Annotated in this window: 43 protein-coding genes and 3 pseudogenes; 7 read left to right on the forward strand and 39 right to left on the reverse strand. The window is 65.9% G+C overall.

Going from position 1 to position 51,825, the window contains the following annotated elements:
* Window positions 1-165 precede the first annotated feature (165 nt).
* From ACM6JT_RS17665 to gcvA, 3 genes are all read right to left on the reverse strand, one after another.
* A complete protein-coding gene (locus tag ACM6JT_RS17665) occupies window positions 166-1,260 on the reverse strand; it encodes an ABC transporter ATP-binding protein (RefSeq protein ID WP_414856935.1) in 1,095 nt (364 codons plus the stop codon).
* A gap of 179 nt (window positions 1,261-1,439) precedes the next feature.
* Window positions 1,440-3,938: a CoA transferase gene (locus ACM6JT_RS17670; protein ID WP_414856936.1), complete on the reverse strand. Its 2,499-nt coding sequence runs from the start codon at window positions 3,936-3,938 to the stop codon at window positions 1,440-1,442.
* A 264-nt stretch (window positions 3,939-4,202) separates the two neighbouring features.
* A complete protein-coding gene (gene gcvA, locus ACM6JT_RS17675) occupies window positions 4,203-5,108 on the reverse strand; it encodes a transcriptional regulator GcvA (protein WP_105393585.1) in 906 nt (301 codons plus the stop codon).
* 181 nt (window positions 5,109-5,289) lie between these two features.
* Here gcvA and ACM6JT_RS17680 point away from each other — a divergent pair.
* Window positions 5,290-5,568: pseudogene (locus ACM6JT_RS17680) on the forward strand (Tn3 family transposase); the annotation flags it as partial.
* A gap of 512 nt (window positions 5,569-6,080) precedes the next feature.
* On the opposite strand, the gene ACM6JT_RS17685 reads toward ACM6JT_RS17680, so the two are convergent.
* A complete protein-coding gene (locus ACM6JT_RS17685; protein ID WP_414856937.1) occupies window positions 6,081-6,677 on the reverse strand; it encodes a Tn3 family transposase in 597 nt (198 codons plus the stop codon).
* Here ACM6JT_RS17685 and ACM6JT_RS17690 point away from each other — a divergent pair.
* Window positions 6,658-7,737 carry a PHB depolymerase family esterase gene (locus ACM6JT_RS17690; protein WP_414856938.1) on the forward strand — a complete coding sequence of 360 codons (1,080 nt, stop codon included), beginning with the start codon at window positions 6,658-6,660 and terminating at the stop codon, window positions 7,735-7,737. The genes ACM6JT_RS17685 and ACM6JT_RS17690 overlap by 20 nt on opposite strands.
* Before the next feature lie 331 nt (window positions 7,738-8,068).
* Entirely contained in the window at window positions 8,069-8,992 is a 924-nt protein-coding gene (locus tag ACM6JT_RS17695) for a LysR family transcriptional regulator (protein ID WP_034184327.1), read from the forward strand.
* 199 nt (window positions 8,993-9,191) lie between these two features.
* On the opposite strand, the gene ACM6JT_RS17700 is transcribed toward ACM6JT_RS17695, so the two are convergent.
* From ACM6JT_RS17700 to ACM6JT_RS17775, 16 genes are all read right to left on the reverse strand, one after another.
* A complete protein-coding gene (locus ACM6JT_RS17700) occupies window positions 9,192-10,511 on the reverse strand; it encodes an MFS transporter (protein ID WP_034184328.1) in 1,320 nt (439 codons plus the stop codon).
* 400 nt (window positions 10,512-10,911) lie between these two features.
* Entirely contained in the window at window positions 10,912-11,349 is a 438-nt protein-coding gene (locus ACM6JT_RS17705; protein ID WP_034184329.1) for an acyl-CoA thioesterase, read from the reverse strand.
* Window positions 11,350-11,485: 136 nt separating this feature from the next.
* A complete protein-coding gene (locus tag ACM6JT_RS17710; RefSeq protein ID WP_081938608.1) occupies window positions 11,486-12,400 on the reverse strand; it encodes an acetoacetate decarboxylase family protein in 915 nt (304 codons plus the stop codon).
* Window positions 12,369-12,887 carry a cupin domain-containing protein gene (locus tag ACM6JT_RS17715; RefSeq protein WP_051983839.1) on the reverse strand — a complete coding sequence of 173 codons (519 nt, stop codon included), beginning with the start codon at window positions 12,885-12,887 and terminating at the stop codon, window positions 12,369-12,371. Before ACM6JT_RS17715 ends, ACM6JT_RS17710 begins: the two co-directional genes overlap by 32 nt.
* Before the next feature lie 2 nt (window positions 12,888-12,889).
* Window positions 12,890-13,546 (reverse strand): maleylacetoacetate isomerase, encoded by a 657-nt coding sequence (gene maiA / locus ACM6JT_RS17720; protein ID WP_051983840.1) that lies wholly within the window; start codon window positions 13,544-13,546, stop codon window positions 12,890-12,892.
* A 2-nt stretch (window positions 13,547-13,548) separates the two neighbouring features.
* Window positions 13,549-15,486, reverse strand: coding sequence for an FAD/NAD(P)-binding protein (locus ACM6JT_RS17725; protein WP_414856939.1), 1,938 nt, complete (start codon window positions 15,484-15,486; stop codon window positions 13,549-13,551).
* Window positions 15,483-16,391, reverse strand: a complete 909-nt coding sequence (locus ACM6JT_RS17730) for an N-acyl homoserine lactonase family protein (RefSeq protein ID WP_414856940.1) — start codon at window positions 16,389-16,391, stop codon at window positions 15,483-15,485. Before ACM6JT_RS17730 ends, ACM6JT_RS17725 begins: the two co-directional genes overlap by 4 nt.
* Entirely contained in the window at window positions 16,388-17,785 is a 1,398-nt protein-coding gene (locus tag ACM6JT_RS17735; protein WP_243566905.1) for a KamA family radical SAM protein, read from the reverse strand. Before ACM6JT_RS17735 ends, ACM6JT_RS17730 begins: the two co-directional genes overlap by 4 nt.
* A gap of 151 nt (window positions 17,786-17,936) precedes the next feature.
* On the reverse strand, window positions 17,937-18,578 hold the full coding sequence (locus ACM6JT_RS17740; protein ID WP_034184335.1) for a CoA transferase subunit B: 642 nt from the start codon (window positions 18,576-18,578) through the stop codon (window positions 17,937-17,939).
* Window position 18,579: 1 nt separating this feature from the next.
* Window positions 18,580-19,284, reverse strand: coding sequence for a CoA transferase subunit A (locus tag ACM6JT_RS17745; RefSeq protein WP_034184336.1), 705 nt, complete (start codon window positions 19,282-19,284; stop codon window positions 18,580-18,582).
* Between the two features lie 82 nt (window positions 19,285-19,366).
* Window positions 19,367-21,046, reverse strand: coding sequence for a flavin-containing monooxygenase (locus ACM6JT_RS17750; protein ID WP_243566906.1), 1,680 nt, complete (start codon window positions 21,044-21,046; stop codon window positions 19,367-19,369).
* 139 nt (window positions 21,047-21,185) lie between these two features.
* The gene (locus ACM6JT_RS17755) at window positions 21,186-22,448 is read right to left on the reverse strand and encodes an MFS transporter (protein ID WP_034184338.1); all 1,263 of its coding nucleotides are present in this window, start codon (window positions 22,446-22,448) and stop codon (window positions 21,186-21,188) included.
* A gap of 355 nt (window positions 22,449-22,803) precedes the next feature.
* Window positions 22,804-24,291 (reverse strand): MFS transporter, encoded by a 1,488-nt coding sequence (locus tag ACM6JT_RS17760; RefSeq protein WP_414856941.1) that lies wholly within the window; start codon window positions 24,289-24,291, stop codon window positions 22,804-22,806.
* A gap of 83 nt (window positions 24,292-24,374) precedes the next feature.
* On the reverse strand, window positions 24,375-25,394 hold the full coding sequence (locus tag ACM6JT_RS17765) for a cyclase family protein (RefSeq protein ID WP_414856942.1): 1,020 nt from the start codon (window positions 25,392-25,394) through the stop codon (window positions 24,375-24,377).
* A 66-nt stretch (window positions 25,395-25,460) separates the two neighbouring features.
* Complete coding sequence (locus ACM6JT_RS17770; RefSeq protein WP_414856943.1) at window positions 25,461-26,741, reverse strand: CaiB/BaiF CoA transferase family protein; 1,281 nt, start codon at window positions 26,739-26,741, stop codon at window positions 25,461-25,463.
* A gap of 74 nt (window positions 26,742-26,815) precedes the next feature.
* Entirely contained in the window at window positions 26,816-27,580 is a 765-nt protein-coding gene (locus ACM6JT_RS17775; protein WP_034184341.1) for an IclR family transcriptional regulator, read from the reverse strand.
* A gap of 231 nt (window positions 27,581-27,811) precedes the next feature.
* Here ACM6JT_RS17775 and ACM6JT_RS17780 point away from each other — a divergent pair, with 231 nt between their 5' ends.
* The 3 genes from ACM6JT_RS17780 (at window position 27,812) to ACM6JT_RS17790 (ending at window position 31,514) form a co-directional block, all read left to right on the forward strand.
* On the forward strand, window positions 27,812-28,714 hold the full coding sequence (locus ACM6JT_RS17780) for an HpcH/HpaI aldolase/citrate lyase family protein (RefSeq protein WP_414856944.1): 903 nt from the start codon (window positions 27,812-27,814) through the stop codon (window positions 28,712-28,714).
* Between the two features lie 193 nt (window positions 28,715-28,907).
* Window positions 28,908-29,990, forward strand: a complete 1,083-nt coding sequence (locus ACM6JT_RS17785; protein ID WP_414856945.1) for a porin — start codon at window positions 28,908-28,910, stop codon at window positions 29,988-29,990.
* A 45-nt stretch (window positions 29,991-30,035) separates the two neighbouring features.
* Complete coding sequence (locus tag ACM6JT_RS17790) at window positions 30,036-31,514, forward strand: MmgE/PrpD family protein (RefSeq protein ID WP_414856946.1); 1,479 nt, start codon at window positions 30,036-30,038, stop codon at window positions 31,512-31,514.
* A gap of 21 nt (window positions 31,515-31,535) precedes the next feature.
* Here ACM6JT_RS17790 and ACM6JT_RS17795 read toward each other — a convergent pair whose 3' ends face one another.
* From ACM6JT_RS17795 to ACM6JT_RS17840, 10 genes are all read right to left on the reverse strand, one after another.
* Window positions 31,536-32,465 (reverse strand): LysR family transcriptional regulator, encoded by a 930-nt coding sequence (locus ACM6JT_RS17795; protein ID WP_034184648.1) that lies wholly within the window; start codon window positions 32,463-32,465, stop codon window positions 31,536-31,538.
* Between the two features lie 291 nt (window positions 32,466-32,756).
* Window positions 32,757-33,776: a cyclase family protein gene (locus ACM6JT_RS17800; protein WP_414856947.1), complete on the reverse strand. Its 1,020-nt coding sequence runs from the start codon at window positions 33,774-33,776 to the stop codon at window positions 32,757-32,759.
* Window positions 33,773-35,266 carry an MmgE/PrpD family protein gene (locus ACM6JT_RS17805; protein ID WP_414856948.1) on the reverse strand — a complete coding sequence of 498 codons (1,494 nt, stop codon included), beginning with the start codon at window positions 35,264-35,266 and terminating at the stop codon, window positions 33,773-33,775. Before ACM6JT_RS17805 ends, ACM6JT_RS17800 begins: the two co-directional genes overlap by 4 nt.
* Window positions 35,263-36,135, reverse strand: a complete 873-nt coding sequence (locus tag ACM6JT_RS17810; RefSeq protein ID WP_414856949.1) for an HpcH/HpaI aldolase/citrate lyase family protein — start codon at window positions 36,133-36,135, stop codon at window positions 35,263-35,265. Before ACM6JT_RS17810 ends, ACM6JT_RS17805 begins: the two co-directional genes overlap by 4 nt.
* The gene (locus ACM6JT_RS17815; protein WP_347814855.1) at window positions 36,132-37,370 is read right to left on the reverse strand and encodes a CaiB/BaiF CoA transferase family protein; all 1,239 of its coding nucleotides are present in this window, start codon (window positions 37,368-37,370) and stop codon (window positions 36,132-36,134) included. Before ACM6JT_RS17815 ends, ACM6JT_RS17810 begins: the two co-directional genes overlap by 4 nt.
* Before the next feature lie 102 nt (window positions 37,371-37,472).
* Window positions 37,473-38,636, reverse strand: coding sequence for a zinc-binding dehydrogenase (locus ACM6JT_RS17820; protein WP_414856950.1), 1,164 nt, complete (start codon window positions 38,634-38,636; stop codon window positions 37,473-37,475).
* A 57-nt stretch (window positions 38,637-38,693) separates the two neighbouring features.
* A complete protein-coding gene (locus ACM6JT_RS17825) occupies window positions 38,694-39,281 on the reverse strand; it encodes a hydrolase (RefSeq protein WP_414856951.1) in 588 nt (195 codons plus the stop codon).
* A 9-nt stretch (window positions 39,282-39,290) separates the two neighbouring features.
* Entirely contained in the window at window positions 39,291-40,775 is a 1,485-nt protein-coding gene (locus ACM6JT_RS17830) for an MFS transporter (RefSeq protein ID WP_414856952.1), read from the reverse strand.
* A 461-nt stretch (window positions 40,776-41,236) separates the two neighbouring features.
* The gene (locus ACM6JT_RS17835) at window positions 41,237-42,286 is read right to left on the reverse strand and encodes a lipase secretion chaperone (protein ID WP_034184350.1); all 1,050 of its coding nucleotides are present in this window, start codon (window positions 42,284-42,286) and stop codon (window positions 41,237-41,239) included.
* Between the two features lie 3 nt (window positions 42,287-42,289).
* Entirely contained in the window at window positions 42,290-43,381 is a 1,092-nt protein-coding gene (locus ACM6JT_RS17840; RefSeq protein WP_034184650.1) for a triacylglycerol lipase, read from the reverse strand.
* 505 nt (window positions 43,382-43,886) lie between these two features.
* On the opposite strand from ACM6JT_RS17840, the pseudogene ACM6JT_RS17845 reads away from it, so the two are divergent.
* Window positions 43,887-43,997, forward strand: a pseudogene (locus tag ACM6JT_RS17845) (integrase core domain-containing protein); the annotation flags it as partial.
* 10 nt (window positions 43,998-44,007) lie between these two features.
* Here ACM6JT_RS17845 and hutC read toward each other — a convergent pair.
* The 9 genes and pseudogenes from hutC to ACM6JT_RS17890 all read right to left on the reverse strand — a co-directional run.
* Window positions 44,008-44,772 (reverse strand): histidine utilization repressor, encoded by a 765-nt coding sequence (hutC, locus tag ACM6JT_RS17850; protein WP_034184351.1) that lies wholly within the window; start codon window positions 44,770-44,772, stop codon window positions 44,008-44,010.
* Between the two features lie 70 nt (window positions 44,773-44,842).
* Window positions 44,843-46,336 (reverse strand): HAL/PAL/TAL family ammonia-lyase, encoded by a 1,494-nt coding sequence (locus tag ACM6JT_RS17855; RefSeq protein WP_105392459.1) that lies wholly within the window; start codon window positions 46,334-46,336, stop codon window positions 44,843-44,845.
* A gap of 7 nt (window positions 46,337-46,343) precedes the next feature.
* On the reverse strand, window positions 46,344-47,135 hold the full coding sequence (locus ACM6JT_RS17860; RefSeq protein ID WP_034184353.1) for an ABC transporter ATP-binding protein: 792 nt from the start codon (window positions 47,133-47,135) through the stop codon (window positions 46,344-46,346).
* 27 nt (window positions 47,136-47,162) lie between these two features.
* On the reverse strand, window positions 47,163-47,909 hold the full coding sequence (locus tag ACM6JT_RS17865; protein WP_034184354.1) for an ABC transporter permease: 747 nt from the start codon (window positions 47,907-47,909) through the stop codon (window positions 47,163-47,165).
* A gap of 12 nt (window positions 47,910-47,921) precedes the next feature.
* Window positions 47,922-48,644: an ABC transporter permease gene (locus tag ACM6JT_RS17870; protein ID WP_105392458.1), complete on the reverse strand. Its 723-nt coding sequence runs from the start codon at window positions 48,642-48,644 to the stop codon at window positions 47,922-47,924.
* 107 nt (window positions 48,645-48,751) lie between these two features.
* Window positions 48,752-49,612 carry a transporter substrate-binding domain-containing protein gene (locus ACM6JT_RS17875; RefSeq protein ID WP_131945674.1) on the reverse strand — a complete coding sequence of 287 codons (861 nt, stop codon included), beginning with the start codon at window positions 49,610-49,612 and terminating at the stop codon, window positions 48,752-48,754.
* Window positions 49,613-50,030: 418 nt separating this feature from the next.
* Window positions 50,031-50,440, reverse strand: a pseudogene (locus ACM6JT_RS17880) (glyoxalase); the annotation flags it as partial.
* A gap of 72 nt (window positions 50,441-50,512) precedes the next feature.
* Window positions 50,513-50,959: a DoxX family protein gene (locus ACM6JT_RS17885; protein WP_131945670.1), complete on the reverse strand. Its 447-nt coding sequence runs from the start codon at window positions 50,957-50,959 to the stop codon at window positions 50,513-50,515.
* A 1-nt stretch (window position 50,960) separates the two neighbouring features.
* The coding region (locus ACM6JT_RS17890; protein ID WP_414856953.1) for an amidohydrolase family protein at window positions 50,961-51,825 on the reverse strand (865 nt) is incomplete at its 5' end.

Below are 51,825 nucleotides of genomic sequence, written 5' to 3' on the forward strand. Positions count from 1 at the left end.
TCCACCCACGCTGCCTTTTGGGCATTACCGGCCGCGCCACCATAGTTGACGGTCGTGAGACCATCGGCGAAAGCTGCCACCGACAAAGACGCGAGCAACGCGGCGCAAATCATTTTCGAATTCGATTTCATTGTCTCCTCCTACTGAGTGATAAAAATTAGTCAGTCAGCTCAAGATCTTCAGGTGGTCCTCACGAAACGACAGCGCAATCTTGTTTCCCTGACGAACATGCGACCGCCAATCGTGTTCGAGGGGAACCTTGACGAAACACTCGGCTTGCCCCGGGCCACGGCAACGCAGTCGGACGTGGTCGCCGAAATAAATTGCGTCGAGCGTTTCGGTTTCGATGACATTGCCCTCATTGGCCGCGAACGTCGATTCGACAGAGAGCCGTTCCGGTCGGATAACCGCCGTCGCCTGGTTGCCGACGTCAACGGACGCCACATTCAGTGCGCGCACCGTCGTCCCGTCTGCGAGCCGAAGCTGGCAGCGGTCGCCGTTCCTCGCAACGACCGTGCCGCTCATCCGATTGTTGTCGCCGATGAAATTCGCGACGAAGAGATTCGTCGGCGATTCGTACAAGCGATCCACGGTATCGAGCTGCTGAATCACGCCCTGGTCGAACACGGCAACACGATCGGACATCGTGAGTGCTTCACTCTGGTCATGCGTGACGTAGACGAAAGTCAGCCCGAGCTCTTCGTGAAGCGCCTTCAGCTCGAGCTGCATGTGTTCGCGCAATTGTTTGTCGAGCGCGCCGAGGGGTTCGTCCATCAGCACGAGCCGAGGGTTGAATACGAGTGCTCGTGCCAGCGCAACGCGCTGCTGCTGACCGCCGGACAGCTGGCTGGGCATCCGTTTGCTCAGCTTATCCATGCCGACCATGTCGAGCGCTCGCTTGACCCTTGCCTCTCGTTCAGCGGGCGGCATTTTTCGAACCTTGAGCGGGTATTCCAGATTTTGCGCGACCGTAAGATGCGGAAAGAGCGCATAGTTCTGGAACACCATCCCGATATTGCGTTTATGCGGCGGGATCCGATTCAGCAATTGACCATCGAGCCAGATCTCGCCATCGGTTGGATACTCGAATCCTGCGAGCATCATCAGACAGGTCGTCTTTCCTGAGCCGGATGGGCCGAGTAAAGTCAGGAATTCGCCCTTTTGGATTTCAAGATTGAGATCCTTGACGACTAGCGTCTCGCCGTCGTAAGTTTTTTTGACGTGACGAAAGTTCACAAGAGCCTGGGTCGGATCGTGCATGGCTGTCTCCAATGTAAGAATATTCACATCCCGCCGTAGCCTTGCGCACGTCGGCTGTGTGTCGCGTTGATTCATCCGGCGAACCACCGGCGCGACTGTCTCGTCGCCGCGACGTTCGCTTTGCACCGCGCTTCATGCGGGAATGCTCGACTCGTCGCGCGACTCGACAAGACACGCAACTAGTTGGGCAAATACTCTTCGGACCAGCTATCTCCGATCGCATGTCGGGCAATCAGTATCTCGATCTCGGCATCGCTGTATCCGAACTCGCGCAGGACGGAATACGTCGATGCGCCGAATTTTTCAGCTGGTGCCAAGGCGCGAATCCGGGCTTGGCGCGGACGAATCGCGAAGGGATCGAGCTGCGTGACACATCGACCGCTGGGATGATTCGCATAGACGCTGAACGAGTAGCTGCCGTTGTCGATGCCGGGACGATCGTCGCTAGGCCGGCTGTTGTGCCGACGCAGATTGACGATGTTGTCCGGCACCGCCGCCGCGATATTGGCGGCCTGCAACCTGGTCTGCCAAGACGCGGCGGACGCGGTACCAAGCGTGGACGCGAGGAATGCAGCCGGATCCTTGGCTGCCGCAATTCCGGCCAGACCTTCGACTCGATCCAATTCGTTCAACTCACTTTCACTGGTGTCCACGTAGATCCAGTCGTCCGCGGCCCGAAAGAATCGAGACATCGCGCCGTAGCCGCTCACTTCGCGACCAGACGGCTCGTCGAATGGTGGGCGATTCGCATAGTCATACGCGAACGGAATCTGCACCAGATTGCCGAGTGCCGACAAGGAGGTTCTCGCGCGCCCGACCTCGCCTGTTTTCGCCTTGCGGTAAAGCGCGGCAGCCACACCTAGCGCAGCCGCGAATCCGCACATGACGTCGATCGTTCCGACATGCGCATGCTCCTCCGGCGTCTCCATGCCGCCGCCGAATCGCACCATGATTCCGGTGCACGCCTGGATCAGATCGTCGTAGCCAAGGTAGTCGGTCCGCGGCCCGCGTCGAGGACCGCCGAAGCAGTCGAGCTGGCAGAAGATCACGCCGGGATTGATGGAACGGAGGCTCGCCTCGTCCAGCCCCAGCGGCTCAAGCTGACGATCCGGGGCATTCATGACGATCACGTCGACAGACCGGGCGAGTCGAGCGAACACCTCGCGTCCATCCGGATGGTTCAGATCGACGAGCACGCTCCGCTTCCCACGCGCCGACGACATCCCGAAGACCACGGTATTCCACGGATCATAATTCGGCACGACGGGGTCGAGTTTGATGACATCGGCGCCAAACCGGCCGAGAAACGACGCCGAATGGGGTCCGGCAATTACGTTCGTCAGGTCGAGCACACGCACTCCGTCGAGCCACCCCTGTGTTGGCGCCCCCGACGGAGCAGGCAGCTCAGTACGCTCCTGCTCATCCAGAATGGCTAACGCATCCCGGAAGGTCACCGGATGGCGGGACGCCGGCGAGAGCATGGATTCGGCACAGTCTTCAAGCCACGCGACCGGCCCGGGCTGTTTCATCACACCATATTCGAGATCGTCGACATTCACGACCAGGCCGGCAGTATTCGCGTGGTCGTCATGCAGCCACTCCCGCGTGGTCCGGTGTGCCGCTCCAGGGAAACCTCCTTCACCGAAAATCTTTTCCCACTCGGCTGCTGTTTTCGTACGAAAAACTTCCTTCATACGCGCGGAAATGCGCTTCGCCCACTCTTCAGGTAACGGATAAACCCCTAGCGACGCGTTCCCTTCCCATTCGCGAATCGGCAGGTACGGATCGTCGACCCGTGGCAAACCGGCCTCCAGCATTTCCTCGTACAGTCCCATCGCCTGCAGACAGCGGCGTGCGTGCGAGCGATGTGACGGGCATACCGTATAAAACTTGCGGCCGTCGGCACACTCGTAGGTCCGGTAGAACGGATCCAGATATTCCTGCAGCGCTTCGTACGACAGATCCATCGGTAGATTGTTGGAGCGCCGCCGCTCGATTTCCTTTTCGCGCAGGGTCTTGTATCGCTCGGGGTAGTTCTCGATATGGATCGAGTTGTAGGAGAGCCCCTCCATCACAGCCGACGCCAGCGGGACCTCGATTTCATCTCCCATGCCGGTGCGCTGCCGTGCCTGCAACGCAAGCGCAACAGCCGAGACGGCCAGCATGGTGCCGTAGGCAGACGCGAGCGGCAACGGCGAGAAACTCGGGTTGATGCCCATCAGCACGCGGTTCTGCCCCATGTCCGTAAAAACGCCCGAAGCCGCAGCGATGATCGGCTCGAACGCGCGCCATTCGCGACGTAACTGGTCGTTGCTGGCAAAGCCGGGCATCGAGAGCGTGATTAGCTCCGGGCGTGCTTCACGCAACTTCGCGAAATCAAGACCCAGCCGCGCCATCACGCCCGGCCGGAAGTTCTCGATGACAACATCCGCGCGGCGGATCAGATCTTTGGCTTCTTCCAGGCCTTTGTCGGTCTTCAGATCGATCTGCAGGCAATGCTTGCCGCGGTTGAGCACCGCATTGGCCGGGCTATCCCAAAGCGGCCCGGCTGGAGGATCGACGTGAATGACGGTCGCACCAAGATCCGCGAGGATCATCGCGACGGCTGGCCCCGCAATGTACTGGCCGAAATCGATGACTTTCACACCGCTGAACGGCAAATGATTGCTCTTTCCCATAATCCGCCGAGTCGCCTCCAGACTGGCCGCATCGCGCGACCGTCGATCATCATGTTGTGGACAATCCCCGTCACCGCCGGCCGTCCGCGTCGAGTCGCGGGTGGATGACGGTCAAACGGGATGGAAGCAACTTTCGGTGAGAAGCCGTGGCGGGTAAAGCAATAAAAAAAACGAGGATGGGTACGTTTTTTTTATGAATCGAGCAAATGATGGGCCGGTCGGAGATCGCGTCCTGGCAACGGGACTCGCATACCACGTGCAAGATCAGAATCTCGCGTGTGCCCCCTGAACCTGTGCACTGAGCCATTCGACGAACGCAGCCGCATGAGGATTGACGATGTTGTGCGGGGAATAGACGAGGTAGAAAGCCTCACTGGTTGGAAGGCGTGGTTTCAGTGGCGCGATCAACTGGCCGGAGATCAGCATGTGCTCGACGAGGGATGACCTTGCAAGCGCAACGCCCTGACCGAGTTCAGCCGCCTTCAGGGCCGAAATCAGCGTGTCGAATTGCATTCCCTTCGACGAATCGACCTTCGATGCACCCGCTTTTTTGAGCCAGTATCCCCAACCTTCCTCGTAGCCGAGCACATGGAGAAGTTCGAAATGCGCGAGGTCCTTCGGCACCGAAAGCGGCGCTTTGGGAGACAGCAACCCGGGAGCACAAACCGGCAGCAGCGTGTCCCAGGTCAGTCGCTCAGCACGCAGCCCCGTCCATTTCCCGTGCCCGTAGCGGATCTCCAGATCGGCTTCGACATCGGTGACGCTGCTATCGCCTCCCCAGATATTGCTCGTAATGCGTAGATTGACGTTCGGATACCGCTTGCGAAAGTCCGGTATGCGCCATGCGAGCCAATGCGTGAAAAACACCAGACTCACTCGCACCGTCAGCACCTTCAGATGCCCTTGCCCGAAAATCTCGTCGGTGGCGGCAGCAAGCCGCTCTATCGCTTCATGCACGACTGGCAGGTAGGCGAGTCCGGCCTCGGTCAACTCGATGCCTCGCGGCAGGCGCTTGAATAACGCCGTACCGAGCTGAGCTTCAAGTCCTTTCACCTGCTGGCTGATCGCGGCCTGGGTCAGATTCAACTCGGTCGCCGCGTGCGTGAAACTCAGGTGCCGGGCTGACGATTCGAATGCACGTAGCCAATTGAGCGGTGGAAGTCGTTTCATCGTGCGAATCGTTGCAACAGATCGGGTGGGCAAACGAGAATACCGGCATTCTATTGCACCGATGCGATCAGAATCAGTCGCTGGGCGCCGCTGCGGATGTCGAGAGGCGACGACAAGCTAGTCTAGTCGCAAGCGCGACATCATTTGAGGGGTCGGCAATCCACATCGATCGCATTCCGGGCGCCAAGAATCGGTCGCCGCAGTGTCATCAGCATTGAGCCCGCTCTCGATCATCTTGATGGCGTAGAACGCCACCCACATGCAACGAGCCCTGGAGAACATCGAAGCGAGCCGGGGACAGCCGATCGCAACCGAGCACCTCAGGCGAATCGCTCCCACTCATATCGAGGGCATCAACTTGCGCGGCACCTTCAACTTTCCCGTGGCGCTCTACGCAAAGCGGATCTTGCCGAGCATCGCGGCCGACAACCCCATTTCGTCAACCAGTCGGAGCGCCTAACGACGGGGGGAACTGGCACTGCCGGTCGAGGGACCACTCATCTTCGATACACCGCGTCCGGGGACGCCTTCTGCTTCGTTCGCGAATGGTAGACGCTAACTCATTGTTTTGTTGGAATAAGTATTTGGGGGCACAAGGAAAAGCCTTGCCAGGCTTAAAGGCGTCTAACCGGAAAAGCGCATAGACATCAAAGGCACCCCCGGTCCATTCGCGAAGGTAAAACCGTGTGCGTTCAGTCACGGACATGGGCGATCGGCAGAGGACCAGAACCGATCCTCATGGGCCGCTGCGTTGCTTGCACCAAAACGTCGCGCAAGCAACGCGGAGGCCTCACGACTGCCTGTTCATATCAAGATTTTTTCGGATTTCACACTGCTCCCCCTCATCGGGGTGCGGTGCTGCACGATCCTGTCGCAGACCGGTATTGGCGCTGATCACGCTCGTCGACTTCATCGGACGGACGCGAGTCCGCCAACGGTACCGATACGCCGCCCTTCTCTATCCTGCACGCCTCATGAACCCGTACCTCGTTGCCAGGGCGCGGCTTCCAGCAGGACATCGCCGTATTGATCGATGGGAAAGCTCAACGCGCCCCTGAAGTTCACGTGCGCAAAATGCGCAGGCCCCATCCGGCGCAACCACTCGTCGTCGACCCGTCGTCCTTTGCGTCGCCAGCCGTCGCCCGTCGCCTGCATGCGCTGCGTGTTCCAGGCGATCACAAGGTTCGTCAACATTTCATCGCGACGTCGACCGCGCTCGGGGGCCACTCTGCCGGTGTAGATCGCGAGCTGAAGCTGGTGGGCCGACTCGCCGCGATTCAGCAGCGTATGCAGTTCCCGGTGGAACGCCACGTTGCTGAAGTAATCGCACAGGGAAAGCGTGCGCAGCAACGTGCCGAGTCGATCGGCGGCCCGATGCACCGGGTCGCCGTCACGCGTCGAAACCATTCGCCGAGCCATACTTTCGGAACCACCCGAGTTGGTGCACGCCGTGTGCGCCGCGGCGTTAGTATGAGGGTGTCGTTCGGCGTCGAACGCAAACCCGCCACCGCCGCGTGACATCGACAGCGAGTTCTTACTGCCATCGCCCATGCCCAGGAAAAAGACCAACGTCTGGCTCAGCGGTCTCGATCTGCTCTCCAGCCTGACGGTCGCTCGGCCGAAGAAGAGGAAAAACGTCGCGCGCAAACCGCCGACGGTCAAGACCGCTCGTCCGGTCGCCACGAAGCGCGTCGGCAAACCGCGTACGGGCAGCCCTCCATCGATGCGAGCGGCCGGTCGGTGGATACGCTCGTTTCATTCCGCGCCGCCATTGGCCGGCCGGCTCGTCAACCATCTCACGTATGCGTTGTATCTGCCGGCTACTGCGGCGGTGCCGGCGGAGCTGCCCCTCGTCGTCATGCTGCATGGTTGCCGGCAGACTGTGGAGTCGTTCGCCGCCGGCACGCGCATTTGCCGGCTCGCCGATCGCGCCGGTTTTGCAGTGCTGCTTCCCGAGCAGGCGAAGACCGCGCACCCTCACCGATGCTGGCATTGGCACGAGAACCTGACGCACTCCGAGGCGCCTGCCGTCGCATCGCTCGTCGCGGCGATCGTCCGGGAACACGGCTTCAACCATCAGCGCGTCTATCTCGCGGGCATCTCGGCGGGAGCCGGCCTCGCCGCGGTTCTAGGGATTCACTACCCCGCGCTCTTTGCCGCCGTCGGTCTACACTCGGGCCCGGTGTTCGGTGTCACAAGTTCCGCCATGACCGCCATGCGCGTCATGCGTAATGGCAGTCGTGAAGATCCGCTGCGCCTGATCGAGGCGTCGGTCGACGTCTCCAGCTATCCGGGCATGCCTGCCATTATCGTCCACGGTGAGCTCGATGCCGTTGTCGCGAAGCGCAACGCCGCACAGCTCGGCGTCGAATTTGCACGGCTCAACCAGCTGGTCGATGCCCAAGGCGCGTTACGCGTCGGCGAACAGCGCACATATACTCGCGATGCGGTCGACTACGTGGACTTTCTGAAGGCCGGCCGGCTCGTCGTGAGGATCTGTATCGTTCGAGGCCTCGGTCACGCATGGAGCGGTGGCGACCCTCGCGAAGCGTTTCATTCCGACAAGGGTCCTGACGCGACGGCGAAGCTTTGGGATTTTTTTAGACGGCAGCGTCGCGGCGCCGCATGAAACGTGACCGCGCCTGTTTCGACGTTCGCCCAGCAGGATGGACTCAATAAATGCTGCCGATTTGCGAAAGTCATTAGTCGTGACGTGCCGACCCAGCTATTCAGCCTCTTGATTGCCGCACACGACGCGCCACACCGACCACTTCCGGCACTTTGAATTACCTATTCGTCAAAAAGTTGACAGGATTGGGTATAGTTACGCATCCGCCCCACGTAACGAGATCGCAACATTCCAAATGGGCTCTATCGCTCACCGCCGGCCGGAAAAAAAACGGACGAATCTGCTTTTTCGTCTTCCAGAATAACTAAATTCTTCCGATTATCGAGGGACTATGGATTTGCTTGCGGCCATGCGAATATTCGTGCGGGTTGTCGAGCGTGGCAATTTGTCGAGGGCCGCGAAAGATCTCGGCCTGGGCCAACCTACCGTTAGCGACCGCGTCGATCGGCTCGAACGGTTTCTCGGCGTCAAATTGCTGCTCCGGAACACGCGTGCGGTGTCGTGCACCGATGAAGGCATTCTGTTCTATCAGCGAAGCAAGATCGTGCTCGATGCGGCCGACGAGGCACGGGCCGTCGTCACGCTCGGCAACAAGATCGTGCGTGGGCGCATTCGCATTGCCGCGCCACATGGGTTGGGCGAAGTCGTGCTGCCGGAAATACTCACGGTAATCCGCGAACATAATCCGCAGCTCTATATCGATCTCGTCCTGAATGACGAAATCACCGACCCCGTCACCGAGGGCGTCGATATTTCATTGCGGCTCGGCCAGATCGGCGATGGCAATTTCGTCGCGCGTCGATTGGGTTATGTACGACGCGTACTGGTCGCGTCGCCGCTTTATATCGAAAAGCACGGGCTGCCGGAGGAACCGACCGACATCGTCGGGCACCCATTCATTCGCGTCACGGGGCTCTTCAACGACGGCCAGCTTCGCCTGATGTGCCCGTCGAAATCGGTGCGGCCGACGCCGATCAACGTCGTCATCAGCACCAGCCACTGGCGCCCGGTCTACGAGCTACTGCTGAACGGCGCGGGTATCGGCGTCCTTCAGGAACACGTCTGCATCGACGCCCTGGAATCCGGCCGACTCGTCAGGCTGCTGCCGGATTACACGGTACCGGGATTCGACCTGCATGCGCTGCTGCCGGTCACGCGGCCCGTCCCTTCGAAGACACAGGTCGTCGTGAAGATCATCGAGGAGTATCTGCCGAAGGCGATGGCGCGGGCTGCGGACGGCGCGCTCGACATATAGCGCGCCGCGCCGGATCGATCGACAGCGCATCGCGCGCGGCCGGCAGGCGGCGGCACCGACCGCGATTCCGCCGGGCGGATGCCGCAGCAAGGACGGTCAGGTTAGCTGACGGCATCGAACGGAGCGAGAGCCGATGAAGCCGATGCCGGATGCGCGCCCGAGACGGTGACGATCGACAAAACACATCCTCATCCGTGCATCAACGTTCGCATATTTCACTTTTCCCGCGCCCGGAAACGGGAGCGGGTCGGGTGGCCGCAAGCAGCGCGGCGCCGATGGCCATGATGGCCACCATCAACAGCAGGCACGCGCGGAAACTCCCGGTCGACGTCCGCAGCCAGCCGATCGCCGCCGGGCTGAAAAAGCCGCCCAACACGCCGATCGTATTGATCAGCGCGATGCCGCCCGCGGCGGCGGGTCCTTTCAGATAGGCGGATGGAATGGTCCAGAATACCGTGTAGGCCATCCACATCGCGGTCGTCGCAATCGTGATGCAAATCAGCGAAACATCGAGCCTGTCGCTCGACACGGCAGTAGCAGCGAGCGAAATCGCGCTGACCAGCGCCGGAATCGCGCTGTGCCAGCGCCGCTCGTTGCGGCGATCGGAACTACGGCCGGCGACGACCATGCCGATGGTCGCGGCAACGAACGGAATCGACGAATAGAGGCCGATCTTCATCGGATCGGTGACGCCGCCGGCCGCCAGCAGGCCGGGCAGCCAGAAATTGATCAGGTAGATGCCGCAAATGACGCAGAAATAGGCGGCGCTCATCAAATAGACGTACGGGTCCTTCACGACTTCGGCGAAACCGTGCCGCTCCGCATGTTGAGGCTTCGCGGCCATGTCGACGAGTTCCTGCCGCTCCTCGGGTGACAGCCACGATGCCGTCTCGGGGCGATCGGCAAGCAGCACGCGGGCCATGATGCCGAGCGCGACGCACGGCAACCCTTCGATCAGGTACATCCACTGCCAGCCGGACAGGCCGCCCAAGCCTGCGAAGGTCGTCATGATCCACATCGACAGCGGGCCGCCGAGCACGCCCGCAAGGGGGCCGCCGATCATCACTGCGGCGATGGCTTTCGCACGGCGGGATTCGGGATACCAGCAGGTCAGATAGAAGAGGATGCCCGGCGTGAATCCGGCCTCGAAGACGCCCAGGAGAAAGCGCAGCACATAGAACGTCGTCGCATCGCGCGTCGCGACCATGGCTGCGGACGTCAGGCCCCACAGCACCAGGATCCTGCTGATGGCCTTGCGCGCGCCGGTTTTCGGCAGCAGCAGGTTGGACGGCACCTCGAAGAGCGCGTATCCGATGAAGAATATGCCGGCGGCCAGCCCGTATTGCGCATCGGTCAAGCCGATGTCGGACTGCATGTGCAGCCGGGCGAAACCAACATTGAGCCGGTCAAGGCATGCAAACAAATAACAGATGAGCAGAAAGGAAAGCAGGCGGCGGTCGAGCCGGCGATACAGCGCCGACGTGCGATCGCCATTCTGGAGCGAGACGACAGTGGACATGCCAGTCCATATGAACGCATCCCGTTTGCAGCAGTTTTCATGTGTGTCGACAGGCAGGACGGGTTGCAGCGCTCCATATCGCCCGTTGTTCTCCTGGCGCAGGCATTCAGGTTTGGCGAACCCCGGTCCTGCCAGGCTTGTCATCACACTCGATTACTGTGCAACCTTTCGACGTTCACCCTGTATTGAACGTTGATCTTCTCGCTCGCGTGTGCCGTTCTGGCCGGTTTCACGCTAACGTAGCCTTTTCGGTACAACCTGTCGTGAGCCGGACGCCTTCGCACGAGTCAACACCGCTCGCGCGCCGTGCATCCGGTTTTCGATAGCGGCAATCCGCTCTCCCCGGCCGACCGTGGCGCTGCGCCCGGCATCGGACCGGGCGCAGTGGGGGCGCGGTTTGTCAGGCGACTTCGGACAATTCGGGCGCCTCCTCCTCCTGGTATTGCCTGACGCGCGCGCGGAACGTGTCCGAAAGCGGCACCGTCGATTCCGTCACGTAGTCGTAAGCGACGTGCGTCGACGCGCCTCGCGCGATCACGGTGTCGGCGTCGTTCGCGAGCGTGATCAGGTATTCGAGGTCGAAGCTCTTCGTGCCGAGACGCGTGATTCGCGCGCTCAATTCGAGCGATTCCCCCCATTTCGCGGAACGGACGTATTCGCACGACGTCTTCAGCATGATCTGCGGAATGCCCTGATCGAGCGGCACCTCCAGCAGTTCATGCGCGTAAGCCATGTATGCATTCAGCATGTACACGTAATACATCGTCGCGCTGACGTGGCCGGCGGGATCCTGGTCGCGATACGTGACGTCGAATTTCTGTGTGAAGGCTCGGGTCATCTTGGCACCTGTGGGTTGAGGTTGTGCCCGCCGGACTGCCCGGCGGGTCGGGTCAAGCAAACGTTGAATGCCCGATGGCATCCGCGCATCGCGCGAAAGCTTGCGGCGCGATGCCGGACGGGCCGGGGCATGCGCGTTACGACAGCACGCACTGGTCGAGGTAGGGTTTCCCGCCATGCGCGTGCACGATCGAGCCGCCGCGCATCTCGACGATCGGCAACTCGGCGAGGGCATTGACGACGTGCGCCATCGTCGGCAGGTCCGACCAGCTCGCGACGTTGAAGCGCACGCGCGCATCTCCGACGTGCCGCCTGTCGATCGTGACGTACGGGTCGTGAACCGGCGTCAGCGTGACCTGGCACAGCTCGGTCTCGCCCCAGTCGCCGGTGCGCGGCGTGTACTTCAGCATCAAGGTGCCGTCGGACCGGGCCGGCGGCGTGTCGGCGACCGGCTCCCGCAATCCCGTCACGCCGAGTTCGAGAAAGCGAAAGCCCATCCAGCTCGCTTCGCAATGCTGTTCGCCGTTGAACTGCCGCGGCGCCGCGACGTCGGCATAGAGCTTCGGATGACCGATCTCGTCGCGGCCGGTGATGATCGGATCCGCAAGGTTTTCCCATACCGCCGCGAGAAACTTTCCGGCGGCGCGGTCGCGCGTCCCCGCAAAGATCGCGGGCCAGCTCACGTGAACCATCGTGTAGCCGCGTCCGGCGAGCCAGTCGATGCCGGTCAGGTAATGGAACTCGACGGTCACGACGGGCTCGCCGGCGAGCGTGAAACGTTCCGGAAGATGCCGTTCCAGCCGGGCGGCGTCGGTGAGGAACGACGCGGATACCGTCATGCGCGTCGGATTGCGGTGCGGGTCGACTGCGAGCGCGTTCGGCACCTGCCGGGGGCCCGGTGCCGGTCCGAAGTGAGTGGGCATTCGATAGATGCGCCCCTTCTCGAACGTGTAAGCCAACGAACACCTCCTTCGTCTGTACGCGGGCCGGCCGCCGTGTGCGGCCGGCCCGCGCGTCGTTTTACCGATGGGATGCCAGACCCGCGCCGGCATAGATGATTTGCAGCTCCCCCTGGATTTCGCGCATGAGATTGCCCGAACTCGCGTTCTGCGGAAGGTTCTGCAGGCGGAACAGCACGAACGGCTCGGTGCCCGACGGGTTGCCGATGGCGTGATAGCCCCAGGCGGGCACGAACACCGTGTCGCCCGGCACGAGTCGCTCGCACGTCTGGTCTTCGCCGAACGCCATTTCTCCGGAGCCCGAATGAACGATGTACAGATGCCAGAATGAATGGCGATGCCGCTCCGTCATCTCGCCGGGCTTCAGTACCTGGATGACGAGTGACAGATCGGGGGCGACTGTCCCGTGCTCATCGACTCTGCCGCCTGACAGCGCAAGCGTGCCCTGCGGGTTGTGCGGGCGGCTGCGCGTCATTGACTCGATCGACTCCCACTTCCAGACCACAGGGTCGGCCGGGGGTTTCGACGTCAGTTCGAGATATTCCGAAAACGAGAGAATGTCGCCTTCGATCGTCTGCATGGTTACTCCTTGTTGTACGCAGGGTGGGATGAACAGGTATCCGGATGGGCATCGCGGAACGCCGCGAGCTGCATGCATGCGTCATGAATGCGCGATACGGTCGGATACGGTGCGATATCGATGTTGACGTTGCGGGCCGAGACGATTTGCGGCACCAGCGCGAGGTCCGCGAGCGACGGGCGATCGCCGTGACAGAACCGGCCTGTCTCGGCGCTGCCGGCGAGCATCGTCTCGAGCGCGCCCAGGCTCGTGGTGATCCAGTGCTGCTTCCAGCGGAGCACCACGCCGTCGTCGCAGCCGGTCGCCTCTTTCAGGTACTGGGCGACACGCATGGCCGTGATCGGGTGGGTGTCCGCCGCGACCGTCTGGAACAGCGCGCGCACGCGCGCGCGTTCCTGCGTGCCGGCAGGCAGCAGCGGCGGGTCCGGATATTCGTCGTCGAGATACTCGACGATCGCCGACGACTGGGTCAGCACGCGGTCGCCGATCCGCAGCGCGGGCAGCAGGCCTTGCGGATTGATCGACAGATACGGATCGGCGCGGTGGGCGCGCGCATCGAGATCCTGAACGACCGTCGTGTAGGCGACGCCCTTCAGATTGAGCGCGATACGCACGCGGAACGATGCCGACGAGCGGTGGAAATCGTGCAGGGTCAGCATGTTCAGTTACCCTCCAGCGCTGCTGTCAACGCGGCTTCGGGCGCGGCTGCGAGCGAATCGCGCGCCGCGGTGGTGTCGTCGCCCGACACGCCGATGCGGGCCGGGCCGGTGGCCTGTTCGGCCGCGATCATGTCGAGCAGTTCGAGCACGCAGCGCTCGGCGTCGCGCGTCTGCCGCGACGCGATGCCCGGACGCGGCAGCGCATGCGTGTAGAAGTGCGCGCCTTCGATGGGAAAGCCGATGGCCCAGAGGCGCGACTGCGCTTCGCCGTCGCGGCCGAGCGGATGCATACCCGTATCGACGTCGAGTCCGCCCGGGTGGTAGTCGCCGTTCCGGTACGGGCGGACGATGCCGCGGCCGAGCAGTGCGGTCGAGAGCGGCGAACCGTCGGTGGCCGGCGAATACGGATCGAGCCGTGCGACGACGAGCACGTCCGCGTAGCGGCGCTCCACCCGCTCGCCGTATTGCGCCTCGATGCGGAAATGCGCGCACGTCTCGTCGGCGACAAGCCGCGCGCCGGGGCCGCCGGCGATGTCGAGCAAGCCGGCGCGATGCAGCGCGAGGTGCTCGCGATTGCGCCGCAGCGGCGGGCCGAACGACACGCGGTTGGTGATGGCGTTGAATTCGTCGACGAAGTAGCGATGCGAATCGGGCGTCAGCCCGCCATATTCGACGGCCGCGCGCAACGCTTCGCGCGTATCGCGCAGCACATCGGTCGCCGCCTTGACCGGGCTCGTCAGGTTGCCGAGCAGCGCGTGATGCAGGTCGTCGCGCATGAGCGCGAAAAAGAACGTGCGGAACGCGTCGAAGGATTCGAACGTCCTGCCCTCGAGCGGCCACAGAATCTGGCCGATCGCGTGCAGCTCATCCGGGCGCGGCTCGAACCCGTCGGCATCGACGTTGCCGCCTTGCAGCGCGAGCCGGTACGCGTAAGCCATTTCCTTGATAATCAGCGGCAGCACGTCAACGCGGAAATCGATCCGGCTGTTGCCCGTCGTGTCCAGCGCGGCCGCACGCAATGCCGCCACCGCGTCCGGCGTGAAAAAGCGCGGGCGATGGCGCCCCGTCAGCCCCTTCTGGTTGATCCCGCGCGCGGCGAACGGCAGGCAGTTGCGGGAGAACAGCAGGATCTGCGGTTCGAGCCCGGACTTCTGGTATTCGAGTTCGCCGTCGCGTTCGACGTAGCGTCCGCCACGGCCGATCGTCAGCGCGGACACGACATCGTGTGCGGTCAGGCCGAACCCCTGTATGGCGACGGTCGCGGTGGGGGCGATATCGTTCAGCGTCTCGATCGGGTATGGCGACGGCACGTATGCGAGCTGCGCGTTGTTGGCCTGATGCCGCTCCGCGAACTGCGCGAGGCGCTGGTCGCTCTCGGTGGGCCGGCGCGTGCCGTGGCCCGTCGTCAGGAACACATAGTGCGCAAAGGCCGGCGCACTGTCGTCGACATGCAGTTCGTAGCCGCGCTTGGCCGGCACGAGATCGACCACGCGGGCGCGGCGATGCGTCACCGCGACGCTGCGCGGCAGCGCGGCGACGATCCGTGCATAAACCCAGGACAGGTATTCGCCGAGCAGGCTGCGCGGCAGATGGTCGGCATCGTCGAGTGGGCGGCCCGCATCGACCGACGTCTTCCGGAACGCGCCGTCGACGTAGCGATATCCGCTGTCGTGCGCCCATTCGACGAGCGACGGCGCGCCGTGCCGGCCCAGCTCGCTCGACGGCGCGAACATCGTCACTTGCGACGCGACGGTGTTGATCATCAAGTGATCCGGCTGGCGCGACGGATGAGCGCCCTGCCCGCATTCGCCGGTGTCGAACACCGTGATGTCCAGCGCGACGCCGGCCGGAATATTGCGCGCGTGCTCGACGAGGCGCTCAAGCACGGTGACGCCGCGCGGCCCCAAGCCAATGATCGCAATCGAGATCGTGTTCGTCATTGCGTTTCTCCCGTTTCGAGTTGAACGTCGGCCGATGCTGTCGCCGGGTTCGATGCCGCCGCGCGCGACGCACCGGCGGCGAGGTGCGCGTCGCTCAAGGGCGGCGCGTGCAGCGCCACGATGTCCGGATGCCCGTTCCAGCGCGGGAAGCGCTGGCGCACCGCCGGATCGTGGCCGGGAATGATGTGGTCGGGGCCGTCCGCCAGCGCTTCGATCACCGCATGCCCGTCGAGCATGCGCGCGACGTTGAAGACGATCGGGAACGGGCGCTTCGAGCGGATGTGGTCCCAGTAGTGCGCGGCGTCGCTGGCCAGCACGACATGGCCTCGCGCCGTGCGCACCCGCACCACCTGCAGGCCGGCCGTGTGGCCGCCGATCAGGTGCGTGTGGATGCCGGCTGCCACCTCGTGATCGCCGTCGGCGAATCGCACGCGGCCCGCGTGCAGCCGTTCGATCGCCGCGCACACGTCATGCGCCTCGAACGGCTTGCGAATCGCTTCGTGACACATGCAGCGCCCGGTGCAGTACGCCATCTCCGCATCCTGGATATGCAGCGTCGCCCCGGGAAACGCGCGGATGTTCCCCGCGTGGTCGTAGTGCATGTGCGTGATGATCACGTCGTCCACGTCTGCCGCGTCGATGCCGAGCTCGCCCAGCAGCGCCACCGGCGAATGCAGATAGCGGCGCTTGCGCCGGGCGGCCGTCGGCGCGTCGAACCCTGTGTCGACCAGCACCGTGCGGCCCATGCCGCGAATCACCCACACATAGAAGTCGAGCGGCATGGAGATGTCGTCGTGCGGATCGTCGCCGAGATAGTTCTCGCCGCTGCGCCGATCGTCGTGCGTCGCGTAACGCAGCGCAAAGACTTCGTACTCCGCGCTTTCCTGATCGAGAAGGCCGCTCATTCCACTGCCTCCAGCAAATCGGGGCGCACGGCGTCGCGATGGGCCACGGCGATGGTCCGGCCCGATCCGCCGGCGCCATGCTCCATCGCTGCCAGTTCGTCCTGGAAGAAGAAGGTTTTTTCGCCGAATGCGGGGACGAGCTCGTCGAACCAGGTCGCTTTCGGATCGAACTTCGCATAGAACGGCCGGCGCACCCATTCGGGGTTGCGGGCCTGCAGCAGTTGCAGCGCGAACACCTTCTCGCCGGCCAGCTCGACGATGCCGTCCACCATCACCTTGCCCGGGAACGCGCTCATCGATGGGCCGCGCACGGTGCGGGCGAGGCCCGATATCGAGCGGTAGGCGGCCTGGAAAATCTCGTATGCGCGCGCGAGCGGCAGCTTGAAATAGTCGCTCGGCCCGGTGTCGCGTTCGACGAACATGTAGTACGGGATCGCTCCGAGCCGCACGCCCGTCGTCCACAGCTCGGCCCAGGCGGCCGGGTCCTCGTTGATGTGCCGGATCAGCGGCGCCTGGATGCGTACGCTCGCGCCGGTGCCGATGATGCGCCGCATGGCCCGCTGCGCGATCGGATGCTGCAGTTCGCGCGGATGGTTGTAATGGCCCATGATCGCGAGATTGCGCCCGGACGCCACCACCCTTTCGAACACGCGCAGCAGGTCGTCCGAGTCCTTGTCGCTCACGAAGCGCTGCGGCCAATAGGCGACCGACTTCGTGCCGATCCGGATGTTCTGCAGATGGTCGAACTCCGGTGCGAGCAGCGGCTCGAGGTATTCGCCGAGCGCGCGGGCGCTCATCACGAGCGGATCGCCGCCCGTCACGAGAATGTCGGTAACTTCCGGATGACGCCGCAGATAGGCGGTGAGCTCCTGCGACGAACGAGCGTCGAACTTGAGCTCGTCCATGCCGACGAACTGCGGCCAACGGAAGCAGAACGTGCAATACGCATGGCAGGATTGCCCCGCACTCGGAAAGAACAGCACCGTCTCGCGATACTTGTGCTGCAGGCCGCTTAGCGGCACGCCGTCGAGATAGGGCACGTTGTGGGTCAGCTGCCCGGCGGGGTGCGGGTTCATCCGCAGGCGGATCCGGCGAACGACGGCTTCGATGCGCGCTTCGTCGGCACCTTCGTGGATGAGATCGCGGATCGCCACATACTCGTCGTCCTTCAGCATGTCGCGATGCGGGAACGTGAGCCGGTAGATCGGGTCGTCGGGAACCTTGTCCCAGTCGATCAGCTCGTTCAGCACATAGGGATTGACTCTAAACGGCAACACGCGCGAAACGACGTCGACGGCTTCCTGAAGCTCGCCCGGCAACAGCTGCCATTGCGGTGATTGGGAAACGGTATGCCTCGTATACGGCTTGAACTTCCACAGCTGATCCTGACTCATGACGGCCCTCTCCAGCAGATTAGATTTATGAATGTGACGACATCTGAATCAACTTCCTGGTGATAAAGGTGATGCATTAAGTACAGCAAAACAACTAAAGCAAATCGAAATCGATGGAACGGCGTGTTGCATTGCCGTTCGCCGCCGGCGCTCAGGACACGGCGCTTACATCGAGCGGCGCGCTGGTCTTCGCCTTGATCTCGCCGACGCTCACACCGTCGGCGAGCTCGACGACCCTGAGGCCGGCCGGCGTCACTTCGATCACACCGAGATCGGTGATGATCAGGTCGACCACGCCGACACCGGTCAGCGGCAGGTTGCACTCGTCGAGAATCTTGTGCTGATCGCCCTTCGCGACGTGCTCCATCAGCACGACGACGCGTTTCACGCCCGCGACGAGGTCCATCGCGCCGCCCATCCCCTTGATCATCTTGCCCGGGATCATCCAGTTCGCGAGGTCGCCCTGCTTGCTGACCTGCATCGCACCGAGGATCGCGAGGTTGATGTGGCCGCCGCGGATCATCGCGAACGCGTCGGCCGACGAGAAGATCGACGAACCCGGCAGCGTCGTGACGGTCTGCTTGCCGGCATTGATGAGATCGGCATCGACTTCATCTTCGGTCGGCGACGGGCCGATGCCGAGCAGCCCGTTCTCCGACTGCAGCCACACCTCGACGCCTTCCGGCACGTGGTTCGCGACGAGCGTCGGCAGGCCGATGCCGAGGTTCACGTAGAAGCCGTCCTGCAGTTCCTGCGCCGCGCGCGCGGCCATCTGGTCACGATTCCAGGCCATGTCAGTCTCCTTTCGCGCGTACGACGCGTTGTTCGATGCGTTTTTCCGGCGTCGCGTTCAGCACGATGCGCTGCACGAAAATCCCAGGCGTATGAACCTGGTCCGGATCGAGTGTGCCGTTCTCGACGATCTCCTCGACCTCCACCACGGTGATCTTGCCGGCCATCGCGCACATCGGGTTGAAGTTGCGTGCAGTGCGGCGATAGATCAGGTTGCCGGACTTGTCGGCCTTCCACGCCTTCACGAGCGCGACGTCGGCCGTCAGCGACGGCTCGAGCACATAGTGACGATCGCCGAACTGGCGCGTTTCCTTGCCTTCCGCGATCACGGTGCCGTAGCCGGTATTCGTGAAGAACGCGGGGATGCCCGCGCCGCCCGCGCGCAGCTTTTCGGCGAGCGTGCCCTGCGGCGTGAATTCGAGCTCGAGTTCGCCGGCCAGGTACTGGCGCTCGAACTCCTTGTTCTCGCCGACGTACGACGAGATCATCTTCTTGATCTGGCGCGTTTCCAGCAGCAGGCCGAGACCGAAACCGTCGACGCCCGCGTTGTTGCTGATGCAGGTGATGCCCTTGACGCCTGAATCGCGCAATGCGCCGATCAGCGCCTCGGGAATGCCGCACAGGCCGAAGCCGCCGATCGCGAAGGTCTGGCCGTCGCGCACGATGTCCCGGAGCGCTGAAGCAGCGCTCGAATGAAGTTTACTCATACGTAATCCTTATTGAGATTCGCGCCCGTCGGACGCGAATCGCCGGTGTAGGAAACCGATTCAGCGGGAGGATGTCGCGGGGTCAGACTTCGGCCACACTTTCTGGAATGGAATGATCTTCAGTTACGCTGTCGAACAGGAATCCTTCGTAATCGCGTTCGATGATGCCTTCGCATACGGCGATGTAGGAATCGAATCCCTCGAGATCGAGCAGGACGGCACGCGGCTTGCCGGGCACGTTTGAGCCGACGTACCAGGAGTTGCTCTGATGGATCAGCGTCTTCTCCGCGATTGCCTGGATGCGTGCCGTCCACGCTTCCTGCGCCGCGCGAGTCGGCTCGACGGTAGCCGCATCGTGGTGCGCGGCGCGCTCGATCAGCTTCATCACGAGTTCGACCTGGTGCTCGTCGCACGGCACCGCGCTGCTCAGCGAGGCAGTGCTGCCGGGACCCGCGATGTTGAAGAGGTTGGGGAACGCCGCGCTCATGAGCCCCAGATACGTCTGCGGGCCGTTCTTCCACGCGGTGCGCAGCGATTCGCCGTCACGCCCGCGAATGTCCACGTTCAGCAGCGCGCCCGTCACCGCATCGAAGCCGGTTGCGAATACGATCATGTCGAGTTCGATCTCGCGGCCGGCTGCGACGATGCCGTTGCGGGTGATCGACTCGATCGGCGTTTCCTTCAGGTCGATCAGCGACACGTTGTCGCGATTGAAGGTTTCGAAATAGCCGCTGTCGGCGCACAGGCGCTTCGTCAGGATCGGATGGCCGCTCGGCGTGAGCTTGTCGGCCAGCACGGGATCGTCGATCTTCTCCCGGATCTTCGCGCGGACGAACGCCGTCAGCGTGTCGTTCGCGTCCTTGTTCGTCAGCAGATCGTTGTACGACGTGTAGAAGCACAGCCCGCCCGCGGCCCAGCGCGCTTCGTATTCGCGCAGGCGTTCTTCCGGCGTGACGGACAACGCCGAAATCCGCAGCGGTTGACGCGGTTCGCCGCCGACACAGACGAAGCCGCCGGGCGATTGCCATTCCATGCGGCGCAGTTCCGCGTAGTTCGCCTTCATTTGCTGCTCGTATTCCGCATCCATTGGACGGTTGCGCAGCGGGATGCTGTAGTTCGGCGTGCGCTGGAACACGGTGACGTGCGCCGCCGATTGCGCGGCGACCGGGATGAACTGAATCGCCGACGAGCCGGTGCCGATCACGCCGATGCGCTTGCCGGCAAGGTCGACCGTGCCGGTCGGCCAGCGCGACGTGAAGTAGGTTTCGCCGGCGAAGCTGCCGTATCCGGGGACGTCCGGCACCTTCGGCGCGGACAGGCAGCCGGTCGCCATCACGCAGTAGCGGGCATGCAGGCGTTCGCCGGCTTGAGTGACGAGCGTCCAGCGGGCGCGCGATTCGTCGAACGTTACGGCATCGATCCGCGTGCCGAGTCGGATGTGTTCATAGAGCCCGAAGCGGTGCGCGACGTGATCGAAATAGCGCAGGAGTTCGGGTTGCGATGCATAGCGTTCCGTCCAGCGCCATTCCTGTTCGAGTTCGCGCGAGAACGAGTACGAATACTCGAAGCTCTCGATGTCGACGCGTGCGCCGGGATAGCGATTCCAGAACCAGGTACCGCCGATGCCGTCCGCCGCGTCGACGAGCCGTACGGACAGGCCGGCTTCCTTGGCCCGATGCAGCATGTACAGGCCGGCTACGCCGGCGCCGACGATGACCATATCGAATGCGGCGTCCTCGTCTCTTGATGCGATATTCACCATGTCAGTCCTTCAATATGAACGTGTTGCTGGATTGATCGGGTACTTCCGTTTCGATACAGGGAGAGCATGCGCCGGCCTGGAATCCGGCTGGCGCCCGGGCGGCATCGCGGCAGCGATGCGCGCGCCGGGAGAAGACACATCAGTCGTAGGCGCGAGAACCGACGGACACGGTCGGCGCGGACCACTTTCGGCCATACGCCAGCATCATCACGAAGCTGAGGACGAAGCTCAGGCCGCCGACCATCAGCAGGCCGAGCTCGCCGAGCACGGGCAACAGGTTGGTGAGGAAGCCCGTCACGACCCAGGCGATCGCCATCACGGAGCCGGCGACGCCGAGCGCCCAGCCCTGACGGTCCTCGGCCACCGCGTCCGAATACGCGGTGTACATGGTGGTGTATGCAACCATGTCGAAGCAGCCGACCACCATGCCGAGCACCCAGAGCGTGTTTTCGTGCGGAAACAGCGCCGACAGCACTTGCCCGATGCCCGCGATCAGCAGGCCCGTCTTCGCGATGTCGACCACGCTCCAGATTTTCAGCATCAGCCGCACGATCACCATCAGCCCGAACACGAAGGACAGGCCGATCAGGCCGCTGAACAGGCCGAGCTGCGAGCTCGTGTACTGGAATTTCGTCTGCAGCACCAGCATGATCGTCTGCAGATACAGCCCGTAGCCGACCTGCATCAGGAAGAACACGATCGACAGGAACGCGATGCGGCGGTGCGTGCCGGCCTGGTAGATGATCCGCAGCGGCATCAGCAGGTCCACACGCGTGTTGCCGGTCGGCGCGACCGCGTTGCGATATGACCAGAACGTCCAGAGCCCGCAGACGACCGACAGCGCGGCGACCAGCAGGAACGGCGTGCCGTAGTTGAAGAACGGTGCGATCGTGCGGTCCGACGTGACGCCGCCGAGCACGGGGCCGACGATGACGCCCGCGCTGAACGCGATCGACATGATGCTCATGTTGTACGCCTTGGTTTCCGGCGTGCTCATGTCCGTGATCGCGGCCTGCGCGATCCCTTGGCAACCGGCCATCAGGCCGCTCAGGCCGCGTCCGACCAGCAACAGCGCGATACTCGGCAGCAGCGCGCCGAGCGCCATCAGGAAGTAGCTGAGAGCCAGGCCGAACACGCACAGCAGCATGATCTTCCGCCGGCCGTAGCCATCGGACAGCTCACCCATCAGCGAGGAGCCGAAGAACATGCAGAACGGATAGACACCGTACCCGAGCCCCAGGTAGAAATTGCGGAGTTGCGGACTCGTATCGGCCCCGATGATGCCGGATTGGGGATCCGAGAAGATCGCCGCCATGATCGGGTACACGAGCCCGAACCCCATCGCGTCGATCGCAATGGCGAGCAGGCATGGACCCAGTAGTTTGATATTGAGTTTGGACATGTATGGCCTCGGTAGTAACGTGACAGCTACAGTAGTCGAAGGCCGGATTTGCGAGTAGAGACGTATCTGCAATAGAAATTATCGTAGTTACTGATAACCGACGACTTCCTTTCGGAAATGTAAGGAATGGCTGGTAGAGGCGGGTTTGCGGCCCGGCCGGGCGTTGGTGCACGGACGGGAATTCAATAGGACGACGTAATAGATGGACAGATCGACGAAGACTTTCCGGGACTCTGTCGCAATAGGGACGGCCGGCGATGCGGGGTGTCGGGAAGCTTATTGACGACTACGCGACGGTGCCTGCCGCCCTGAAGCCGTTCGAATCCGCGTCTTACCCCCGCAGCCGCCGGTGCCATTACACCGCCCCATCCCCGGCTCCTTTACGCCGCCCATCGACACGCCGAGCTGGCAACGCGGCGAGCCCGCGCACCGCCGCCGCGCTCTCGGCGCCATCCTCGCTGCGGCCGGTGATCTCGTCCAGCGCCCGGTTGTTGGTGTACGGCCCGAACACCCCTATCGACACCATCACGATCAGCATGCTGCCGCCGATCAGCACGAACACTGCGGACACCCCGGCGCGCTCGAGCAGCAGCGCGACGATGAAACTGCTCGCGATTCCCGTCAGGCGGCCGATCGAATGCACGAAGCCGAGCGCACGCCCGCGGATCTCGGTCGGAAACACTTCCGACTGATACGCGGTGCCGTTGCTCGCGAGCACCGTGTTGGACAGCGTGACGAGCAGGCCGAACGCAATCACGAACGGCGCCTGCGCCGACATCGCGAACGCGGTGCCGAACAGCCCGACGCCGAACGCCGACGCGACGATCAGCCACTTGCGCTCGATCCGGTCGGCGAGCAGGCCGGCGACGAACGGCGACACCGGATACGCGAACGCGATCACGAACGCATACCAGAGGCTCTTCGTGACGGTCGCGCCCTGCGCGGCGAGCAGCGTCGGCAGCCACTGGCTGAAACCGAAGAAGCCGATGCTCAGGAATGCATTGAACACGATCAGCATCGCCGTGCGGCCGCGATGCTGCGCATCCCACATCGACGGCGCGCGCCGCGCGGCCGGCGTTGCGACGGCCGGCATCCGGACCGCGGGCAGCGGCCGGCCGGATTCCCGCTCGACCGCCTGCTCGAGCCGCTGCAGCACGGCTTCGGCCTCGGCCTCGCGGCCGGTGCGGGCGAGCCAGCGCGGCGACTCCGGCAGCCGCGACTGCAGCCACCAGACGACGACCGCGCCGCTGCCGCCGAGCAGCACGACCCAGCGCCACCCGGACATGCCCAGCGGATCGTGAGGCACCCACAGCCACGACACCAGCGCGAGCACGGGCATCGCGAGATAGCCGACCGCGAAGCACAGCGCGAACGCACGGCCGCGCACGGCCTTCGGCACCAGCTCGGTCAGGAACGCGCCGATCGTGATCAGCTCCGCGCCGATGCCGCAGCCCGCGATGAAGCGGCACACGAGAATGCCGAGCGCATGGGTCTGCACGCACATCGCAAGGCCCGCCGCCGTGTAGAGCAGCAGCGCGCCGGTGAACAGCGCGCGCCGCCCGAAGCGGTCCGCGAGGCGCGACACGAACATCTCGCCGACGAACAATCCGGCGAACGTCGCCGCACCGAGCGCGCCCTGGTCCGACATGCCGAGCACGCCGTGCGAGCCCGCGTGAAAGATGCCGTCGCGAATCAGCCCCGGCGGCAAGTAGGTCATCTGGAACAGGTCGTAGACCTCGAAAAACCCGCCGACGCTCAGGAACAGCACGAGCATCCAGATGCTGGCCGTTGCGGGCAGGCGGTCGATGCGCGCGGCAATCGACGCCGCATGGGAATGGGACATGGCGACTCCTCGATGATCCGCCCGCGCAGCGTGCGCGAAGCGGCGGACAAGACGCCGGCGCGGCGTGCGCGCGGCGCCGGCGTTCAGACGGTGGCGACCGGATTGACCGGCGACCCGACGAGCCCGCGCAGGTGCAGCGGCGGCGCGGTCAGCAGAAAGCGGTTGCGCCGGTGCGCGCGCAACCAGTCGGCGAGCGGCGTCAGGTGCCACAGCTCGCCGAGATGAATGCCGAGCTTGAACAGGCACAGCTCGTGCAGCGGCATCAGCGCGCCGGGCCGCTCGCGCGCCGACGGATGGCGCGGGCGCTCCTCCACCGCGTGGTTGTCCGCCGCGAGCGCGGCGAGCCCCGATGCGTCGATCCATTCGAGCAGGCGCGGATCGTTGCCGTCCAGCACGCAGCACACGTCCGGCGCACCGGGCTCGCCGCGCGCGTCGGCGTCGAGCAGGCGATCGGCGAAGCCCGTATGCACGCACACGATGTCGCCGCGCTCGACGACCACGTCGTCCTCGCGCAGCACCGCCATCCATTCCGCGTAGCCGATCTTGCGCCGCTCGTCGCCGAAGTGGCGGCGCAGGTCGACCAGCACGCCGCGCCCCTGCACGCCGCTTTGCGCCATCACCTCGATGCCGAGCGCGCGCGCACCGCCGCGCGGCGCGCCCGCTTCGGGCACCTGGATGTGCTCGTCCATCCGGTAGCCGTTGTAGAACACGCGGGATCGCTCGCCGTCGCCCGCCGGATCGAACAGCGAGCCGACGTGCGACAGCGCATCCCATTGCGTCGAGAACTGCGAGTGCATGCAGAACGAATCGTCGCAGACCACGTCGGTTGCGTTGGCAACCTGTTCGTCCGCTCGATAGCCGAAGTACGGCTTGCCGCCGAGCAGCGCCGGCATGATCGCCGGCGGCCGGCGCCGCGCGTTCAGCCCACCGCCGCGCGGTACGTCGAGCGGCAGGCTCAGCGAAAACACTCGGCCTTCGCGCACCTCCGCGACGCCGCGCAGCACCGCGTCGGCCGTCAGCCAGTTCAAGCGCCCTTTCTGATCGTCCGGGCCGAAATCCCCCCAGTTCGAACCGGGCGGCCGATGGGTCCAGCGTGGCTTCATGGTGTCTCCTCCATGCAATGTCCAGGGTGCGGCGGCCGTCCTTCGCGGCCGCGTCGCACGTCGCGCCTAGCGCGTGCGGATCACGCCCAGCCCGGCGAGCCGCTCGTATTCGCGTTCGCCGAGCAGCGGCAGCAGAATCTCGCGATTGTTCTCGCCGAGCGCGGGCGCCGGCCGGCGGAACGTGCCGGGCGTGGCCGACAGGCGCGGCGTGATGTTGTGCATCGGCAGGCTGCCGACGTCGTCGTCCGGCAGCTCGACGAGCGCCTCGCGCTCGATCACATAGTGATCCTGAACGATCTGCGCGATGTCCTGGATCGGCCCGACCGTTACGCCGGCTTCCTCGAAGAACGCGAGATTGGCGTCGAGATCGCGCGCGGCGATGAATTCGCCGACGATCGTATCGAGCGCGTCCGCGTGCTGCACGCGCTGCACGTTGGTCGCATAGCGCGGATCGTCAATCAGGTCCGCGCGGCCGATCGCGCGGAACAGCCGCTCGGCCATCGCCTGCGTCGAACTCGACAGGCACAGCCACTTGCCGTCGCGGGTCCGATACGCATTGCGCGGCGCGGTGTTCGACGAGCGGCTGCCGGTGCGCGCCTTGATCTCGCCGGTCATCACGTAGTTCGCGGCGGCCGGCCCTAGGATCGACAGCAGCGGCTCGAACAGCGACACGTCGATCACCTGCCCCGCCGCGCCGCGCGCATCGCGCGCATGCAGCGCGACCAGCACGGCAATCGCGCCGGACAGCCCGGCCGTCATGTCGCCGAGGAACATCGGCGGCAGCACCGGCTCGCGGTCGGCGAAGCCGTTGATCGCCGCGAACCCCGCGTACCCTTCCGCGAGCGTGCCGAAGCCCGGCTTGTGGCGGTACGGCCCCGTCTGCCCCCAGCCGGAGATCCGCGCGATCACCAGTTCCGGCCGGATCGCGAGCAGGTCGTCCGGGCCGAGCCCCATCTTCTCGGCGACACCGGGCTTGAAGCTCTCGACGAGCACGTCCGCGTCGCGCACCAGCCGGCGGACGATGTCGATCCCCTCGGGCGCGCGCAGGTCGACGCACACGCTGCGCTTGTTGCGCCCGTACACCTTCCAGTTCGTGCTGATCCCGCCCGCGCCGACCGCGCGCAGCGTATCGCCGCGCTCGCTCTCTACCTTCACGACGTCCGCGCCGAAATCGGCGAGCTGCACGCTCAGCATGTTGCCCGCCATCAGGCGCGACAGGTCGACGACGCGCACGCCCGCGAGCGGCCCCTGCGCGCCGGCGTCGAACGGTTTCGGATGGATCGGGCCGGTGGACGCGCGACGGCGCGCGCCGGCCGCGTGAGCGGCCTGCGGGTCGGGAACGAACATGCTTGTCTCCTGGTTGGTGTGTGTGTCGTTCGATGCGGAATGCCGGTCAGGCGCGCGCTCGGCCGCGCACCGCGTTACTCGAGCAGCACGCCGAGCTGGTCGGCCGCGCGGAACGCCGCGCCCGCGGCGGGCAGATCGCCGCCCAGCGCATGCGTCAGCTCGGCTGCGGCTGCCTGCACGCGCGGCAGGTAGTCGGCCAGCACCTTCTTGTTGAAGCGATAGCGCGGCACGCCGAGCGAGATCGCGCCGCTCAGCACGCGGCCGACGCCGAACGCCGGGCATGCGATCGCCGCGCTTTCAGGGTCGCGCTCTGCGATCGACACCGCGTAGCCCTGCTCGGCCGTCTTCTCGTAGTCGCCGCCGCGCGTGCCGCTGAACGCGAGCAGCACGCGCCCGGCCGCGCCGACGTCGAGCGGGAAGCGGTCGCCCTCGCGCAGGTGCGTGCGCACCGAGCGCTGCGCCTGGATGCGGAACAGACACACGCGCTGGTCGCCTTCGCGCACGTAGAACGCGGCCGTCTCGCCGGTTTCCGCCGACAGCTTCGACAGGATCGGCATCACGTACTCGCGCAGCTGGAACGACTCGCGATACATCATCCCGAGCTGGAACACGGCCGGCCCCAGCACGTAGCGCCCGTCCGGCAGGCGCTTGATGAAGCGGAACTGCTCGAGCGACTCGAACATCCGCAACAGCGTGCTCATGTTGAGCCCCGTCTCCTCGCTGACCTGCGCGAGCATCAGCCCGCCGGGCGCGTTGCCGAACGCCAGCAGCGCGGTCAGCGCGCGGTTGACCGCGGCCACGCCGCCCTCTGCGGGATTGCTTGTCTCCACCTTGTTCATGTCCACCTCGTGCGAGGCCGGCAGAGTCGTGCCGCGTCGCGGCTGCCGGCATCAAAAAATGAAAGTCACTTTCATTATACGCAGATCATCGATGACATCAACATGAATCCGCGCAGCTTCGGTCGCTCATCTTCTTGCAACATCCTTTGAAACTAGGCGTTAACGATAATCTTGACGAATGTCCTCATCCATCACAAAAATGAAAGTGACTTTCATTTTTAGAGATCAACGATGAATTCGTCGCCTCAACCCGTCTGGCGCTCGCTGCTGTACGTCCCCGCCCACGTCCCCCGTTTCGTCGCATCGGCCGTCGCGAGCGACGCCGACGCGCTGATCCTCGATCTCGAGGACAGCGTCCCGCCCGCGTGCAAGGAGGCCGCCCGCGACGGGCTGGCCGACGCCGTGCCGGCGCTGCGCGCGCCGGGCCGCGACGTGCTGGTGCGTGCCAACGGCCCGCTCGACCTGCTGGTGCCCGACCTGCGCGCGGCCGTCCGGGCCGGCGTGGACGGCGTCGTGCTGCCGAAGGTGCGCGGCGGCTCGCACGTCGAGGCGATCGACGAGCTGCTGGCTGCGCTCGAGGAGGAAACCGGCGCGCCGCCCGGCGGCACGCGGATCGTCGCGATCGTCGAGACGCCGCGCGCGTTCCAGGCGATGGACCGGATCGCGCGGGCGTCGCCGCGCGTCGTCGCGATGATACTGGGCGGCGGCGATTTCGCGCTGAACTGCGAAAGCGGCGCAAGCGCCGACGTGCTGCGCGTGCCGAAGCAGCTGCTGATCATCGCCGCGCGCGCCGCCGGCATCCTGCCGCTCGGCCTCATCGGCGGCCTCGACGAGCTGCGCGATCTCGACGCGTTCGAGCGCCTCGCGCGCGCGTCCGCGGAGCTCGGCTATGCAGGCGCAACCTGCATCCATCCACGGCAGATCGGCGCGCTCAACCGCGCGTTCCGGCCCGACGACGACGCGGTGCGCGGCGCGAACGCGGTGCTGGCCGCCTACGACGACGCGCGCGCGAACGGGCGCGGCGCACTGCGCGTCGACGGCAGGATGGTCGACGCGCCCGGCGTCGCCCGCGCGAAGCGTGTGCTCGCACGTCACGCGGCCGTGCAGGCGCGTGCCGACGGCGTGCCCCGGTGATGCGCGCGCCGCCCTTCATCGCCGTGCGTCATCCCTGCGCACGCACGCGTCGCGCGGTGCACGCGTGCGTTCCACCGCGCCGCTGCCCGTTCGCCGCCCGGCCCGGATAGCGTCGCCCCGCAGCACCGCCGCGCCGCTCGACCGGCTCGGCGCCGCATTCAAATAAATAACAAACCCTGGAAGGAGACAAGCCATGGGCAAGCGGATGTCCGCACTGTGCGGACTGGGCCTCGTATCGGCTGGCGCCTGCGCGCAGAACACGATCACGCTGTACGGCGTGGCCGACATCTATACGGAATTCCTCACCCACCAGGCCGCGCCCGGAGACAAGTCGTCGGCATCGCTCGTGCGGATGGCGTCGGGCGGCAAGAGCGGCTCGCGCTGGGGCCTGAAGGGCGTCGAGGAGCTCGGCGGCGGCTGGCAGGCCGCGTTCCGGCTTGAAAGCGGCATCAACCTGAACAACGGTACCGGCACCGGCGCGGGCGGCTTCGACCGCTCCGCGTGGGTCGGGCTGCAGCACGAGCGCTGGGGCGCGCTGCGGCTCGGCCACCAGTACTCGACGCTGTTCGACGTGATGGAGCGCTATTCGCCGACGGGCGCGTACTCGACGCTGTACGAGCCGGCCGGCGCGATCGTCGGCGTCAACTTCCGCGAGAACAACGTCGCCAAGTACCTGGCGAAGATCGGCTCGCTGACGCTCGAAACGCACTATTCGTTCGGCGGCACGCCCGGCGCGTTCCAGTCGAACGCCGCCTACGGCGCCGGCTTCGACTATGCCGGCGGCGCCTTCTCGTTCGCCGCCGCGTTCGACAACGTCAACACGCCGCAGCCGGGCGGCTTCGCGCATTTCCGCCGCTACGCCGCCGCCGCGATCGTGTCCGTCGACCGCGCGCAGCTGCTGGCCGGCGTCACGCACGGCCAGAGCGGCGTCGCCGCGCCGTCGGTCGTGACGAACTACACGTTCTGGTGGGCCGGTGTGCGCTACATGATCACCCCTTATCTGCAGGCGATCGGCGCGTTCTATTACGAGGACATCCGCGCGCAGAATCCGCCGAACGCGCAGACGCCCGCGCCGCACCCGGCCAACCCGCAGCAGGTCACGCTGCAGTTGAACTACTTGCTGTCGAAAGCCGTCACGCTGTACCTGGCGGCCGGCTACGCGCGCCGCGCCGCGCTCGATTTCGACAATTACAACTACAACTTCCTCCACTACTCGCTGGCCGCCGACCGCGCCGGCAGCGCGGGCGCAGCACTCGGCCTGCGCAAGCTGTTCTGAACTCGCCTCTCCCCCAGTATCAGGAACCTTCGGAGTCCTCTCACCATGAACCGCCGCCACTTCCTTTCCACGCTGACCGGCGCGGCACTCTCGCTGCCGCTCGCCCACGCCCGCGCCGGCACGCTACCGGCCGCCGGCGCAACCGCCGACCGCCCGGATCTCGCACAACAGCTCGCCGACTACGCGGCCGGGCTGCAGTATCGCGACCTCGACGCAGCGACGATCGACACGATCAAGGCGCACCTGATCGATGCGCTCGGCTGCGCGATCGCCGCGCACGACGAACGCCCGGTGCGGATCGCGCGCGACGCGGCGCTCGCGTCGCCGGGCGGCGTGTCGACGATCGTCGGCACGAACCGGCGCACGAGCCCCGATCTCGCCGCGTTCGCGACCGGCACCGCGCTGCGCTACTACGATTTCAACGACGCGTACGCCGGCAAGGAGACCGGCCATCCGAGCGACAACATGTCCGCGTGCCTCGCCGTCGCCGAAGCGCAGCAAGCGAACGGCCGCGACCTGATCCTGTCGATCGCGATCGCGTACGAGGTCGCGTGCCGGCTGATGGACGCCGCCGCGATCAGCCCGCGCGGCTGGGACCACACGTGCTACAGCCTGCCCGCGGTCGCGCTCGCTGCGGGCAAGCTGATGCGCATGCCCGCGCCGCAGCTGGTGCAGGCGGTGAACCTGTCGATCAACAGCCATCTCGCGCTGAACCAGACGCGCGTCCAGCAGCTGTCGAACTGGAAGGCGCTCGCCGATGCGGACGCGGCGCGCAACGCGGTGTTCTCGACGCAGCTCGCGCGCGCCGGGCTGACCGGCCCGTCACCGATCTTCGAAGGCATGGCGGGGTTCTTTCCGCAGGTGTCCGGGCCGTTCGCCGTCGACACGCGCGAATTCGGCGGGCGCGGCGGCGCGTTCCGGATCGGCAAGTGCTTCGTGAAGTTCTATCCCGCGCAAGGGCTCACGCAAACCGCGATTCCGGCCGCGCTCGACGTCGCCGCGCAGGTCGGCGACCTGCGCCGCATCCGGCGCATCGAGATCCATACGACCGAAGTGGGCTACGTGACAGCCGGCCGCGACCGCGAGAAATGGGCGCCGTCGACCCACGAGACCGCCGACCACAGCCTGCCGTACATCGTGGCGCGCGCAATGCTCGACGGCGACATCACGACCGAGAGCTACCGGCACGACGCGCTGCGCGATCCGGCGCTGCGCGCGCTGATCGAGCGGATCACGGTGCACGAGGACCCGGCGCTGACCGCCCGCTATCCGGCGCAGGCGCCGAACCGGGTGACGGCCGTGTGCGAAGACGGCACGACCTGCGCGAAACAGGTGGACGACCTGCCCGGCTCGCCGACGCGGCCGATGCGGCGCGACGACTACGACGCGAAGTTCGCGAAGAACTGCCGGCGGCACTGGAGCCCGACGCAGATCCGCGCGGCGCTCGATTATCTGTGGCGGCTCGACGAGCAGCCCGACGTCGCCGCGCTACCGCCGCTGCTCGTCGTCGGCCGACCCGCATGAACGGCCGTGGGGCGGCTCACGCTAAGCCTCCGCCGCGACGCCGTGCCGCTCGAGCGCTTCCGCGACCTCGACGATGCGGCCGCGCAGCCACGCGTGCGCGTTGCTGCCGTCGTAGCGGCGGTGCCAGTACAGCGACCACGCGACGGGCTCCATCGCGAGCGGCAGTTCGCGGATCACGAGCCGCGCATCGTCGAGGCTGACCGCATGCCGCTCCGACATGATCACCGCGTACGGCAGCGCATCCAGCATGTTCGGCACGACGAGCCAGTGCGGCACGTTGAGCGCGATGCGCCGCGTACAGTTCATGTTCGCGAGCAGGTTGTCGACCAGGCTGTGGTCGACCGGGTTGATCGTCACGTTGAGGAAGTCGAGCGCGAGAAACCGTTCGAGCGTCAGCGGCCTGCCCGCGTCCGGATGACTGCGGCTCATCACGCAGACCATCCGGTCATGAAACACGGTTTGCGACGACAGCGTGCCCGAATGTTCGAGGCCCGCGCTGACCGCCAGGTCGAGCAGCCCCGATTCGAGCGCGTCGGCGGTCTTGGCGGCGCTCATGTGCACGACGTCCATGCCGATATTCGGGCTGGTCAGGCGCATGCAGCGCAGCAGGGCCGGCAGCAAAAGCAATTCGGTGAGATCCGACATGCGCACCGTAAAATGGCGCTCGGACGTAATAGGATTGAATTGATAATCCGATTCAAATAATTCCTCGATTTGTTGCATGATCTGTCGAATCGGCATGGCCAGCGCCTGCGCACGCGGCGTCAATTCCATGCCGACCGCGGTGCGCGCCAGGATCTCGTCCTTGAACACGAACCGCAGCCGCGCCAGCGCGTTGCTGACGGCCGGCTGCGTGAGGCCGACCTTCTGGCCGGCCCGCGTGACCTGTTTCTCCGTCAGCAGCGCATCGAGTATGACCAGCAGATTCAAATCGATCGAACGTAGATTCATGTTTGCGACCATCCACTAAACAGGTTAATCACCGCCTCCGATCGCGATTGCGAAATTCCGCAATCGGAGCAATCCCCTGATATTTAGTGCAATGCACAAGAATAGTCCAATCTTGACTTGTCGATATTTTTTAGATAACGGACGATATTATTTATGGTTTTAAATTAAATTGCCCGTTTCGCGTCGATTCTTCTGAATACCTTGTCAATCGGCAATTGAATTCGCACTTTGCGCAAGCCGGTCGCGCTGCAAAAAAAGTGCGGGCGGCCGCCGCCACGGCCGCCCGCACGCTCAAACGGTCGCGACGGGATTCACCGGCGCGCCGACCAGGCCGCGGATATGCAGTGGCGGCGCGGTCAGCAGAAACCGGTTCCGACGGTGCGCATGCAGCCAGTTCGCGAGCGGCGTCAGGTGCCACAGCTCGCCGAGGTGAATGCCGAGCTTGAACAGGCACAGCTCGTGCAGCGGCATCAGTGCGCCCGGTTGTGCGAGCGGCTGCGCATGCTGCGGACGTTCCTCGATCGCATGGTTGTCGGCCACGAGCGCGGCCAGCCCCGATTCGTCGATCCATTGCAGCAGCCGCGCATCGCTGCTGTCCAGCACGCACGCGCTTGCAACCGTCGCCGGCGATCCGCCGTCGTCGTTCAGCAGCAGATCAGCGAAGCCGGTGTGAAGGCAGACGATGTCGCCGCGCTCGACCTGCACGCGGTCCGCGTCCATCACCTGCATCAGCTGCGCGAAGCCAACCTTCGTGCGCGCGTCGCCGAAATGACGCCGCAGGTCGATCAGCACGCCGCGCCCCTGCACGCCCGTCTGCGCCATCACCTCGATGCCGAGCGCGCGCGCGCCGCCCGTCGCGTCGCCTTCCTGCGGCACCCGCAGATGCTCGCCCATCCGGAAACCGTTGTAGAACACGATTTCAGGCACGCCGTCGTCGTCCGCGTCGAACAGGCCGCCCACGTGCGACAGGCCGTCCCACTGCGTCGAGAACTGCGAGTGCATGCAGAACGAATCGTCGCAGACCACATCGGTTGCGTTCGCAACCTGTTCGTCCGCGCGATAGCCGAAGTACGGCTTGTCGCCGAGCAGCGCCGGCATGATCGCCGGCGGCCGGCGCCGCGCGTTCAGCCCGCCGCCGCGCGGCACGTCGAGCGGCAGGCTCAGCGAGAACGACAGCCCTTCCCGGACCTCGGCTGCGCCCTGCCGCACCTTGTCCGGCGTCAGCCAGTTCAGCCGCCCCTTCTGATCGTCGGGACCGAAATCGCCCCAGTTCGAGCCGGGCGGCCGCTTTTTCCAGCGCGGTGCATTCAAGATCGGTGCCCTCCTTCAGTGTCTGACGTCAGCGCCGCGAGCGCGTCGAGCGGCGCATCGTCGGCGAGCGCCTGCACCGCGTCGCGCAGCGCGAGCGCGCGCGTCATGCCGAGCGCCGAACTCGCCGCCAGCACGAATTTCGCGGTGAGCTCCTGTTCGGTCAGCGGCCGCGAATTCGTGCCCTTGCTCGACTCGATCCGCGCCTCGCGCACCTGCCCGTCGCGCAACTCGACGCGCAGCACGGCCGGCAGGAAAGTCGGGAAGCGCGCGTCGCACCACGGATCGGCCACGCAGCGCACCTTCGCGGCCAGCGCGCGCCGGGCGGGGTCCTGCGCAAGCGCGTCGCCGAAATCGTCGAACCAGACGCCGAGCCCGCCGCCGCCGAGCAGCGCCGCCGCGACCGTGTATGGCCCCGAGAACGCCGCCGCATAACCGTTCGGCGGATTCGCCTTCAACTCCACCGGCTCGCCGATCGTGCGCAGCGTCGACGTCGCGACCCGCAGCTCGGCCGCCACCACGTCGTCCGCCGTCACGCCTTGCGCCTTCAGTTGCAGCGCCGCGTCGATGCCCGGATGCGTGAAGTGGTTGCACGGATACGGCTTGAAGATGATCCGGCTCGTCTCCCATTCGTCGCCCAGGTCGCGCAGCACCGCGTCGACGTCGGCGAGGTCGCCGCACCACGCGTGGAAGAAGCCGAAGCGGCCTTCGAGCGCGGTCGGCGGCGCGGTCACGCCCGCGCCTGCCAGTTCCGCCGCGCTCACGCCCGCGTGCGCCGCCCAGCCGCAGTGGATCCGCTTCACCGAGCCGCCGGTGCGGTTCGCTTCGAGCAGGCCCGCGCCCATGCTCGCGGCAATGCCGAGCGCCGCCGCGATCTGCGCGGCGTCGAGCCCGAACAGCATCGCCGCGGCCGCCGCCGCGCCGACCGTGCCGCAAATCGACGTCGCGTGCTGGCCGCGCTCGAAGAACACCGAATTGCCTAGCCGCTCGTTGTACGCGGCGACGCCGAGCCGGATGCACACCTCGGTGCCGACCGTGATCGCATCGAGCAGCGCCGCGCCCGACGCGCCGCTCGCCTGCGCGGCGGCGAGCGCGGCCGGAATCACGGACGCGCTCGGATGCAGTACCGACCGCATGTGCGAATCGTCGAAGTCCATCGCATGCGCGAGCGTGCCGTTGACCAGCGCGGCGCTCGCGGCCGGCAACCGGTCGGGCGCGCCGATCACGCTCGCCGGGCCGGTGCCGGCCCAGCGCCGCGCGACCTGCAGCACCGACTGCGCGACCGGTTCGTCGTGCGCGATCAGGCTGTTGCCGACCACGTCGAGCACGCGCGCGGCGGCCTCGACGCGCAGCCTGCGATCCAGCCCTTCGGCGCGCACCTCCGCCGCGAAGCGGCCGAGCGCGCCGACGATGCCGTCGGGCGGCGCGGGCCGGTTCGGTGCGGCCGGATCAGCGGCCACCGCCGGAGCGGAAAGCGTGTCGGGTGTGCTCATGCCAGTGCTCCACTGAGTCGAAGATTGTTCGCGAGCGCGAGCGTCGCGCGCGCGTTGGCGATCAGCGGCGGCGCGACCACGCGGCCGTCCGGCAGCACGAACACCGACGACGCCGAGGCCTTGCCCGCCGCCGCATCGACCGCCTCGAGCACACGCTCGGCCGCGCGGATCTCGTCGTCCGACGGCGTGAACACCTCGTTGATCACCGAAAGCTGCGACGGATGGATCGCGAAACGGCCGAGGAACCCCATCGATTTCGCGCGCAGCGTCGACTCCTTCAGCCCTTCGAGATCGGGCAGCGTGTGATAGACGGTCTGGATCGGCCCGTTCAGCCCCGCCGCGCGCGACGCGACCACGCAGCGCGCCCGGCACACCTCGAGCGTGAAGTTGTCGACGCCGATCTGCAGATCCGCGCGCAGGTCGCTCTCGCCGAGCCCGATCCGTTCGAGCCGCGGCGACGCGGTCGCGAGCTGGTAAGCCGTCTCGACGCCGTACGCCGACTCGATCAGGATCTGGATGCCCGCATCGCAGCCGAGCGCGTCGAGCCAGCCCGCGACTTCCTGGATCTGCTGCGGCAGGTCGCATTTCGGCAGGCGCAGCGCCTGCAGCGCGGGCTGCGCGATCGCTTCGACGTCGTCGCGGCACCACGGGCTGCCGATCGGGTTGATCCGCACGTACGTCGGCTTCGGCGGACCTTCCGCGAGAATCGCGGCGGCCGCCTCGCGTGCGTCGGCCTTGTGGCTGGCCGGCACGGCATCCTCGAGGTCGAGCACGACGGCATCGGCTTCGCTTGCATACGCCTTTTCCACCACCTGCGCCTTGTGCGCGGGCACGTAAAGGTAACTGCGGTAAGTTGCGCTGGTTTTCATATGATTCCCCGCTCGGTCAAATCGGCAATCTCGCGCCGCTCCAGTCCCAATGCGCCGAATACTTCGTCGTTGTGCGTGCCGCGCGCAGGCCCGCCCCAACGGATCGCGCCGGGCGTGTCGGACAGCCGGAACGGCACGTTGTGCGTGCGGAACGCGCCGAGCTCCGCGTCGGGCACCGACACGATCGAGCCGAGCGCCGCGTACTGCGGATCGCGCAGCACGTCGGCGACGTCGTAGATCGGCGCGACCGCCGCCTGCGCGCGCTCGAATTCGGCGATCACGTCGTCGCGCGTGCGCTGCCCGATCCAGCCGCCGACCGCCGCATCCAGCTCGTCCGCATGCTTCGCGCGCTCGGCGCCGTTCGCGAACCAGGGTTCGTCGATCAGGTCCGCGCGGCCGACGAGGCGCATCACGCGCTCGGCGATGCTGTGCGCCGACGTCGACAGCGCGACCCATTTACCGTCCGACGTGCGGTAGACGCCGCGCGGCGAATTGTTCGGCGAGCGATTGCCGGTGCGCTCGGGCACCCGGCCCGTCTGGTCGTAGCTTGCGACCTGCGCGCCCATCGCCGCGAGCATCGTCTCGATGATCGCGAGATCGACGACCTGGCCGCGCCCGGTGCGCTCGCGCGCCTTCAGCGCGGTCATGATCGCAAACGCGGCGGTCAGCCCCGCGACCGTGTCGGCGAGCGGGAACGACGGCAGCAGCGGCGGCCCGTCCGCGTCGCCGGTGATCGACGCGAGCCCGCTCATCGCCTCGGCCAGCGTGCCGAAGCCCGGACGGCTCGCATACGGGCCGAACTGGCCGAAGCCCGTCACCCGCACGAGCACGAGCCGCGGGTTGAGCGCGGACAGCACGTCGTAGCCGAGCCCCCAGCGTTCGAGCGTGCCGGGCCGGAAATTCTCGACGACCACGTCCGCCTGCGCCGCCAGCTCGCGGAAGATCCGCTGGCCGTCGGCCGTGCCGAGATTCAGCGTGACCGCCCGCTTGTTGCGCGCGAGCACCTTCCACCACAACGGCACGTCGTCGCGGCGCGCGCCGTACTTGCGCGCCGGATCGCCGTCCGGATGCTCGACCTTGATCACGTCGGCGCCGTAGTCCGCGAGCATCGTCGCCGCGAGCGGGCCCGCGAACAGCGTCGCGGCGTCGATCACGCGAATGCCGTCGAGCGGCGCCGGTTTGGACGCGTCCGGCGCCGCGCCGGCGTCGACGTCCCCGATTTCCACAGTGGCCATGCCGTTCTCCAGTCAGATGGATTGCACGGCGCGCCGCGCGCCGACATCGTCTGCATGACTAATCGTCGTGCAGCGATGCGGGCGCGGCGCGCAACCTGCCGCTCAGAGGGCGTTGATCCGGTAGATCGGGAAATACGTCTGGATCTTCCCGTTCAGGTAGTCGGACGCGAGCTTCGGCACCTCGTCGAAATCGAAGATCTCGGTCGGCTCCTGGCCGATCCAGCCGCTCGTTTCCTGGAAGTCGCGGATCGTGATGCTGTCGTCATAGCGCCACGCATGCGTGTGGATGTGCAGGCGGCGGTTGATGCATTCCGTCGCGCGCAGGTTCCACAGGCGCATCCCGGTCTTCCAGCCGACCGTCGTGACGATGCCGGTGCGGCCGACCACGCGCATCGTCGCGCGATACAGTGCGCCGCCGAGGTTGTCGAGGAAGATCGCGACGCCGCGGCCGCCGCTCAGTTCCGCGATCGTCTCCGCGAACACGCGCTCAGACTCGCGATAGCTCGCCTGGTACTCGGGATCGGTCTTGTAGCGCTCGTCGTCATACGCGAGATTCGGGAACTTGCGGCGATCGACCGGCGTGATGCCGAGCTTCGCGAGTTCCTCGAGGCGCCGGTCGTTGCTCGCCGTCATCGCGACGCGAAAACCCTCGCGCTTCGCGAGCTGCAGTTCGGCGAGCGTCGTGCCGCCGCCCCAGCCGAACACCAGGTAGTCGGCCGGATCGACGTCCGGCAGCTGCGAGCGCCAGCACGCCGACGCCACCTTCCAGTTGTCCCACGCGGTGAAATAGCGGCCGTACGTCGCCCATTGCAGCAGCGAATGCCGGCTGTCCGTCGGCACCGCCACGAGGTTGTCGGCGCGCATCTTGGTCCGCTGCGCCATCACGCCGATCGTGCCCGGCGCGTCGTACGCATAGACGAGCTCGGCGAATCCATATTCGTCGCGCTTGCCGAACGGCATCACCATGCAGATCTCGCCTTCCTTCAGCGTCTTCACGCCGCTGCCGCGCTCGACGATGCGCACCAGCGCACCGTTGCCGAGCACGATCTTGTCCTCGCGGCGCTGCCGGCAGATGTCGACCGGATTGCGCGACAGCGCGTGGTCGAGGTTCGCTTCCCACGATCCGTACAGCGGCTCGACCAGCACCTCGTCGGCTTCCAGATCGGAGAATTCGAAGGTTTCGCGACGCAGCTCGCCCGCCACGGGCGCCTGCTTCCTGCTCGGTTCCGGTCCTGCGTAGAGAACCCATGCATCGGTCTTGATCATCGTCATGCCTCGTTAAATGACTCTGTATGAATGTGCACGCCGAACCCGCCGCCTCGTTCAGCGCGAATACGCCTGCTCCAGTGCCGCCTCCACGTCGGCCGTCGCGGCGACCTGCCCGAGCTTCGGGAAGATCTGCGTCAGCGCGAAGTGCTGCGCGTCGGCGGACGATGTGCTGACCGCGTCGCTGACGACGACGACGTTGTAGTTGTTCTCGTATGCCTGGCGCGCCGTCGATTCGACGCCGATGTTGGTCGCGATTCCGGTCAGCACGATGTCCGTGATGCCGCGCCGGCGCAGCTGCACGTCGAGATCGGTGCCAGTGAACGCGCCCCACTGGTGCTTCGTCACGACGAGGTCGGACGGCCCCACGCCGAGCGCCGGCGCGAACGCGCTCCATTCGGGATCGAGATTCGGCGGCGCCGACGGCGCATCCGTCCTGACCTTCAGCGCCACGCCGCCGTCCGGCTGGTAGCTCGTGTGCACGTAGATGACGGGCAGCTGCAGCGCGCGGAACGCGGTCGCGAGCTCGACCGTCTTCGCCACCACCTGCGCGCCGGTGTAGGGCACGACCGGCAGCGACACGATGCCGGTCTGCAGATCGATGGCGACCAGCGCGACCGTGCGATTGAGCGTCGGAATGGACATGTAGAAACCTCACTTCTGTTGGGAGATGGAAGAAGCGGCGGCATCCAGGTGCCGGCTCGATGCCGCGTTGAGCAGCAGCAGCACGCTGACGACCGCCAGGACGATGGCCAGCTCGCGCAGGCCGCGATCGCTCGCCGGATGACCGAGCGCCAGCCCAACGAGCGCAAACGACAGGCTGCCGCCGACGTACTGCGCGGTGCGGTACAGCCCCGAGGCCGTGCCGATCCGGTCGTGCGGCGCGCTCTGGTAGAGCGCCGCCTGGTTGCCGAGATTGTTGAAGCCGTTCGGCACGCCGAACACGATCGACAGCAGCACGATCGACCAGACCGGCATCGCGCTGGTGAGCAGGCTCATCACGACGCTGCCGATGCACAGCATCGCGGAGCCGATGATCAGCACCGGCCGCGAGCCGTGACGGTGCGCGACGCGGGTCGCGAGCATCGTCGCCACCGTGCCGACCGCGGCGATCGGCAGCATCACGAGGCCGGCGTCGGCGGCGGACAGGCGCTTGGCCTCCTGCAGCCATATCGGCAGCGCATAGAAGATCGCGTAGAACACCGCGTAGGTGCCGACGCAGCGCAGGTACGTGCTCGTGAGCGCACGGTTGTCGCTCAGCATGCGGATGTCGATCAGCGGCGTCGCGGCCAGCCGCTCGCGCCGGACCAGCAGCGGGCACAGCACCAGCGTCGCGACGAGCAGCAGCCAGTCGGGCTCGCGCGACACCGATTGCAGGAACAGCAGCAGGCTCGTGAGCGTCAGGATGAACAGCACGACGCCCGGCAGGTCCAGCTCCATCAGCGTGCCCCGCAGCGTGCGGCGTTGCTGCGCGCCGCGCGGGACGACATCGGCCGGAATCCACAGCCATGCCAGCACGAAGGCCAGCAGCACGATCGGCACGTTGATCCAGAAGATCGCACGCCAGCCGGCGAACTGCACGAGCGCACCGCCGAGCGGCGGCCCGAACGCGACTGCCACCTGCGCCGCGACCGAGATCGCGCCGAGGCCGCCCGTCGGCGTCGCGCCGTTCGCGTGCCGCTGCGACCACGTGCGGATCATCGCCATGCCGGCCGGATACGCGGCGGACGTGCCGATGCCGAGCGCGACGCGCGACGCGATCAGCCACCCGAGCGACGGCGCGAACGGCGCGAGCGCGGACGCGATCAAGACGATCGTGAGGCCGATGCAGAAGATCCGCTTCGCGCCGAACCGGTCGGCGAGCCGCCCCATCGTCGGCTGGCCGACGGCCGTCGCGAGATAAAGGCCCGACACGAGCCACATCGTGTCGATGCGTTCATGCGCGTCGCCCTGCGGGTTGAACGCCTGCTGGATGCTGACGAGCGCGACCGCGATCATCGACGAGTTCAGCGCGTTGAGCAGCGTGCCGAGCACGATCGGGCCCACCAGCCTGCCCGGCAGGCGCAGGCCCGTCGCGCGCGCATTGCCGCCGGGGGACGAAGGTGTTGCTTGCGCAGGTCGATCGTGGTTCGTCTTCATGGCATCGTCACGTGGTGGATTCGCATCGCCCGATCAAATTCGAACGTGCGTTCACCTTACCGTTACGATTGCCGTGAATGAAATGGATTGTTGCGATGCACACATTCGTCGCTTGAATGCAGATCGCGAGCCGGATGCGCGAAAGCGGCCCCGGCAAACCTGGAATGACATCGGCAAACAAACCGCGTCCCTTGCCGGACGGGCGCATCCCGGGAGCGCGGCGGATCTTGCGGAGTACCTACGAAATTATTTGCGCCGTATGCCTCCACCGGCCGACGACTGTTTTATGCGGCGGTGCAATGGGGATTCAGAGCGAGGGCTCTAGACCGGCGTGACGGTTCTGCAATGCAGCTCGTCCTGACCGCGCTGAAGCACCGATCAACCACGCGCTGTCGACCGTTATCGACGACGCGTTGCGGAAATCGCGCGATACACGACGATCCGCTCGATCGCGCCTGGATCTATTGCGTGCGCGTCGACGCGCTGCCGCGATCGAGCGACGCCGCACGCAGCGCTTCCCCCGGCTCCGTAAAGTAGCGCTGCCGCAGCTGCGCGATCTGCGCATCGCGATCCTGTGTCGACAGGTTCTGCGCATCGATCTGCGCGCGCTGTGCCGCATATTCGCTGTACTTCGCATGCCACGCGTTGTCCGCCTGCTGCATCTTCGCGGCTCGCTCGGCAGCCTCCGGCCCGAGCGTTTGCGCGAGCTGCGCGCGCATTTCATCGGGCGTCGCGTTTGATTTCTGCACTTTGTCGATCTGCGCGATCGCGTTGTTCTGCTCCTTTTGTTGCTCCAGCTCGGCGCGCCGATCGGGCGGCAGTTGCTGATCGAGCGCGGCAAGACCCGCCGCCTTCTGGTCTTCGGTCAGCGACGGATCGCGGATGATCTTCAATCGCGCGAGATCGTCACGCTGCAACTGCTGCTCGGCGCCGAAGAACGGCTCGCTCCAGTCGCCAAGCGTGCGGCTCGCGATCGTCGCGCGCCGGTCGAGTGCGAGCTGCAATGCCGGGAGGTCGAGCTTGTCGTCCACCGCGCCGCCGCCCGGCAGCTTCGCGAGTTCGGCGAAATACGCGCGGTAGCGCTGCCAGACCTCGAGCGCCTCGCGTTGCGCAACCGTACCGTCGAGCTGCGCGGCAATCACGCGCGCGACGAGCGCATCGAGTTCCGCGGCGCGCACCTGGTTTTGCGCGGTCAGGAAATAGTCGAAGAAGCCGCGCACGGCCACGACCTTTGCGAGATGGCCGTGCGCATCGAGCGGCAGGCGCGGCGCAGTCGATCCGGCGAGTGCCGGGGGCAGCCCGCTTGCGCCGAAACCGGGCACGGGGCTCGCCGCCGTGCCGCCTGCCGCCGCGGACGCGGACAACATGGCCCCGGCAGGCGCGACACCGGACACGCCGGCGTCGCGCGTCTTCCGAGCGTCGATCCCGTACCAGGCTGCGCCGGCCGCAACGACGCCCGCTACCCCGTAAAGCACGATGCGTCGCGCAATGCCGCTCTTGCTACCTGTCATCGATTACACGCCTTGCGTTTTCAGCCGGTTCGCGTGCGTGCGGATCGCCGCCACCGGATCCTCCACATTCGCGCCGTGCACGCCGAGAATCTGGTTGATCGCATCGGTGTGATTCCAGTGATACGTACCAAGCACCTGGCCAAACAGCGCGCTGCATTGCGACACGACGCCGTCGTTCGGACCGGAGCCGCGATTGATCATCACCGTGCCGCTGCCGAGCAGCGCCAGCGTTGCCGGATTGAGCACGTTCGCCGGATCGGTGGCCCCGCTCACGCTCGTATCGACGGCACCCGTCACGCCGGCCACCGTCGTCGTCGGCTGGATCGCCGTGCCGCCCCATGAATAAAGCAGGTGCGTATTGCCGTTGACCGTCTCGGTCGACGCGCCCGCACGACACGAGCCCGGCGCACCGAGACCCGCGCTCGGAAATTTCTGGTTGTATTCGGCGGCCTTCGCCGTCGTCAGCACCGACAGCGCCTGGATCGCATTCTGGTTCGTATTGAAGTTGCTGCTCGTCAACGTGCCGAGCGCATTCGCGAACGCGCTGAGCACGGCGGACGACAGGCCGGTCGGGTCCGCCTGCAACAGCTGCTGGACGAAGTCCGCGAATTGCGAACCCCAGTGCGGCGTGCTGATCGTCGTCACCGATGCGACCAGCTCCGGCGCGACGGATGCAACGTAGCGCGACGACAAGCCGCCCTGGCTATGGCCGATCAGATTCACTTTCTGCGCGCCCGTCGCCGCCAGCACCTGCTTCACGTATGCAAGCAATTGCTCGCCGCGCCCGTTCGGGCCATCGTCGCTCTGATAGCCGGACAGATTCGCAACGTACACCTTCGCGCCATGCGCCTGCAGGTCCGCCGGAACGTGATACCAGTACTCGACGAGGCCGCCGTACTTGTCGGTGCCGGTCAGCCCGTGCACGAGAATGATCGGGTACCTGGTCGCCGCATAATCGTCGACGGCGGTCGTCGCGGCGGAAGCGGCCTGCGCGCCGGCCAGCGACAGAAAGGTTCCAACACTAGCGGCGGGTGCCGCGCTCATTGCGAATGCGACCACGGCCGCCGCTGTCTTCGCTCGTATCGATCTGCTCATCTTGCTCTCCATTTTTACGTGCATGTCAGTTGCTTGAGGATGAGGACGCGAGAATCGCTGATGCAGCGACGCTTCCGGCACTGAAGCGTCGCCCGCGCGCGGGATGTCGGCCGTACCGGCCTCGACGGCTTGGCACGACACACACCGATGCCCGAAAACGAATAAAAACGAACACAAACGAACGTTTTCGCACCAGCAGGCGAAGTGAATCACGTTCGACAAGACTGCGCAGACGGTTAGACAGGGCCCTCCAGTCAGTTGACAACGGGTGCGTCAACCGCTAAATCCGGCGTTCTTCCTCGATGTCTTGCGATCCCGGCCGTTGCGGCTTTGCGCGGACGCGCACCAAACGGATCAATCGCGCCCGGGTGACTTGCGCTGGAATGTTCGGAACTGGCGGCAGCATGCCGGCGGCCTGGCGGCGGCCGGCGTCAAGCGGTTCGAGCAACTCGGGCAACTCGAGCAGAAGAACGCGCGGCGGAAGAGGATGCTGGCGGAGCGTGCGCTGAAGCGGGCCGCGCACAACGGCGTGGAGATGGCGCTCGACGAGCCCGGCAAGCCCTGGCAGAACGGCGCCGGCGCAGAAGAAAGCTTCAACGGCAAGTTTCGGGATGAATCAAGTCCCCCTACACCCGCCCCGCCAGATGAAACCGCGACGCCGGATGCCACAACCGCACCGACGTCGCGATGTGCTCGCCGACCCACGTGCGGCGGCTCAACAACAGACACGGCTCGCCGATTTCCATCACGAGATGCCGGCGCACCTGCGCATTGGGTTTTTCCGCGTAGATCCGGAACTCCGCGCGCTGGATCGGCGCGAGCCGCACCATGTAGTGATTCGGCGTCTCGACCGTGAAGTCCTGTTCCAGATACGCGGGAAACAGCGCCGGATTGACGTAGCGATCCTCGAACTGAATCGGCTCGCCTTCCTCGTAATGCACGATGTGCGAATGGAACACGGGCCCCGAACGCAGCCCGAGCGCTTCGACCGCCTCCTGATCGTCGCTGCTTTCGAGCAGCAATACGCGCGCGCTGTGCCGATGGCCGCGCTCCGCGATCTCGTCCGCGATGTTGCGGATTTCCAGCACCGTCGATTCGTAATGCCGCCGTTCGACGAACGTGCCGGCGCCCTGGATGCGCGTCAGCACGCGCTCGGCGGTCAGCTCGCGCAGTGCGCGCGACACCGTCATCCGCGCGACGCCGAATTCCTTGACCAGTTCGGCCTCGGTCGGAATCGCGCCGCCGGGCTTCCAGTCGCCGTTCGCGATCCGCTCGACGACGTAGCGCTTGATCTGCTGGTAGGCCGGCAATGCGCGCGCCGGCACGTCGCCACCCGGTGCGCCCGGTGCGCTCCCCATCCGGCCGGCAAGTTGTCGTTGCGTTTCGTTCATGCGCCCTCGATCGAATGAATGATGGATCGTCAGCCGTCCGTCGCGTCGCTCGGCGGCCGGCCTCCGGCCGTTACATCACGGGCGGCGGCACGCTCGCGACGATGCCGGCGGCGATCGCGATGTCGTCCGCGAGCGGCCGGTCGTCCCGGTACACCGGCACGCGTTCGCGCACATGCCGCCACAGCGCGTCGGTGGCTGCGGCCCGCGATGCGCCGTCCGCCCGCAGATCGTAGGCCTGTGCGGCGGCCAGCAGCTCGATCGCCAGCACGCGCGTCGTGTTCTCGATGATGTCGAGCGCTTTCAGCGCCGCCGGCGTCGCATGGCACAGATGATCTTCCTGCAGGCCCGACGTGATGCCGCCGTCGAGGCTCGCCGGCGCCGCGAGCCGCTGGTTCTGCGCGACGAGCGCGACCGCCGTGTACTGCGCGATCATGAAGCCCGAACAGGTGCCGCCCGGCGTCGCGAGAAACGCCGGCAGCCCGCTCACGAGCGGATTGACGAGCCGGTCGAGACGCCGTTCGGCGATTGCCGCGACCTGGGCCATCGCCGCCGCGAGGCTGTCCATCGCGAGCGCGATGCCCGCGCCGACCGCATGCGCTTGCGAATGGACGGCCGGCGCGTCGCGCGTGCCGGCCACGATCGGATTGTCGGTCACCGACGCCAGTTCGCGATCGACCACCTCCGCCGTCACGTCGAACACGTCGCGCGCCGCGCCGTGCACGTGCGGAATCGTGCGCAGGCTGAGCGGATCCTGCGTATGCCGGCCGCTTGCCGCCGCGAGCATCCCGCTGTCGGCGAGCAGCGCACGCAACCGCGCGCCGACGTGCCCGATGCCGGGCGAAATCCGCAACGCAAGCGACGCCGGATCGAACGCGGCGAGCTGCCCGCCGAGGTTCTCGAAGCTCGTCGCCGCCACCCAGTCGGCCCAGTCGAGCAGCCGCTCCGCGCGCGCGAGCGCCAGTGCGGCCAGCCCCGTCACGCACGGCGTGCCGTTGACGAGACTCAGCCCTTCCTTCGCGCCGAGCACGAGCGGCTCGCGGCCGATGCGGCGCAACGCCTCGTCGCCGCGAATCCGCTCGCCGCGGTGGCGCGCATGGCCATGACCGATGCAGACGAGCGCGACATGCGCCATATGGGTCAGATAACCGACCGAGCCGTGCGCCGGCACCTCAGGCAGGCAATCGTGTTCCAGCAACGCGACGAGCTGGTCGACGACGTCGGCACGCACGCCCGAATGCCCGTGCGCGTAGTTGTTGATCGCCGCCGCGACGATCGCGCGCGTTTCCGCCGCACCGAGCGGTGCGCCCACGCCGACGGCGTGGCTCATCAGGATGTTGCGCGACAGCGTGCTCTGCTGCGCCGGCGACACGATCACGTCGCACAGCGCGCCGACGCCCGTATTGACGCCATACGCGCGGATGCCGCGCGCGACGATTTCGTCGACGAGCTCACGGGCCGCGACGACGCGTACGCGCGCGTCGTCGGCCAGCGCGAGCGGCTCGCCGGCGGCCACTGCCGCGACCTGCCGCCAGTCGAGCGGTTTTGCCGAACGGAATACGGTCATGGCAGCCTCAGTTCGCGGAACGGTCGTGATGGCTCGACACGAACTGCCGGAAGCGCTCCGAGCACTGGCCGCCGAACAGATCGCCGGGCGTGCCGTCCGAATCGACTTCGCCCTGATGCAGGAACATCACGCGGTTCGACACGTGCCGTGCAAAACCCATCTCGTGCGTGACGACCAGCATCGTGCGCCCTTCCTCCGCGAGCGAGCGCATCACGCGCAGCACCTCGCCGACCAGTTCCGGATCGAGCGCCGACGTCGGTTCGTCGAACAGCATCACCTTCGGATGCATCGCGAGCGCACGGGCGATCGCGACGCGCTGCTGCTGGCCGCCCGACAGGTGCGCCGGATAATAGCCGCGCTTGTCCGCGAGGCCGACGCGCGCGAGCAGCGCCTCGGCTTCCTCGACCGCTTCCGCGCGGCTGCGCTTCTGCACGCGCAACGGGCCTTCGACGAGGTTGTCGAGTACCGTCATGTGCGACCACAGGTTGAAGTTCTGGAACACCATGCCGAGCTGCGAACGGATCCGGTCGACCTGACGCCGGTCGCCCGGATGCAGCTTGCCGTCGCGCGTGCGCTTCATCTTCAGTTCCTCGCCGGCGAGCGCGACGGTGCCGTCGTCGGGCGTCTCGAGCAGGTTCAGGCAGCGCAGGAACGTGCTCTTGCCCGAGCCGCTGGCGCCGAGGATCGAGATCACGTCGCCCTCGTGCGCATCGAGCGAAATGCCCTTCAGCACGTGGTGATCGCCGAACGACTTGTGGATGTTCCTGACCGACAGGGCAACGGGAGCAGCGGTGTTCATCGGATTCTCCGGGAAGGATGGATACGCTCAGGGCGCGACGCGCCGGGCATTGCGTGCCGCCGCGGCGGGCACGCCGGCCGGCTTCGGCGCGCGCAGGTGGGCCGACAGCCGCCATTCGAGCGCGCCGAGCACGCGTACGACGATGAAGTTCAGCGCGAGGTAGATGAGGGCCGCGCACACGAACACCTCGGTCGTGCGGTAGGTCTGCTGGATGATCTGCTGCGCGACGCCCGTCACTTCCCACACCGTGACGAGGCTGGCCAGCGCGGTCGACTTGACGAGCAGCACGGCTTCGGTCGAATACGCGGGCAGGCACTGGCGCAACGCGATCGGGCCGATCACGCGCCGCAGCAGCGCGAAGCCCGACAGGCCGATCGAATAACCGGCCTCGATCTGCCCGACCGGCACGGCCATCAGGCCGCCGCGCACGATCTCGGCCGTATAGCCGGCTGTGCACAACGCCAGCGACAGCACCGCGCACACATACGGTTCGCGCAGCAGCGGCCACACGAAGCTCTCGCGAATCACGCCGAACTGGCCGAGCCCGTAGTACACGAGGAACATCTGGATCAGCAGCGGCGAACCGCGAAACACCAGGATGTACGCGCGCGCGAAGCGGTTCGGCAGCCAGCGCGGCGACACGCGCATCGTGACGATCACGAGCGACAGCAGGCCGCCGAGCACGAGCGACGCGAAGAACAGGCCGAGCGTGGTCGGCACGGCCGCGAGCAGCTGGCGCAGCGTGTCGATGAGGAAGTCGAAATCGATGGACATGCGTGCCCTCCGTCAGTTGCGCGCGAAATTGCGGCGGAACGAGCGGCCGACGATCGCTTCCGCCCGGTTGAACACGCGGTTCGACAGGCCCGTCATCACGAGGTACAGCGCGCCGCCCGCGACGAAGAACACGAAGTACTGGTGCGTCGAGTTCGCGGCGATCTGGCTCGTGCGCAGCAGCTCGGCGAGCCCGGTGACCGAGATCAATGCGGAGTCCTTCAGGCTCAGTTGCCACACGTTGCCGATGCCGGGCAGCGCGAAGCGCAGCACTTGCGGAATCAGGATGCGGCGCAACACCATGCCGCTCGACATGCCGACCGAGCGCGCCGCTTCGAGCTCGCCCTTCGACACGGCCAGCACGGCCGCGCGGTAGACCTCCGCCTGATACGCGCCCGAGATCATCCCGACCGCCAGCGCGCCGATCACGAACGGCGGCACGCCGATGAAGCCTTCCGCGCCGAACCACTGGCCGATGGTCGTGACGAGCGTCGAGCCGCCGAAATAGAACAGGTAGATGACGAGCAGTTCGGGCACGCCGCGAAACACCGTCGTGTAGAGATCGCCGAGCAGGCGTGCGCTGCGGTGGCGCGACAGTTTCGCGGCCGCGATCGCGGCGCCGATCACCGCGCCGACCGCGAGCGCGGCGAGCGTCAGCGCGACCGTCATCAGTGCGGCAAGCAGCAGCACGCCGCCCCAGCCTTCGGTTCCGAAGCCGAGCATTTCAAGAATCGCCATGCGTGTCTCCCGGCATGCGTTGAGTGAATCTGCAGGATGCGCGCCGCCGCGCGTCGCCGTGTCGTTGCGTCGTGACGTCAACTACGCGGCGGCGGCCGAACGCGCGCTTACGGCGTGACGTCGGTCTTGAACCACTTGTCGGCGAGCTTCTTCACGGTGCCGTCCGCGAGCGCAGCACCGATCGCCGCATCGAACTTGGTCTTCAGGTCGGCATCCTGCTTGCGGAACGCGAGACCTTCGCCCGGCCCCCAGATCGGCCCGCCGAGCTTCGGGCCCGCGAGCACGATCGACGCGTTTTCCTTCTTCTCGATGTTCGCCGCGTAGTACGTGACGTCGTCGAACGACGCATCGATGCGCCCGGCGACGAGGTCGAGATCGCGCTCGGGCGAGGTCTTGTACACGCGGATCGACGCGATGTCCTTGAAGCTGTCGTTGATGAATTTCGTATAGACAGTGCCCGACTGGATGCCGATCGTCTTGCCCTTCAACTGCTTGCGCAGCGCGTCGACGGTCGGCTTGTCGGCGTTCGCGTCGCCGGTCAGCTTGACGGCCGGCGCGCCGGCCGCGGCCTTCGGCAGGATCTTCGTGTCGGTGACGGCGAACGTCGCCGGCGTGGCCGCATAGGGGCGCGAGAACAGCAGGATCTTCTCGCGCTCCGGCGTGATCGAGATCGCATCCATCAGGACATCGAACTTGCCGGCCTGCAGGCCGGGAATCATCCCGTCCCAGTCCTGCGCGACCATGTTGCACTGGACCTTGATCCGGCCGCACACGTTGGCGAGCAGTTCCGGTTCGAAGCCGCCGAGCTTGCCGCCCGGCAGCGTGAGGTTCCACGGTGCGTAGCCGCCTTCGAGCGCCACCGTCACCGTCTTCCATTCCTTTGCCTGAACCGGTGCGGCAAGCGTTGCCGCTGCAGCCGCGATGACGCCGATCGTCCTGATTGCCCACTTGATGCGCTTGCCGTTCACGAGATTTCTCCTTGCGTTGAAGTTCGACATCCCCTCGGTCATGCAAGTCGCCTCAGGAATTTGTCTATACAAGCATGCAAGAAGAAAAACCACGGGACAAGCGCTGATCAAAAAAAACCGCGTAAACGCGGGAAATCCCCTAAATACAGGGCTCCAGCGCGCTTCATTGCGGGGAATCCGGGCACGGATTTGGTGCAACGGACTTGGACAAATCCCAAGGATGACTAGACAAATTTTGAATTCGATCGCCTGGATGCCGGCCATTCGACACGCGGAGACAGGCAGGTCGGACTGACCGGCATAAGGTCTGCGGATTGGATTTCCCGGCGAGGCTCGATCGAGTATTCCGGGTCATGCTTCGACATCGCGCGCGCCTGGCATGGCCGCGCGTTCGCGTTCTCCGGAAGTCGACGCGAGCGCGACCGATCGGATCGGGGAACATGTCGACGACTCCATCCGCGCCATGCTCGCGCGCCACCTTCATGGCCGTTTCGATGTCGGCCACGAGATAACCCGTGCGCGCCGCTCCGGGCGGCCAGCGGATCGGTGTCTTGAAGCAGAACGAGGAAATCGTGCCGGACGGCGTAAGGACGAACTGAAACAGGGGCCGACCGGGTGTCGGCGTCACCTGGAAGACACCTGCTTCGACTTGCTGCCGCCAGACCTCGCGACAAAGCTGTCGGTGAAACGGTTGAAATCGCCGGGGGCGACGGACACGAGCGTCGTGTCGTATTGCAGACCTGCCGCGAGCGCGTGCGCAAGCGTAGCGGCGGGTCCGGGAGGCGTTGCGAACGAAACTGGAGCGGCAATGAAGCCGTCCGCCAGCATCAGCCAAGCAATGCTGCGCGAACGGGCCCCAAGATTGAATTTTCTTCCTGCTTCAATGCGCCGAAAAAAAGATCAGGCGCGACCGCCCCCTTCCCCGCGTTGAACATCGCCAAGCATGGTGACGAGGACGAGCGCGGCGATCAGCCCCAGGTGCTCGAAGAAGCTGTTGAGCGCCATGAAGCGCGCCACGCCCGCCTTGTTCCAGAAGTCGTTCGCCACCAGCATCGCGACGACGGTCAGCACACCGAGCCCACCCGCGCCAATCCAGGTGAACCGGCGAAATACCACGCACAGCGAACCGCCGATCTCGACCACAACCGCCAGTGCAGCCCAGAACGCGGGCGGGTGCAGGCCGAAATGCGCCTGCTCCGCGATCGCATCGTCGAAGTGCAGCGCCTTGTCGACGCCTCCGATCAGAAAGGCGGAAACCAGCGCAAGTCGCACCAGCGCGCCGACCCACGGCTGCGCCAGCAGGACGCGAATCCACCCGGGGCTGTACCGGCCGGTTGTCGTCGACATGTCAGATCGCCCAGCAGGAACAACCGAACGCGCCCCAGAAGCCCTTCGCGTCCGACGTCGGCAATGCACTGCCCCACGCGCTCGCATGGGCATGCGCGTGCACGTTGCATGCACTCGCGCAGCCGCACATCGCGGCGGCCGCCGCACGCTGCAGCGGTGCGCCGTTGCGCTGCGTCGCGCCCCAGCCGCCGTAGCCGCCGTACTCGCGCACCGGCGACCAGTCCGGCATCGCGGGCGGAATCGGCGCATCGTGCGACGCGAACGGCCCCGCGCCCCATACGATCTTGCCGCCGACCACCGTCAGCAAGGCGGTCGTGCCCGCGATATCGTCCTCCGCGCATGCGAAGAAATCGCGATCCGGGACCACCAGGTCGGCGAGCTGCCCGACCGCTACACGCCCTTTCTTCCCTTCCTCGTTCGAGAACCAGGTCACGTATTCGGTCCACATCCGCAGCGCGGTCTCGCGATCGAGCAGGTTGCGCTGCGGATACATGCGCAGCCCGCCGACCGTCTTGCCCGTCACGAGCCATGCGAGCGACACCCACGGGTTATACGAGGCAACACGCGTCGCGTCGGTGCCGGCCGACACCTTGATGCCCTTCGAGAGCATCTTCGCGACGGGCGGCGTCGCTTCGGCTGCTTGTGCGCCATAACGCTCGACGAAGTATTCGCCCTGGTACGCCATCCGGTGCTGCACCGCGATGCCGCCGCCCAGCGCCGCAATACGATCCATCGATTTCTCGGTAATGGTTTCCGCGTGATCGAAGAACCAGTTCAGGCCTTCGAGCGGGATGTCCTTGTTGACCTTCTCGAACACGTCGAGCGCGCGGCTGATCGTTTCGTCGTAGGTCGCATGCATGCGCCAC

Origin of the sequence: Burkholderia sp. IT-111MI5 (assembly GCF_949752865.1) — a bacterium.
Taxonomy (GTDB): domain Bacteria; phylum Pseudomonadota; class Gammaproteobacteria; order Burkholderiales; family Burkholderiaceae; genus Burkholderia; species Burkholderia pyrrocinia_C.

Excerpts from the sequence above, each read along its gene's own strand:
- ACM6JT_RS17665 (WP_414856935.1), bottom strand. The coding sequence starts at position 1,260 with ATGCACGATCCGACCCAGGCTCTTGTGAACTTTCGTCACGTCAAAAAA.
- ACM6JT_RS17670 (WP_414856936.1), bottom strand. The coding sequence starts at position 3,938 with ATGGGAAAGAGCAATCATTTGCCGTTCAGCGGTGTGAAAGTCATCGAT.
- gcvA (WP_105393585.1), bottom strand. The coding sequence starts at position 5,108 with ATGAAACGACTTCCACCGCTCAATTGGCTACGTGCATTCGAATCGTCA.
- ACM6JT_RS17690 (WP_414856938.1), top strand. The coding sequence starts at position 6,658 with ATGCCCAGGAAAAAGACCAACGTCTGGCTCAGCGGTCTCGATCTGCTC.
- ACM6JT_RS17695 (WP_034184327.1), top strand. The coding sequence starts at position 8,069 with ATGGATTTGCTTGCGGCCATGCGAATATTCGTGCGGGTTGTCGAGCGT.
- ACM6JT_RS17700 (WP_034184328.1), bottom strand. The coding sequence starts at position 10,511 with ATGTCCACTGTCGTCTCGCTCCAGAATGGCGATCGCACGTCGGCGCTG.
- ACM6JT_RS17705 (WP_034184329.1), bottom strand. The coding sequence starts at position 11,349 with ATGACCCGAGCCTTCACACAGAAATTCGACGTCACGTATCGCGACCAG.
- ACM6JT_RS17710 (WP_081938608.1), bottom strand. The coding sequence starts at position 12,400 with ATGCCGGCGCGGGTCTGGCATCCCATCGGTAAAACGACGCGCGGGCCG.
- ACM6JT_RS17715 (WP_051983839.1), bottom strand. The coding sequence starts at position 12,887 with ATGCAGACGATCGAAGGCGACATTCTCTCGTTTTCGGAATATCTCGAA.
- maiA (WP_051983840.1), bottom strand. The coding sequence starts at position 13,546 with ATGCTGACCCTGCACGATTTCCACCGCTCGTCGGCATCGTTCCGCGTG.
- ACM6JT_RS17725 (WP_414856939.1), bottom strand. The coding sequence starts at position 15,486 with ATGACGAACACGATCTCGATTGCGATCATTGGCTTGGGGCCGCGCGGC.
- ACM6JT_RS17730 (WP_414856940.1), bottom strand. The coding sequence starts at position 16,391 with ATGAGCGGCCTTCTCGATCAGGAAAGCGCGGAGTACGAAGTCTTTGCG.
- ACM6JT_RS17735 (WP_243566905.1), bottom strand. The coding sequence starts at position 17,785 with ATGAGTCAGGATCAGCTGTGGAAGTTCAAGCCGTATACGAGGCATACC.
- ACM6JT_RS17740 (WP_034184335.1), bottom strand. The coding sequence starts at position 18,578 with ATGGCCTGGAATCGTGACCAGATGGCCGCGCGCGCGGCGCAGGAACTG.
- ACM6JT_RS17745 (WP_034184336.1), bottom strand. The coding sequence starts at position 19,284 with ATGAGTAAACTTCATTCGAGCGCTGCTTCAGCGCTCCGGGACATCGTG.
- ACM6JT_RS17750 (WP_243566906.1), bottom strand. The coding sequence starts at position 21,046 with ATGGTGAATATCGCATCAAGAGACGAGGACGCCGCATTCGATATGGTC.
- ACM6JT_RS17755 (WP_034184338.1), bottom strand. The coding sequence starts at position 22,448 with ATGTCCAAACTCAATATCAAACTACTGGGTCCATGCCTGCTCGCCATT.
- ACM6JT_RS17760 (WP_414856941.1), bottom strand. The coding sequence starts at position 24,291 with ATGTCCCATTCCCATGCGGCGTCGATTGCCGCGCGCATCGACCGCCTG.
- ACM6JT_RS17765 (WP_414856942.1), bottom strand. The coding sequence starts at position 25,394 with ATGAAGCCACGCTGGACCCATCGGCCGCCCGGTTCGAACTGGGGGGAT.
- ACM6JT_RS17770 (WP_414856943.1), bottom strand. The coding sequence starts at position 26,741 with ATGTTCGTTCCCGACCCGCAGGCCGCTCACGCGGCCGGCGCGCGCCGT.
- ACM6JT_RS17775 (WP_034184341.1), bottom strand. The coding sequence starts at position 27,580 with ATGAACAAGGTGGAGACAAGCAATCCCGCAGAGGGCGGCGTGGCCGCG.
- ACM6JT_RS17780 (WP_414856944.1), top strand. The coding sequence starts at position 27,812 with ATGAATTCGTCGCCTCAACCCGTCTGGCGCTCGCTGCTGTACGTCCCC.
- ACM6JT_RS17785 (WP_414856945.1), top strand. The coding sequence starts at position 28,908 with ATGGGCAAGCGGATGTCCGCACTGTGCGGACTGGGCCTCGTATCGGCT.
- ACM6JT_RS17790 (WP_414856946.1), top strand. The coding sequence starts at position 30,036 with ATGAACCGCCGCCACTTCCTTTCCACGCTGACCGGCGCGGCACTCTCG.
- ACM6JT_RS17795 (WP_034184648.1), bottom strand. The coding sequence starts at position 32,465 with ATGAATCTACGTTCGATCGATTTGAATCTGCTGGTCATACTCGATGCG.
- ACM6JT_RS17805 (WP_414856948.1), bottom strand. The coding sequence starts at position 35,266 with ATGAGCACACCCGACACGCTTTCCGCTCCGGCGGTGGCCGCTGATCCG.
- ACM6JT_RS17810 (WP_414856949.1), bottom strand. The coding sequence starts at position 36,135 with ATGAAAACCAGCGCAACTTACCGCAGTTACCTTTACGTGCCCGCGCAC.
- ACM6JT_RS17815 (WP_347814855.1), bottom strand. The coding sequence starts at position 37,370 with ATGGCCACTGTGGAAATCGGGGACGTCGACGCCGGCGCGGCGCCGGAC.
- ACM6JT_RS17820 (WP_414856950.1), bottom strand. The coding sequence starts at position 38,636 with ATGATCAAGACCGATGCATGGGTTCTCTACGCAGGACCGGAACCGAGC.
- ACM6JT_RS17825 (WP_414856951.1), bottom strand. The coding sequence starts at position 39,281 with ATGTCCATTCCGACGCTCAATCGCACGGTCGCGCTGGTCGCCATCGAT.
- ACM6JT_RS17830 (WP_414856952.1), bottom strand. The coding sequence starts at position 40,775 with ATGAAGACGAACCACGATCGACCTGCGCAAGCAACACCTTCGTCCCCC.
- ACM6JT_RS17835 (WP_034184350.1), bottom strand. The coding sequence starts at position 42,286 with ATGACAGGTAGCAAGAGCGGCATTGCGCGACGCATCGTGCTTTACGGG.
- ACM6JT_RS17840 (WP_034184650.1), bottom strand. The coding sequence starts at position 43,381 with ATGAGCAGATCGATACGAGCGAAGACAGCGGCGGCCGTGGTCGCATTC.
- hutC (WP_034184351.1), bottom strand. The coding sequence starts at position 44,772 with ATGAACGAAACGCAACGACAACTTGCCGGCCGGATGGGGAGCGCACCG.
- ACM6JT_RS17855 (WP_105392459.1), bottom strand. The coding sequence starts at position 46,336 with ATGACCGTATTCCGTTCGGCAAAACCGCTCGACTGGCGGCAGGTCGCG.
- ACM6JT_RS17860 (WP_034184353.1), bottom strand. The coding sequence starts at position 47,135 with ATGAACACCGCTGCTCCCGTTGCCCTGTCGGTCAGGAACATCCACAAG.
- ACM6JT_RS17865 (WP_034184354.1), bottom strand. The coding sequence starts at position 47,909 with ATGTCCATCGATTTCGACTTCCTCATCGACACGCTGCGCCAGCTGCTC.
- ACM6JT_RS17870 (WP_105392458.1), bottom strand. The coding sequence starts at position 48,644 with ATGGCGATTCTTGAAATGCTCGGCTTCGGAACCGAAGGCTGGGGCGGC.
- ACM6JT_RS17885 (WP_131945670.1), bottom strand. The coding sequence starts at position 50,959 with ATGTCGACGACAACCGGCCGGTACAGCCCCGGGTGGATTCGCGTCCTG.